General features: G+C 69.5%; 36 protein-coding genes and 4 pseudogenes. 19 read left to right on the top strand and 21 right to left on the bottom strand.

From position 1 onward, the window contains the following. Positions 1 to 1360: pseudogene (locus ABZV00_RS32305) on the top strand (glycoside hydrolase family 15 protein); the annotation flags it as partial. Between the two features lie 101 nt (positions 1361 to 1461). Here ABZV00_RS32305 and ABZV00_RS32300 read toward each other — a convergent pair. From ABZV00_RS32300 to ABZV00_RS32275, 6 genes are all read right to left on the bottom strand, one after another. Next, entirely contained in the window at positions 1462 to 2304 is an 843-nt protein-coding gene (locus ABZV00_RS32300) for an alpha/beta hydrolase (protein ID WP_355613248.1), read from the bottom strand. 229 nt (positions 2305 to 2533) lie between these two features. Then, positions 2534 to 3241: an alpha/beta hydrolase gene (locus ABZV00_RS32295; RefSeq protein WP_355613246.1), complete on the bottom strand. Its 708-nt coding sequence runs from the start codon at positions 3239 to 3241 to the stop codon at positions 2534 to 2536. 267 nt (positions 3242 to 3508) lie between these two features. Then, positions 3509 to 6316 (bottom strand): AAA family ATPase, encoded by a 2808-nt coding sequence (locus ABZV00_RS32290; RefSeq protein WP_355613244.1) that lies wholly within the window; start codon positions 6314 to 6316, stop codon positions 3509 to 3511. An 83-nt stretch (positions 6317 to 6399) separates the two neighbouring features. Further along, complete coding sequence (locus tag ABZV00_RS32285; protein WP_355613242.1) at positions 6400 to 9222, bottom strand: AAA family ATPase; 2823 nt, start codon at positions 9220 to 9222, stop codon at positions 6400 to 6402. A gap of 128 nt (positions 9223 to 9350) precedes the next feature. Further along, the gene (locus ABZV00_RS32280) at positions 9351 to 9899 is read right to left on the bottom strand and encodes a hypothetical protein (RefSeq protein WP_355613241.1); all 549 of its coding nucleotides are present in this window, start codon (positions 9897 to 9899) and stop codon (positions 9351 to 9353) included. 179 nt (positions 9900 to 10078) lie between these two features. Next, positions 10079 to 10849 (bottom strand): alpha/beta hydrolase, encoded by a 771-nt coding sequence (locus ABZV00_RS32275; protein ID WP_355613239.1) that lies wholly within the window; start codon positions 10847 to 10849, stop codon positions 10079 to 10081. A 101-nt stretch (positions 10850 to 10950) separates the two neighbouring features. Between ABZV00_RS32275 and ABZV00_RS32270 the strand changes: the two are divergent. Beyond that, positions 10951 to 11443: pseudogene (locus tag ABZV00_RS32270) on the top strand (tyrosine-type recombinase/integrase); the annotation flags it as partial. A gap of 352 nt (positions 11444 to 11795) precedes the next feature. On the opposite strand, the gene ABZV00_RS32265 reads toward ABZV00_RS32270, so the two are convergent. From ABZV00_RS32265 to ABZV00_RS32225, 9 genes are all read right to left on the bottom strand, one after another. Further along, on the bottom strand, positions 11796 to 13046 hold the full coding sequence (locus tag ABZV00_RS32265) for a TIGR02679 family protein (RefSeq protein ID WP_355613237.1): 1251 nt from the start codon (positions 13044 to 13046) through the stop codon (positions 11796 to 11798). Further along, positions 13043 to 17197: a TIGR02680 family protein gene (locus ABZV00_RS32260; RefSeq protein ID WP_355613235.1), complete on the bottom strand. Its 4155-nt coding sequence runs from the start codon at positions 17195 to 17197 to the stop codon at positions 13043 to 13045. The genes ABZV00_RS32265 and ABZV00_RS32260 overlap by 4 nt, the downstream gene beginning before the upstream one ends. Positions 17198 to 17213: 16 nt before the next feature. Further along, entirely contained in the window at positions 17214 to 18608 is a 1395-nt protein-coding gene (locus ABZV00_RS32255; RefSeq protein WP_355613233.1) for a TIGR02678 family protein, read from the bottom strand. Further along, the gene (locus ABZV00_RS32250) at positions 18605 to 20173 is read right to left on the bottom strand and encodes a TIGR02677 family protein (protein WP_354967741.1); all 1569 of its coding nucleotides are present in this window, start codon (positions 20171 to 20173) and stop codon (positions 18605 to 18607) included. The genes ABZV00_RS32255 and ABZV00_RS32250 overlap by 4 nt, the downstream gene beginning before the upstream one ends. An 850-nt stretch (positions 20174 to 21023) precedes the next feature. Continuing rightward, the gene (locus ABZV00_RS32245) at positions 21024 to 22829 is read right to left on the bottom strand and encodes a hypothetical protein (RefSeq protein WP_355613231.1); all 1806 of its coding nucleotides are present in this window, start codon (positions 22827 to 22829) and stop codon (positions 21024 to 21026) included. Next, positions 22826 to 26272, bottom strand: a complete 3447-nt coding sequence (locus ABZV00_RS32240) for a DUF5682 family protein (protein ID WP_355613229.1) — start codon at positions 26270 to 26272, stop codon at positions 22826 to 22828. The genes ABZV00_RS32245 and ABZV00_RS32240 overlap by 4 nt, the downstream gene beginning before the upstream one ends. Then, complete coding sequence (locus tag ABZV00_RS32235) at positions 26265 to 27380, bottom strand: AAA family ATPase (RefSeq protein WP_355613227.1); 1116 nt, start codon at positions 27378 to 27380, stop codon at positions 26265 to 26267. The genes ABZV00_RS32240 and ABZV00_RS32235 overlap by 8 nt, the downstream gene beginning before the upstream one ends. Beyond that, positions 27377 to 32107, bottom strand: coding sequence for a hypothetical protein (locus ABZV00_RS32230; protein ID WP_355613225.1), 4731 nt, complete (start codon positions 32105 to 32107; stop codon positions 27377 to 27379). Before ABZV00_RS32230 ends, ABZV00_RS32235 begins: the two co-directional genes overlap by 4 nt. After that, positions 32104 to 32979 (bottom strand): DUF4132 domain-containing protein, encoded by an 876-nt coding sequence (locus ABZV00_RS32225; RefSeq protein WP_355613223.1) that lies wholly within the window; start codon positions 32977 to 32979, stop codon positions 32104 to 32106. The genes ABZV00_RS32230 and ABZV00_RS32225 overlap by 4 nt, the downstream gene beginning before the upstream one ends. Before the next feature lie 1252 nt (positions 32980 to 34231). Here ABZV00_RS32225 and ABZV00_RS32220 point away from each other — a divergent pair. After that, complete coding sequence (locus ABZV00_RS32220; protein ID WP_355613221.1) at positions 34232 to 34927, top strand: DUF4396 domain-containing protein; 696 nt, start codon at positions 34232 to 34234, stop codon at positions 34925 to 34927. A 585-nt stretch (positions 34928 to 35512) separates the two neighbouring features. Here ABZV00_RS32220 and ABZV00_RS32215 read toward each other — a convergent pair. Continuing rightward, positions 35513 to 35710 carry a hypothetical protein gene (locus ABZV00_RS32215; RefSeq protein ID WP_355613219.1) on the bottom strand — a complete coding sequence of 66 codons (198 nt, stop codon included), beginning with the start codon at positions 35708 to 35710 and terminating at the stop codon, positions 35513 to 35515. 65 nt (positions 35711 to 35775) lie between these two features. Between ABZV00_RS32215 and ABZV00_RS32210 the strand changes: the two genes are divergently transcribed. From ABZV00_RS32210 to ABZV00_RS32150, 13 genes and pseudogenes are all read left to right on the top strand, one after another. Then, positions 35776 to 36372: a molybdopterin-dependent oxidoreductase gene (locus tag ABZV00_RS32210; RefSeq protein WP_355613217.1), complete on the top strand. Its 597-nt coding sequence runs from the start codon at positions 35776 to 35778 to the stop codon at positions 36370 to 36372. After that, a complete protein-coding gene (locus ABZV00_RS32205; RefSeq protein WP_355613215.1) occupies positions 36342 to 37082 on the top strand; it encodes an FAD-binding oxidoreductase in 741 nt (246 codons plus the stop codon). The genes ABZV00_RS32210 and ABZV00_RS32205 overlap by 31 nt, the downstream gene beginning before the upstream one ends. Positions 37083 to 37084: 2 nt before the next feature. Continuing rightward, positions 37085 to 37378 carry a DUF6510 family protein gene (locus tag ABZV00_RS32200; protein ID WP_355613213.1) on the top strand — a complete coding sequence of 98 codons (294 nt, stop codon included), beginning with the start codon at positions 37085 to 37087 and terminating at the stop codon, positions 37376 to 37378. 154 nt (positions 37379 to 37532) lie between these two features. Then, the gene (locus tag ABZV00_RS32195) at positions 37533 to 37943 is read left to right on the top strand and encodes a GNAT family N-acetyltransferase (RefSeq protein WP_355613212.1); all 411 of its coding nucleotides are present in this window, start codon (positions 37533 to 37535) and stop codon (positions 37941 to 37943) included. A gap of 124 nt (positions 37944 to 38067) precedes the next feature. Beyond that, positions 38068 to 38214 (top strand): annotated as a pseudogene (locus ABZV00_RS32190) (cysteine--tRNA ligase); the annotation flags it as partial. A 604-nt stretch (positions 38215 to 38818) separates the two neighbouring features. After that, positions 38819 to 39013, top strand: a complete 195-nt coding sequence (locus ABZV00_RS32185) for a hypothetical protein (RefSeq protein WP_355613210.1) — start codon at positions 38819 to 38821, stop codon at positions 39011 to 39013. Positions 39014 to 39122: 109 nt separating this feature from the next. Further along, positions 39123 to 39332 carry a hypothetical protein gene (locus ABZV00_RS32180; RefSeq protein ID WP_355613208.1) on the top strand — a complete coding sequence of 70 codons (210 nt, stop codon included), beginning with the start codon at positions 39123 to 39125 and terminating at the stop codon, positions 39330 to 39332. A gap of 52 nt (positions 39333 to 39384) precedes the next feature. Then, positions 39385 to 39762: an MFS transporter gene (locus ABZV00_RS32175; RefSeq protein WP_355613206.1), complete on the top strand. Its 378-nt coding sequence runs from the start codon at positions 39385 to 39387 to the stop codon at positions 39760 to 39762. Next, positions 39734 to 40327 (top strand): hypothetical protein, encoded by a 594-nt coding sequence (locus ABZV00_RS32170; protein WP_355613258.1) that lies wholly within the window; start codon positions 39734 to 39736, stop codon positions 40325 to 40327. Before ABZV00_RS32175 ends, ABZV00_RS32170 begins: the two co-directional genes overlap by 29 nt. Beyond that, positions 40249 to 40479, top strand: a pseudogene (locus ABZV00_RS32165) (Na+/H+ antiporter NhaA); the annotation flags it as partial. The gene ABZV00_RS32170 and the pseudogene ABZV00_RS32165, both read left to right, overlap by 79 nt. 121 nt (positions 40480 to 40600) lie before the next feature. Then, on the top strand, positions 40601 to 40726 hold the full coding sequence (locus ABZV00_RS32160; protein WP_355613204.1) for a hypothetical protein: 126 nt from the start codon (positions 40601 to 40603) through the stop codon (positions 40724 to 40726). Then, entirely contained in the window at positions 40674 to 41108 is a 435-nt protein-coding gene (locus tag ABZV00_RS32155; RefSeq protein ID WP_355613257.1) for a Na+/H+ antiporter NhaA, read from the top strand. Before ABZV00_RS32160 ends, ABZV00_RS32155 begins: the two co-directional genes overlap by 53 nt. Before the next feature lie 294 nt (positions 41109 to 41402). Then, complete coding sequence (locus tag ABZV00_RS32150) at positions 41403 to 41927, top strand: GNAT family N-acetyltransferase (RefSeq protein ID WP_355613255.1); 525 nt, start codon at positions 41403 to 41405, stop codon at positions 41925 to 41927. Here the strand turns inward: ABZV00_RS32150 and ABZV00_RS32145 are convergent. Continuing rightward, complete coding sequence (locus ABZV00_RS32145) at positions 41897 to 43138, bottom strand: IS701 family transposase (RefSeq protein ID WP_355613253.1); 1242 nt, start codon at positions 43136 to 43138, stop codon at positions 41897 to 41899. The genes ABZV00_RS32150 and ABZV00_RS32145 overlap by 31 nt on opposite strands. A gap of 425 nt (positions 43139 to 43563) precedes the next feature. Between ABZV00_RS32145 and ABZV00_RS32140 the strand changes: the two genes are divergently transcribed. Continuing rightward, the gene (locus tag ABZV00_RS32140; RefSeq protein ID WP_355613252.1) at positions 43564 to 44769 is read left to right on the top strand and encodes an IS256 family transposase; all 1206 of its coding nucleotides are present in this window, start codon (positions 43564 to 43566) and stop codon (positions 44767 to 44769) included. 251 nt (positions 44770 to 45020) lie between these two features. Here ABZV00_RS32140 and ABZV00_RS32135 read toward each other — a convergent pair whose 3' ends face one another. The 3 genes from ABZV00_RS32135 to ABZV00_RS32125 form a co-directional block, all read right to left on the bottom strand. After that, positions 45021 to 45416 carry an MmcQ/YjbR family DNA-binding protein gene (locus tag ABZV00_RS32135; RefSeq protein ID WP_355613202.1) on the bottom strand — a complete coding sequence of 132 codons (396 nt, stop codon included), beginning with the start codon at positions 45414 to 45416 and terminating at the stop codon, positions 45021 to 45023. A 122-nt stretch (positions 45417 to 45538) separates the two neighbouring features. Further along, positions 45539 to 46195 (bottom strand): nitroreductase family protein, encoded by a 657-nt coding sequence (locus ABZV00_RS32130; protein WP_238450151.1) that lies wholly within the window; start codon positions 46193 to 46195, stop codon positions 45539 to 45541. 38 nt (positions 46196 to 46233) lie between these two features. Then, entirely contained in the window at positions 46234 to 46776 is a 543-nt protein-coding gene (locus tag ABZV00_RS32125; protein WP_355613200.1) for a carboxymuconolactone decarboxylase family protein, read from the bottom strand. A gap of 282 nt (positions 46777 to 47058) precedes the next feature. Between ABZV00_RS32125 and ABZV00_RS32120 the strand changes: the two genes are divergently transcribed. Together ABZV00_RS32120 and ABZV00_RS32115 are read left to right on the top strand one after the other, a co-directional pair. Next, entirely contained in the window at positions 47059 to 47703 is a 645-nt protein-coding gene (locus tag ABZV00_RS32120) for a TetR family transcriptional regulator C-terminal domain-containing protein (RefSeq protein WP_355613198.1), read from the top strand. A 93-nt stretch (positions 47704 to 47796) separates the two neighbouring features. Then, on the top strand, positions 47797 to 48060 hold the full coding sequence (locus ABZV00_RS32115) for an ATP-binding protein (RefSeq protein WP_355613250.1): 264 nt from the start codon (positions 47797 to 47799) through the stop codon (positions 48058 to 48060). A gap of 531 nt (positions 48061 to 48591) precedes the next feature. On the opposite strand, the gene ABZV00_RS32110 is transcribed toward ABZV00_RS32115, so the two are convergent. Then, on the bottom strand, positions 48592 to 49193 hold a 602-nt coding region (locus tag ABZV00_RS32110), incomplete at its 5' end, for a transposase (protein WP_355613196.1).

Here is a 49193-nt window from a genome sequence, read left to right as displayed (position 1 = left end):
CCGCCCCGCGACACCCACACCGGGTCCGCAGGGCAACCCTCGGCCGCGGCTTCCACCGCCACGTACACGCCACCCCCATCACCAACCGGGACGGCGGTACCGGCACGATGTCCGCTTCGCTGAGGATCACATAGGAAACCAGAGACGCTGGCGCTCCTTCATGGGCCTGCACGACTACCGTGGCCTCTACCGGGACCAGGTGCGACGCAGCGCGCTGGTTGTGCAGGGCATGACCTACCGGCCCAGTGGTGCGCTGGTCGCCGCCCCGACGATGTCCCTGCCCGAGGAGTTGGGCGGCGAACGCAACTACGACTACCGCTACGGCTGGGTACGCGACTTCAGCTTCACCCTGGAGGCGCTCTGGCGCGTGGCCTGCACCGACGAGGCCAACCTGCACGTCGGGTGGTTGGCACGGTCAATGGGCATGTCCGAGGGCATCGTGCCGATCATGTACGGGGTGGAGGGGGAACGGGACCTCACCGAACACCACCTCGAGCACCTCGCCGGCTACGCCGGCAGCCGCCCGGTACTGGTGGGCAACGACGCCTGGCGACAACGGCAGCACGACGTGCACGGTGAGGCGCTCAGCGCCGCGTGGCTGATGCGGCAGCAGCTCGACCCGATGCCGCCGGACGTCCGCCAACTGCTGCTCGCGATGACCGAGCGGGCCGCGCGGGACTGGCACCTGCCGGACGCCGGGATGTGGGAGGCGCGCGACGCCGATCGCCACTACGTGTCATCGAAGGTGCAGTGCTGGACGGCGTTGGACCGAGCCGTCCGCTTCGGGCCCCACCTCGGCTCCGAGGCGGACGTCGCCACGTGGGCAGCGGCACGGGACGAGGTGCGACGAGCCGTGCTGACCCGGGGCTGGAGCGACCGGCTGGGGGCCTTCACCGCAGCGTTCGACACCGATGAGCTGGATGCGTCGGTGCTGCTGATGCCATTGGTCGGCTTCCTTCCCGCCGACGACCGGAGAATGCGTTCCACCATCCGGATGATCGAGGAACGGTTGTCCCACGACGGCCTGGTACGCCGCTGGGAGGGCGACCCCGCAGGCTTCGTGATCTGCTCCTTCTGGCTGGTCAGCTGCCTGGCGCTCGCCGGCGAGCGCGACCGGGCCGGGCAGCTTTTCGAGCGGCTCGCCGCCCAGGTCAACGACCTGGGCCTGCTCGCCGAGCAGATCGACCCGCACAGCGGAGAAGCCCTGGGCAACTTTCCCCAGGCCTTCTCGCATATCGGCCTCATCAACGCCGCCGGGGACCTGACCGACCTCGACGCCGGACGCCGCCATCTGCCGCCGGCAGCAGAGCGGCTCATCCCCGCCAGCCAGGAGAGCGGTGGGTCGGTGGACGACGACTGACGGTGAACGGACGGCGGGGCGGTCAGCCCAAGCGTGTCCTTGGGCTGACCGCCGGCACTTGTCGATGCGCGCCTGATCTGAGCCTGGCGGATGCCGCCGGGTCAGTCGGTGGAGTTGGCCGCTTCGACGATGAGCTTGGTCACCACATCGGGGTGGCTCACCATGGCGACGTGTGAGGCGGCCACCTCAACAACCCCGCGAGCACCGGCCCGCTCGTACTCGAATCGCTCAAGCTCCGCCGGAATTGCCTTGTCGGCCGTGGCGACCAGACCCCAGGACGGGATGGCGTGCCACGCCGCCTCCTGCGTCGAGTCGGCGAACGACTGGGCGCTGAACGGCCGCTGGGTCGCGGACATCACCTTGGTGGTCGACTCCGGCAGGTCGGCGGCGAAGACCTCGCGGAACTTGTCCGGCTTGATGTAGAGGTCCGTGCCGGTCGAGCCGTCCGGGTTGGGGTACGGCACGTGGTTGAGCGCAGCCTGGATCTCACTGCCCGGGTACTTCGAGATCAGCTCCCCGAGCTTCTCGCCCGTGTCGGGCACGAAGGCTGCGATGTAGACCAGCGCCTTGACGTCAGGGTCGTTGGCAGCCGCGTTGGTGATCACGGCCCCGCCGTAGGAGTGGCCGACCAGCACGATCGGCCCCTCAATGCTGTCCAGCACGCTGGCGAGATAGGCCGAGTCGCTGGCAAGACCGCGCAGGGGGTTAGCTGGCGCCATCACCGGGTAGCCCTGGCCCTGGAGCCGCTTCACCACCTTGTCCCAGCTGTTGGTGGCGTCGGCGAAGCCACCGTGCACCAGCACGACCGTGGGCTTGTCCTTTCCCCAGCCGAAGTGGTGCATGGGTGCGGCGGAAGCCGTCGAGGCGAGTACACCCGCCACGGCGACGGCTGCACCGGCGGTTGCGATCCAGGCGGAGGGCCGCAGGAGATGGCGAAGGTTCATTTCTATCTCTCTCTTAGGGGGACACGAGGGCGCAGCGCAGCGCCCCGGCCGGTGGGAACCGGCCGAGTTGGTCAGGTATAAGGAACGGGCCGAATCAGAGTCGGCAGGAACTCACCCGGGCTCGGCAGCCGCTGTTCAGCCGGCTGGACACGGACCAAGGTGGCGTGGGAAGACCTGATCGCGAGCCGTCCGCGAAGGCAGGCGACCAGGGTCTCCACGGGGCGTCGGACTAGGACGCGGTGTTCGCTCCGCTGGCCGCGTCCTTGATCAGGGAGGCCACCGCGGCGGGCTGGGACACGTAGATCGAGTGGCTTCCGGCAGCCTCCGCCACCGTCGCGCCCGCACGCTCGCTCATGGCCCGCTGCGCGGGCGGCGGGATCATCCTGTCGTCGGTGGCGACCAGGTACCAGCTCGGCTTGCTGCGCCAGGCCGCCTCGGTCACCTGACCGCTCAGGGCGTCCACGCCCCACGGCACCTGCGAGTCAGCCATGAAGACGGCCTGCTGCGCGGGCACGTCGGCGGCGAAGGAGTCGGCGAACTTCTCCCGGTCGAGCAGCAGGAAGCCGTCCCGGGGCGGCAGGATCGGCGGCACCGGCGCGCCGGGCGGCGGGTTGGCGATGAGGGTCTGGACCGACTCCCCCTTGTCGGGAGCGAACGCCGCGATGTAGACCAGCGCGGCCACGTTAGGGTGGTTCCCGGCCTCGCTGATGACGGCACCCCCGTAGGAATGGCCGACGAGGACGACCGGGCCGTCCTGTCCGTCCAGGACCCACCGGGTGGCGGCCACGTCCCCCTGCAGCGAGACGGTCGGGTTCTGAACGATGGCGACGTTGAAGCCGTCCTTGGTGAGCTGGTCGTACACACCCTGCCAGCCGGACCCATCGACGAAGCCACCGTGCACGAGGACGACGTTCTTCGTCGTCGAATCTGCACTCATCGTGTTCCTCCAGTCTCTGAGCGCCACCGCGTGGCGCGTCTACGACCCTAGGGCGGCGTGGTGATGGCCGATTCAGTCATTTGACTTGCATCTACGAAGGCCCGGGCCGGACACCTTCCTGCCCGCGGCAGGCCTCAGGCCTACGCATGCGCGGCCTTCACCTGACGACCACCGCGTGATTACCTGCTCATCCAGGCCCTACACATGAACGACGTTCGATACCGGTTCAGCCCTTTGTGCCCGCCTGAGCCGTCTGCGCCCGGCCGCCTATTCATCCTTCCGCGATGGTTCGCCGATCTCTTTCGCCGACAGCTCCGTGAGGGCGTCCCGCAGACCGGCGCGAGAAGTGACGCCCAGCTTGGGGAACAGCTGGTACAGATGGGTGGCTACGGTGCGAGGGGAGAGAGCCAGCCGAGCGCCGATCTGTTTGTTCGTCATGCCCTGCGCCGCGAGCCTGGCGATCTGCTGTTGCTGGGGCGTCAGCACTGCGAGATGTGTGGCGCGACCGCTGGGGATGGCGAGGCCCGTTGCTCGCAGCTCGGCGCTGGCCCGCTCGACCCACGGCTCTGCCCCCAGTTGTCGGAAGGTTTCGAGCGCCTGGGTGAGATGCCGGCGACTTTCTCTGGTGGCCTTGATGCGACGGAGACGTTCCCCGTAGATCAGGTGGACCCGGGCCAGGTCAAAGGGCCAGCGCGTACCCGGCACCGAGAGCGCCTCCTCGAAGAGCTCGACGTCCCGACCGGCGGGAGCGGCGACAGCCTCGGCGGCGGACACGAGCAGCGCCAGACGTGGGGAAATGGCAGCGATGCCCGCCTGCCGTGCCGCGGCGGCGTGCGCTGCGGCCTCCCGGTGCCGGTTCGTCCGGGCAGCAGCCTCGGTCAGGTCCAGCACGAGCCACATCGCGTGGGCGTTGTGGGGGGCCAGGACTCCTGCCGGGCTGACCGCAGCCGCGTACTGGTATGCGGCCTCAACGTCCCCTTCACCGAACGCCGCCAACGCCCGCACGTGAGCGGCATAGCACTGCACCAGCGCGACGCCCCTGGGGGTGGCCCATCCAGTCATCTCGTCAGCCAGCGACGACGCTACGTCCGTCCGCCCCCGAGCAGCATGGATCAGCCCTCGCAGGAACACCCCGGGCCAGGTCAGCACCCGATAGCCGTGGTCGTCACACAGTTTGAGACCTTCCTCGATCGCGGCAAGGGTCCGGTCCCACTCCCCCGCGAAGAAGCCATCGTTGCCGAGCAGGAATAGTGCCTCGATTGCCGAGGCAACCGCACCACCGGCACGTCCGCTGTCCACCACTCGCCGCAAAGCGGCGCGGCATGAGACCAGCCGGTCGATGTAGGCGCACGCAATGCCGATCCGGACGATCCGGCTCGGGTTCGCCTCGTTCTCCAGGCCGGGCAGCATGGCGTCGAGCCGGTCAAGGGCTTCCAGTGCGGTACGAGCCGGGTCGGCGAGGGTCTTGCTGGTGATCCAGAGGAGTTCGGGGGTCCGGGAGCCGAGTCGGCTGAGTGCGGCGTCGAAGGGCGCGTACAACTCCGGCCGGCCGCCGAACAGGCAGACCAGGAGAAGCGTGTGCAACGCCTCGACGAGATTCCTCTCCTCAGCCAGGTCTATGTCGCTCTCCATCTCCAAGGCGCTGACGAGCAACCGGTGCGCCGTGTCGATGTCGCCGTCACCGTTCAGCAGTAACGATGAGGCCGCGACGGCCGCGGCCAGGGACACCGCACGCCCCGGGTCGGATCGGCGAATCTCGTCGAGCAGTTGGGTCACGCGGTGCAGGTCCCCGGTGATGTTTGCCCCGAGATACGCGGCCTCGGCCGTCCGGCGGCTCCGCTCGCGACCCGGAGGACTGACTTCGACGGCGCGGAGCAGGGCGGTGACCGCCCCCACCGCATCGCCACGCTGGAGGGTGGCGTCTGCGACTCCTTCCACGATGGAAGCGACCTCCGGGTCCGGCTTCACCACAGCTTCCACCAGATGCCACGCCCGCCGGCCGGGTTGGTCCTGGTAGTGGTCTGCCAGCCACCGGTGCGTCTCTCGGCGCTCCTCGCTCGTGGAGAGTTGAACAACAGCGGACCGCGTCAGCGGATGGCGGAACAGCATTCGATCCTCATCGCGGTCCAGTTGCACCAGCTGAGCCCGTTCGGCAGGCGCGAGGTTCGTCGACAAGTGCCCGACAGCGACACTGCCCAGTACGCCGAGGTCTCCTGTCCCATCGAGCACGGCGGCCAGCAGCAGGCGGCGCGTCGGCGCTGGGAGGCCCGCGATCCTGGCGACGAACACGTTCTGGAGCCGTCGGCTCAAGGGCAGTAGCGACGGCAGCCGAGTCTGCGCGGTGCGCTGCGGGCCGGTGAGCGATGCCGGTAGCTCCAGTAGTGCCAGCGGATTTCCCTGAGCCTCACCTACCACGCGTTGCCGAACGGTGGCCGCCAGCGCGGGAAACCGATCCGTCAGCAGGGCGGCTGATGCGCCGTCGTCCAGTGGATCAACCTCGTACTCGTCGATGCCGGTCCGATCGAAGAACCCTTCCTCGCCGGAGCGGAGCGCAGCGAGGAATGCGATCCTGCTGCCGGCCAGCCGGTGAGCGACGGACGCGAGCGTGACCGAGCTCGCCCGGTCCATCCAGGGAAGATCGTCGACCACGATTAGCAGCCCGCGCTCGCCGGCCGCCCTGTGTAGCAGGTCCAGCACGGCTCTCGACAGCGTCAGGGGCTCCGGGGGTGATCCGCCGCTCAGACCCAGGGCGACGGTCAGGGCCTGACGGTGCGCGGCGGCGAGCCGGTCGATGTCGTCGAGCAGGGGGTACAGGAGCTGGTTGAGCCCTGCGTAGCTCAGATCGGCCTCGAACTCCGCCCCGGCCGCCTTCAAAACTCTCGCGCCGGTCTCCGCCGCATGGTGGGAAGCTGACTCCAGCAACGCTGTCTTGCCCACCCCGGCCTCCCCCGTCAGCACGAGGGCACCGCCGGTGGAGACGGCCCGGTCGACGAACGCACGAAGGGGTCGGACGTCGGCCTCGCGCCCGACAAGTCGGCTGCCGGCGCCACCCCAGGTGGTGTCACGACCCGTCATCGCAGCCATTCCTCACACCAGCCTTCTGGCTGTCTCGGGTCAAGTCCGACGAAGTCGGGGACAGCTTCGCGGATCTGGTCCCGTCAGTTGTCACGATCGTCTGAGGGTAGCTTCGCGAGTGCGTCGCGGAGCTCGGCGCGAGATGTGACGCCGAGCTTCGGAAAGATCTGATACAGGTGTGTTCCCACGGTCCGCGGAGAGAGAAAGAGCCGTTCGCCGATCTGCTTGTTGGTGAGGCCGGTCGCCGCGAGTTGCGCGATCTCCCGCTGTTGCTCGGTGAGCGCGGCACGCTCCGCCGGCTGGGTGCCGGTGGAGAGTCCGGCCGCCCGTATCTCACGAGCTGCTCGCTGCTCCCACGGTTCGGCACGTAGCCGCTGGAAGATGCGCCGGGCCGCGGCAAGGGGCTCTCGCGCCTCTTCGACGGCCTTGCTCCTGCGGAGGTATTCGCCGTGGTAGAGCTTGATCCGGGCGAACTCGAACGGATGGCGGTCCGCGCCGGGAACGGCGAGTGCCTCCTCGAACAGGTCTCGCTTGCGGTCATCCGGCGCGGCGATCGCTGACGATCCGATGGCGATGAGCGCCAGGCGGGGCGAGATCTGGCGGAGCCGGGCGCGTTCGGCGGCGGCCGCGTGCGCTGCCGCTTCGCGGTGCCGTCCGGCGAGGGTGGCGGCGTCGACGAGGTCGAGGATGGCCCACATCGCGTACGGCAGGTGCGAAGCGAGAGTTCCCGCGGGGCTGACGGCGTTCGCGTGCCGGAACGCCTCCTCGGCCTGGCCCCGCCCGAGGGCAGCCAGTGCCCTGATGCCCGATGCGTAGGCGGTGACAAGGCCCACCCGCCTCGGCGTCGCCCAGGTGTCCAGGTGGTCGGCAACGGCGAGTGCTTCGGCGTTCTCGCCCCGCGCGGCCGCGATCATCGCCCGTTGGTGCATGATCGGCCAGCCCAGCAGCCGGTAGCCGTGACTCTCGCACAGCTCGAGACCCTCGCCGCACAGCTGCGACGCCCTGTCCCACTCGCCGGCGCTGAAGGCGTCATTGCCGAGAAGCAGGAGCGCTTGGATCGCGGCAGTGATCGCCCCGCCGGTCCTGCCGTGTTCGACGACGCGGGACAGTGCTGCACGGCAGGCGGGCAACCGATCGACATACCCCGCCGCGATCGCCACCCGGACGATGTGGCCCGGGTCGGTGTCGCTGGTCAGGCGTGCGACCGCCGTGTCGAGCCGGCCGAGCATGGGCCGCGCGAGCCGAACCGGGTCAGCGTAGGTCGTGGCAAGAAGCCCCAGGAATTCCGGGACGCGCGGACCAATCCGGTCGATCGCCGCGTGGACCGGTCGCCAGAGTTCGTCACGAGCACCAAACGAAGAGATTGCCACCAGGTAGTAGAGAGCTTCGACGAGAGTTTGATCCGGCGCGTGGCGGCCGGGGAGCGCATCGATGGCGGATACCACGGTACGGTGCGCCGAATCTACGTCCCCGTCGATGTGGAGTCGGTGCGAGGACAGCGCGACGGCCGAGGCCAGGGACTGCGTGGAGGCGGCATCCGCACGCCGCGCGTCGTTCAGCAGGTCGGGCACTCCGAGCAGATCACCGGTCACGTCCGCGCGGAGATAGGCGGCCTGGGCAAGCCGCCGGCTCTCGTCCGCGCCGTGCGGGCTCAGTTGAGCAGCCCGACGTAGTGCGGTGACGGCACCCACCGGGTCCCCGCGTCGCTGCATTTCCACTGCGGCCCGTTCAAGGAGGCCCGCAACGGACTCGTCCTTGTCGTCGGTCGCCTCTGCCAGGTGCACTGCCCGGCGGTACGGCTGGTCGTGCAACTGCTCGGCCAGTGCCGCGTGTGCCGAGCGTTGCTGGTCCGGGCTCGCCATCTGAACCACGGCAGACCGGACCAGGGCATGCCGGAATTGAAGTCGCGAGCGGCTCATATCGACATGCACCAGTTCGGCGCGTTCGGCGTGGGAAAGACCGCTCACACCGCCTTCCAAAGCAGAGGCAGCCTCGAGCAGGCGGATGTCTCCGGTGCCCTCGAGGGCGGCGAGCAGAAGCACCTTGCGGGTGTTGTCGGGAAGCTGGCCGACCCGTGCGGCGAAGATCCCCTCGAGGCGCTGGCCCAGCGGCAGGACGGCACGACCTGGCGCCACCTCCGCACCCTGCGGTTGGCTGAGCACTCGGGGCAGCTCGAGCAACGCCAGCGGGTTGCCCTCAGCCTGATCAAGGACAAGCTGACGCGCCCGCAGGCTCAAGGCGGGGAACCGCATCGTCACCAGGCAGGCAGCAGCGTCGTCGTCGAGTGGCTTGACCTCCAACTCGTTGAGTCCGGCGCCTTCGAAGCAGCCCCCCTCCCCCATCCTGAAGGCGGCGAGGAAACCCACCCGACTACCGGCGATTCGACGGGCGATGAAGGCGAGCACCGTGGCGCTGACCGCGTCGATCCAGGGCAGGTCGTCCACGATCAGGAGCAGTGACTGGTCGGCCGCTGCGTCCCGCAACAGCGACAGCGCCGCGTTCGCCACCGCCAACTGGCTCGGGGGCTGCCCCTCCGTGAGCCCCAGGGCGACACCCAGCGCCTGTTCCTGAGGCGGGCTCAGCCGGTCGAGCCCGGCCAGCAGCGGGGTCAGCACCCGGAGCAGACCGGTGTAACTCATCTCCGACTCGAACTCGACACCCGCCGCGCGGAGGACGCGGAAACCGGCTACCGCTGCTCGCGCCGCGGCTAGGTCCAACAGCGCCGTCTTACCGACGCCCGCCTCCCCCAAGACCAGCAGGGCAGCACCACCGGTCGCGCTGCCGGCGAGGAAGTCATCGAGCAGAGCCGCTTCCCCGCGGCGTCCGACCAGCTCGACTTCTGGCTGTTCCTGCGCCGTGCCGTCCTGCGCCGGGAGAATGGACCTCATCTCGCCGCCCCTGCTCACGGCCTTGATCGTACTCACGGCCGCCCTGACCAACGGCCGGTTCGCTCCGCGTCCCCCGCAGCAGGGGCCGCAGCGACCAGGCGACAGTCCTCCAAACCACGTAGCGGCGTGGGTGCCCCGCACCTGCTCTAACGGGGAATGCGGCGGTGGCGAGCCTGGGGTCGTACCGCAGGGCACGGACGATGGCCTCGGCGCCGCTCGACACCTTCACTGCAGAAGATGCGGGTGAGGTGGAACTCCGCCGAGCTGCGCGAGATGTGCAGCTGCCAGGCGATCTGGTTGTTGCCCAAGCCGGCACAGAACCCTCCGCAGCAGCTCCACCTCCGGCCGGCCAGCCCGGCCGGGAGCCCGCGCTGCGCCGACGTCGCCACCCGGCGGATGGTGGAGTGGGTCCGGCCATCCGGCTGGTCGCCGGATGAATCGCCGAAACCCAGGCGGAACGGCAACGCGCCGAACAACGCGAGCAGACGATGCCGGCTGCCGAAGTTCCGGACAGCATCGGCCGCCTCAACGAAGAGGAGATCATCGCCATCGTCGAAGAACTCGGCGACATGGTCACCGCGCTGCGAGACGCCGAACCCGAACACAAGCTGGAGGTCTACCGCAACCTCGGGCTGCGCCTGACCTACGACCCAGAACGCAAACGGTGTCGGGCAGATGTCGATCTTGCCACGCACCGTTGGAATTCGGTTTGTGTCCGAGGGGCGACACGAACCGTTGCCCCACCGCCGATGACGATCGGCAAGACTTTGAAGCTCATGCAAGTGTAGCCGCCTTGGTGACCTCTTCGGGCCCGGCGAAGTAGTCACCGACTAGGAGGCCCTGGTCAATGCGTTGCCGGCGAGATTGGCGTCGGTTACCTGACTGGGTTGAGGCCGCGTCGGAGCGCATCGACTGTTTCGGCGGCCTGGCGCCGAGATACGGCCGCGCCCGTGATGGTGGCTGATCGGTGGAAGGTGCCGGGGAACAGGTGCAACTCAACCGACACGCCGGCATTCAGCAGGCTGGATGCGTAGGCCAAACCCTCGTCACGCAGCGGGTCATTCTCGTAAACCGATACGTACGCCGGGGGGAGGCCGGAGAGATCGTCGGCGCGGGCCGGTGCCGCGTAGGAAGGAACGACCCCGTCACGCCCCCCCAGGTAGTGCCGCCAGCTCAGCACCGCATCACCTCGGTTCCACAGCGGGGTGTCGCCGAACGTACGCATCGAGGTTGTGCCCAGCCGGTCATCAACCTCGGGGGCGTCGAGCAGCTGGAAGCACAGAGGTGGTCCGCCGCGGTCGCGGGTTAGCAGCGTCAGTGCTACGGCGAGGCCGCCGCCGGCGCTCATGCCGTACACGCCGATCCGTGCGGCATCGACGCCGATTCCATCGTTTTCGGAGGCGATCCAGCGCAACACGGCCTCGCAGTCATGCAGGGCAGCCGGGTACGGATGCTCGGGGGCCAGCCGGTAGCCGACCCCCACGACGACTGCGTGCACTTGGGTGCACAAGTCCATGGCCTGTGCGGTGGCCGTCTCCAGGTCGCCCATAACGAATCCGCCTCCGTGCAGCAGGAGCAGAGCGGGAAGTGGGCCAGCGATGTTGGGCGGCGTGCAGACCCTGACTGGCACGCAGTTGCCATCCATACCAGGCACCTCGTGGTCGACAACAATGACCTCGCCCCCTGGGGGCCGTTGCGCGCCCGCAGCGAGCTCCCGCATCCGGGCGCGGGCCCCGGCGAGGTCGAGGCGAGCAATTCTGCGAGCACTGCCGCGACAACCACGAGATCAGCCTCGTCATCGACAACAGCTCCAGCGGGTACGCGGTCGGCTGCTACACCGGGCCAGGAGTCCGACGCTCCCCTACCGCTGCCGGCCATCAGCGTCACCGCGCTGCGGCACCGCTACCGGCAACAGGAGGCCGTCAGGGAGAAGGCCGGCGACGCCTGGCATGACACCGGCATGATCTTCACGACCCGCTACGGACTGCCGGTCGAGCCGCGGAACTTCAACCGCTCCTACAACAGCCGCATCGCCCGCGCCGCCGTCCCGAAGATCACCGTCCACGACGCCCGGCGCACCTGCGGTTCCCTGCTGGTCGACCTGGACGTACATCCCCGGGTCGCGATGGCGATCCTGAGACACGCCGACTTCTCGATCACGATGGAGATCTACAGCCAGGTCTCATCGAAAGCGACCCGGGAGGCCCTGCGGAAGCTCGGCCAGAGCCTGGATCAATGAGCCGTTGCTGTACTTCGCTGCTGTACAAGATCAGAAATGGCCACCCGGAAGATTCCGAATGGCCTCTGACCTGCGTCGGGACGGCCGGATTCGAACCAACGACCCCTTGACCCCCAGTAGTTGAAGGCCACCGCGGCGTACTCAAGCACGTTCTCCCAGGTCGCCAATCAGCATACCCGGCCGAGTAAAGGGGTCGGGCTGCCCGCTTACACACTCGACGCCGACTGGACCGCCCATTACTCCTGGTCCCGTTCACTAGCCGTCGTCACGACCCGGCGCCGCCGCGAGGAGCTCACCACGTCGGTGCATGGACATCATCGCCACCGTCGGGTCTGCAGGCCATTGGGGATCCTCACCTGCTGGCGTCACCGCCGGCCTTGCATAGGTCGGCGAGGAGTGCATCGAGCAAACGTTCCTCCATGACCGCTCGACCCGCCTTTCGCATCTCCTCCTGCAGTGGCGGATCCCAGGACGTTACGGCCGGCGCTCCGATCAGGTCGGGACCGGTGCCGGCTCCTGGCACGTAGTCGGCTGCCGTCATCCGCCACGGAACCGCATTGGGATACCGGTCGAGGGCCGCTGCCGTCAGGCGTACGCCGGTCCAATCGAAGTCGTTGCGCCAGCGGATCACTACGCCCGTCGCGGCGCGCAGCAGCGTGTGCACTGCGGCCGAGGGCACGCCTTCGGTGCAGACCAGCGCCGGCGCTCGCGGCCCCAGGGCGGTGGCCGCCGCGCGCAGTACAGCCGGGTTCTCGCAGACGAAGACCTCTGCACAGGCCAGGGCGAGGGGTGCCAGGCGGAGTTGGTGCAGGGTGACCCGCATCGGCACGCCGGAACCGGCGGCATCGGTCAACCACCGCCCGAGCAGGCCACCGGTGGCGGGCACATTGAGCACCAGCACCTGGCTGGCCAGGTCGTCGGGGACCAGGCCGACGGACTCCCACAGCGCCCTTTCCTGTTCGCCGCTGGCCGGCATGGGCGCCCGCTGCCAGGCTGCGACCGCGCGCAGAACCAGCCCTCGTAGCGCCCCGTCCGCGAGGGCCTTCGTGTCGTTGAGCACCCGGTCGGCGAAGACCGGCATCGGCTCGTCCGCGGCAGGCAAGGCGTCCAGCACGCGGACCACGTCCTCGAACGGCAGCCCGGCTCGGACGGCCCGGGTGAGGGTACCGTCCCGACGAAGTCCTTCGAGCCAGCCTGCGTACCAGTCGGTGCCGGCGTGCCGGCCTTCGTGGGCCACGGTGAGGATGGCGTCCCGCGCCAGCGCCTCGCGCTTCGCGTCCGCCGGCCGGTTCCGCAGCGGAGCCGCCGCGGCGAGCACCTCCGGCAGGCCGACTCCGTACACGCCGCGCAGATGCGCATCCACGTCCGACAGCCGTACGGTGAACCGGCCGGCGCCGGCGGAGCGGTGGGTGCCGGTCAGCCCGATGACCAGGAGCCGTTCGTCGTCCGTGGGCGCGCTCAGGGAGACGGCGGTGTCGAGCCGGCCGCCCGTGCGTTCCAGGCTGCGCCGGGCGACGGACAGCAGCCGCCGCCAACCGGGTGCGTCGGGAAGCTGCGCCCACCCGACCCGGCCGGGCGGGCGCTGCTGCTCACCGCCACTCATTCGTCGCCGAGGCCGAACTCGACGAGCGCGGTGTCACGGCCCGACGCCCGGCGGGTTTCCGGCGAGCCGAGCGCCCGCGTCAGCGTCCCGTCGAAGTCGGCCACGTTGACCGAGCCGTCCCAGACCAGCAGCACGGTGGACACGGCGTGTTCCAGGGTGGAGTGCGACAGGTCGTAGTGCGCCGCGCCGCTGACCGCCGGGTGGGTGGCCCAGAGGTCGTACCCGGTCATGAACAGGTCCAGGTCGAACTGTTTCGCCAGGGCCATCAGCTCGCCGCGGCCAGTGTCGTCCACCCCGGCGAATGCCTCGTCCAGGCCGAGCAGACGGGGCGCGTCCGGCCGCGCCGAGCCGAACAGGGCGTTGGCGGCGGCGAAGAGCGGCAGGTGCAGCGAGATCGACTGCTCGCCGCCGGAGAGCTGGCTGTGCCGCGCCCGGGTCAGGGCTTCCGCGCCGCCGCCGGGACGGTGCAGGGTGAAGGCGAAGGTCCGCCACTGCCGGTAGTCGAGCACCTCCCCCAACAGCTCCCGGTACGGCCGCTCAGGCGCCGTCGCCCGGGCCGCCTTGATCCGGGCGGCGAAGTGCCGGCGCATCGTGGTGAGCTGACCCGGCCCGAGCCGGGCCGGGTCGCGCTCCAGCAGCTTGCAGACCTCGCGCTGCTCGGCGTCGAGGTCGTCGGCCAGCCGCCAGCCGACACCGACGGTGAGCCCGGAGGACATCCGCCGCGCCCGCATCTGGCCGTCCATCGCCTCCACCAGATCGCGGGCCTCGATGGTGCGGTGGTGGATCTGCCGGGCCAGCTGGCCCAGCAGCGCGTCCTCCAGCACCCGCTGTTCGGCGTCGGTGAGCAGCTGCTCCTGATCGCGGCGCTCGCGCGCGATCCGGTCCGCGAAGTGGGCCACCGGGGTCAGCCCCTGCTCGTCGGCGACCCGGACCACGATGACACCGTCGTCGGTGTCCCACTCGGGCCGGTGATCGAGCCCGGCTGCGGGCAGCTGCGCCTGCAACTCGGTCAGGGCGGTGGTCAGCCGGGTCGCGCTCTGCTTGAGCGACGTCTCGGTCGGGCTCAGTTCCCGGGTGGCGGCCAGGATCGCCTCGTGCAGCGCGGCCACCTGCGGGTCCAGCTGCGAGCCCTCCTCACCGGCGGACTCGGTCCGGACCGGCCAGCGCAGCTCGGTCGGGCAGCGCAGCAGACCGAGCAGGTCCGGCTGAGCGTACGGGCGCAGCCGCAGCGCGTCGTGGTGCGCCTCGGCGACCGCGGCGGCGAGGGCCTGCTCGCCCAGCTCGACCCGGGTCGCCGCGGCGGCCCGCCGTTCCCGGGCGGCGCCGACGTCGCCCCGGGCACTCTCGACGGCCCGCTCGACGGCGATGACCTCGTCGGCGGTCCGGGCCACGTCGGCCAGCACCCGTTCCGCCTCGGCGCCGACGCTGGACCGCAGCGTCCCGTACGCCTCCGCCTTCTCTTCGTGCCGGGCGGTGGCGGCCCGCGCGGCGTCCTGCGCGACCGTGAGCCGGTCCACCGCCTCGTCGTGCCGCAGCTGGGCCTGGTCTTCCTGTTCGGCGGCGCGCGCCGCGGCCGGCCGGGCGCTCTCCAGCCGGACGCCCCGCTTCTCGAAGCGATCCACCGCGTCGGCGGTCTGGTCGAGCTGCTCCACCGGCAGGGACCGCTCCGCCGTGGCCCGGCGCAGCGCGGCGGCTGCGGCGGCCCGCTCGGCCAAGGCCTGGTCGAGGCGGGCAGAGGCGGCGTTGGCGGCCTCCTGGCGGGCGCGCAGCGTCGCGGCCGCCCGATCGAGTTCGCGCAGCGCCGTCTGGATCGGCGCGATCGGCGGGAGCTGCGCTCCGGCGGCGTCCACGGCGGCCAGCAGCTGCTCGTCGGCGGCGAGGTCGCGGTCCAGCGCGCCGAGATCGGCGTCGACGACCGCCAGGATCCGGTCGCACTCGGCGACCCGGGCGGCGCGGCGGGCCGCCCGGGCAGTCGCGCCGATGTACTCGCACTCCATCTTGGCGAACCGGCCGACGCCGACGCCCTGGGCGTACCGGCCGTCCACGCCCACCACGACCGGCGCGGTGGCCTCCGGCGTGACCGCGTCGGCCAACGCTACCGAGGCGAGCACGTCGGTGATCCGGGCGACGGGTACATCGTTCTGGTCCTCGGCGGTCAGCACGTCGGCGAGGGTGGGGCCGGTCGGGCGACGACCCGTTGGCAGTGGCAGCAGGTAGCCGTCCAGGTCGGCACCGGCCAGCCCGGCCGTCAGGTTGTCCGGCTCCGGGTGCAGCCAGGCGTCCAGCAGGCCGGCGGCGTGCAGGGCCGCCTCGATGGCTGCGGCGTCCGCTCCGGTGACCGCGTCGGTGAAGCGGACCAGTCGCCACAGCGGTGCCCCGGACCTGCCGGCGCGCGACGCCGGACGGGTCGCCGGGGTGGGTGGCGCGTCGTCGTGCTCGTCCGCGATCCGGTCACGTTCGGCGACGACCTCACCTCGCCGGTCATCCAGCGCCGTGCGGCGGGCTGCCAACACCGCGAGCCGATCCCGGCGCTGCGTCACGCCGGCGGCGGTGGCTGCGGCGTACACCTCCCGCAGCGTGTGCGTGCCGGGCTCACCGGCGGCATCGACGGCCTCGCCCAGCCGGGCCGCCAGGCCACGCCCAGCGGCGGTACCGTCGGGCGGCCCGAGGTCGGAGAGCAGCCGCGAGTTGTCGTCCGCCCACTTCCCGACCTGGGCGTGCACCTGCGCGCGGGCGTCGGTGACCGCAGCCTCTGCGCGCTCTTCGGCCTGCTCGGCGTCGACGACAGCCTCCGCCGAGCCCGCCGCGTCGGCCGCCGCCCGGTCGTGGTCCCGCTCGGCCTGGCCGTGCCGGGCCGACTGCTCTCGGACGGCGCGTACGTCGTCGCGGCGGGCACCGGTGCGGGCGGTGAGCCGGGCCGCCAGGTCACTGGCGTCGGTGTCGGCGGCACTCCAGGTGATCCCGGCGGTCTCGGCGTCCAGTATCAGGTCAGCGGCGAGCCGGTCGGCGGCGGCCCGCGCGTCGCGCGTCGCCACCGCGGCGCGCTCCCATTCGCCGCGCCGCCGCGACACCGCGTCCTGCTCGACGGTGACGGCCAGGCCGGCCCGGTCCGCGGCCTCGGCCAGGTCGTGCACGTGCCGTTCAAGGTCGGCGAGCTGCTCGTGGGACTGGTATGCCGCCGAACTCTTCAAGCTGTCCAGGTGGGCCCGGAGGCGACCCGGCTCGCCCTCGACCGCGCGCAGCCGCGCGGTGGCCGCCGACTCGGCCTCAACGGCTTCCCCCGCGACGCGGCGGGCGTCGACCAGCCCGGTCGAATGCGCGGCGGCCGCCTCACGGCGGGCCGTCAGGATGTCGGCCGCCGCGCGGGCGTGGGTGCGCAGGTAGGTCGAGTAGACCGTCAGGAAGGCCGCGGTGGCACCGTCGGCCGCCACCAACCCCTCCAGGGTACGGGCGACCGCCTCCATGTCGTCGAATGAGCGGGCCGCCTCCACGAGAAGGTGGTCCTCGACCGGACGCAGGCCGCGCTGCAGCGTGCGGGACAACTCGACCGGGTTGAGGTCCTTGGCCAGCTGTGGCTTACGGAGGGTGAGCACCAGGTCGAGCAACTGTTCGTAACGGGCCGGACCGAGTCCGAACAGCCGGGCGTCGACGAGGTGCCGGTAATCCTCCGCCGAGTCCCGTACCGCGTCGGCGCCCAAGTGGGTGATCAGGTCGCGGCGGTTCAGCGGCCGGTCGTCGGCATCCAGCAGGGAGAAGTCCACCCCGACCCGGCCGTCGACAACGAAGTGCCAGCGGGTCACCCGGTCGACGTGCCGGTGCGCCCGCAGGCCGATGCCGACCGTCACGTATGACTCGCCGTCGCAGAACTCCATCCACACGTACGCGTGGGTGACCTCCTGCCCCCGGTACAGCAGGTTCGACTTCATGGTCCGGTCCTCGCTGGCGAACGGGTTGAGCCGGCGCGGCTCGATCCGCCCATCGAGGACGAAGGGAAAGAGGACCTCCAAGGCCTTGGTCTTGCCGGAGCCGTTCGGCCCACGCAGCACCAACCACCCGTCGACGAAGAGGAACTCCTCGTCGCGGTAGTCCCACAGGTTGATGATCCCAGCCCGGGTGGGGGCGAACCGGCGGACGGTGCGCTGCTCGATCACGATCTACCTCCCGAGGTCAGAAGAGGGTTTCGGCGGAGGCGCGTTGCCTGACCGCGGCGACGGTGTGGCGGTACCGGCCCGCCAACGGCAGGACCAGCACCCCGCCCGGCACGGTGGTGGTCGCGCCGAAGCGCTCCAGCAGCGCCACCGCCTCGGTGCGCAGCCGTTCCGGGTCGGCGTGCCACTGCGCCCCGAACGCGGAACCGTACCGGCGCAGAATCTCACCGACCGCCTCGCGGAGAAAACTGTCGGTGATGAACGGCAGCCGGCCGCCGCCATCGGTCTCGTCCGGGTTGCCGCCGCCGTCCACCGGGTACGGATGGTCCGCGGCGGCGTCGTCCAGCACCACCAGGGTGGCGGTGGGCAGACCGGCGTCGACCCGGTCAACCATCGCCTGCCGCCGGCTCAGCGGGTCGGGCGGGGCGAGCCGCTTGACCCGGCGGCCGTCCGGGTCGGCGATCCGGTCGGCCATCTCCACCAACAGCAGCACCGCCGCCTGCGCCACCGAACCGGTGCCCGGGAACCGCTCCCCGGTGAACCCGGCGGTGTCCACCAACAGCACCCCCTCGGCGCGTCGCTCCACCCGAAGCCCGGTCAGCCGGGCCAGGTCGGTGGCGAGCGCCGCCCCGCGCAGGTGATTGGCGACCGTCGGCTCGACGTCGGCGTGATAGACCACCGGCGACTCCACCACCGCCCGCCGGGCGGCCTGCGCGGCGGCCCGGCGTTCGGCGTTGCCGCTGCTGGCCATCGTCCGGTCGAGCAGCGCCGCCACCGACTCGACGTGTTGCAGCACGCGGGTCGGCCGGAACAGCGCGAACACCACGTCCCGCGCGACGTCGTACAGTGCCTCGCCGGAGCCGGGGTCGCTGGCCCAGGCGACGCTGGAACCGTCGGCAAGCCGGATCACACCGCGCTCCTCCAGCCAGCCCACCGCGTCGACGAACGCCCGCCGGTCCGGCCCGTGGTCCGGGTCCAACCCCAGGCCGGTGATCCGGTTCGCGTCGCCGCCGACCGAGTCGGCCAGCTCACTGAGGGTGATCTGGATGCCGGCGCGGCCCAGCACGGCCAGGCACAACGACAGGTACGCGTAGCGCTGCCGGTCGAACGGACGCCCGGTCCGGGACATCGCCGGCTGGGTCGCGTCGAGCCCGTCGGACACCCGGACCAGCCGGGCCGTCGCGCCGTGCAGTTCCAGCCGATAGCCGAAGGCCTCGGCGAGATCCCGACGCAGGGCGGCGGCGAAGCGGCGTACCCGGGGCAGCGCCCGCTCGTCCGGCCAGGTCGCCGTGATCAACGGGTGGCGCAGGACCAGCCGGACGGCGCGCTGGTAGTCCGCCAATTCCAGCTCGGAGATGTCGCCGGCGAACCGGTGACCGATTGTCGACCGCGTCCGCTCGCTGGCCGCGCTCATGCCGGCACCAACTCGCGGCGGACGGCGGTGTGCTGCGCGGCGGTGACCCTCAGCTCGTACCCATCGAGGTGCAGCTGCCCGGCGGCGGTGGACACCGTGCTGAACCGTCCCGGCGTCGGGGTGAGGGTGAGCCGGACGCCGTGGGCGGCCGCGGCCAACGGCACCGCGGCGGCGCCACCAACCCGGGCGGCGAGCGCGATGTCGAGCAGCCGCAGCAGGACCTGCGCCTGCGGCTCGTCCAGCCGGTGTCCGGTCGTCACCCCGTCGGCGGCCAGCACGGCGGCGGCGTCGGTCAGCCGCCGCTCCCGGGCCAGTTGGTCGCCGCGCAGCCGGTGCCGGCGGTCGTCGCCACGGTCCAGGCGGGCCGGCCGACCCCTGCCCTGCCCCGGCGCACGGCCGGTCGCCACCAGCGTGCGGGACAGCTCGACCGCCGGCGCCTCCCACCACGACAGCCGGCTGGCGATCGCCTCCGGATCCGGATGTGCCACGCCGACGTGTCGGGGTGCGCCGAGCCCGAAGACCACATCGAAGAGCGCGTGCGCCGCCTCCTGCGTGGCAACCTGGGTGAACCACGCTGCCACGTGGCGCAGCTGCGACTCCCGGCTCACCCCGCCGCGGCGGGCCTCGGTCACCCGACGCAGCAGCGCCAGCACGTCGCCGATCGCCGCGATGGTGGCGTCGCCCAGCCGGTCGGCCTCGCTACTCTGCTCCGGCGAGGATGGTGCCAGCCACGATCGCAACCCACGCCACCGGCGCCGCCAGTCCTCCAGCCGCTCAACCGGGGTGTGGAACAGCCGCTCGTCTGCCTCGGCCGCCGCCTCGACCAGCCGCTCCAAGCCAGTCGCCTCCACCTCGTGCACCGCCTCGCGAAGCCGGGGGGTGTAGCGCTGCAGCTCGTCGTGGAAGTCGCGCAGGTGGGCCAGCAGAGCGTCCTTGTGGGCGAGAAACGCCTCCGGCCGTACGTCGTTGGTGCGGCCTAGGTCACCGAGCATGTGGTAGAAGCGGGCGGCCCGCTCGGCGATGTCGGCCAACGCCCGGTCGAGCCGGTTGAACTTGCGGTAGACCTCCTCGGCGTCGCCGGCGTCGTTGGCCACCGCGAGCGCCTTCAGGTCAGCCAACAGGTCGGCGAAGACCAACCGGGACAGCGTCGCGTCGTCCATGGTCGCCGAGAGCACGGCCTCCACCGCCCGGTGGGCCCGGTAGCCGGCCTCCGTAAACTGGTAGACCGAGTGCCGGTTGCGGTACTCGGCCAGCGTTGTCGCGCGCGTCCCATCCTGGCTGCGGTCGAGCACGCCCCATTCCACCAGGGCGTCGAGCAGCCGCGGCAGCTCCAGCTGTGCCGGGTCGGGGCAGTCGGGGTTCGACCGGTGGAGCGCGTCGAGCGCGGCGGCCACCTCGGCGGTGTGAAGAACGACCTGGTAGCTGGATCGCGCCGCGTCGAAGGCGCGCAGCAGCCACAGGTAGGCGAACCGATTATCGGCCGTGACGTAGCCGAACAGCCGCATCCGGTCGTCAAGACCAAACTCGTCCAGCCCGAACGTGGGCCCTGATGCTGCTGCAGCCATCCGTCCCCTTCCCGGTGCGTCGACCAGCAACCCTATCCATCGGTGGCGGGAGGCGTTCTCGCGACTCGACCGCTCGGCGGCCTGCCCAACTCGCACAGTGAACTCGTTGCCCGCTTCCATGGTCCGCGCACACCGGCGCGCCGCTGGCCAGCGGGGGGTCCTCGTGCATTCCTGCACGTTTGCGGTCCGTGACGCGTCATCCGAAGGCATCGTCGGCTGCAAAGCCGGAGGCTGCTGCAAGACGGACCTGAACCTCGGCGCCTCGGAGTACGGCATCCGGTCCCAGAACGTGCACGACCAGCAGTTGACCAGCGCAACGGCCGAGGGCCGAACGAAAGATGCCAGGCCGGCCGTCCGCAGTGCGGGCTTTAGGACCCGCAGGGTCGAGGGATCCGCCGAGTCAAGGGCTCCACGAGCACCCGGCACACAGACGCCTTGACCAACTCAATCATGAAAACGAGGGTTTCCACAGGCTCTGACCTGCGGAAACCCTCTCGCTGCCGGGACGGCCGGATTCGAACCGACGACCCCTTGACCCCCAGTAGTCCGGTGGTCCAGCGGCATGCTCACGCACGTTTGTCCAGGTCGCTTGAAGCATAGACCGGACGAGTAAAGGAGTCCGCACACCACTCCGCCGCCACCTCGACTCCGTTACTGCCGGCCGGCGTCGTCGGGGTTCCAGTCCGAGGGCGACGGCGACCCAGTATCCATGACTCGGGGCGATACCGGCCGACGGTTCTGCGATATACCGAAGTGGAGTGCAGGAAGCTGGCCTCAGCCCAGCGTGAATGCTGTCAGCGTCGCGCGCGACCCAGAGGCTCGGCTGCTCGCGGGATAGCACTTGGCAGCATCAGGCTGACGGCTGCCAGGCGCGGCCTTCAGCGCGGTGAGCATTGTCGTCTACCTCGCGACCCCGGTTGGGTTGCCATGATTTTGCGGTTACGGCTGTCGCTGCGGCGTATTGATAGGCCGCACCGCTCAGCCAGGCCACCGCGAGGGCGGTGGAGTCCTGCTGGTTCAAGCGGCCGAACGCGTCGCGGCTACGTCGGTGACCCGCGCGCCGTAGTTCGCGCAGCACGGACGCGGCTGTCGGCAGTTGGGCGTCCAGGAGCGCCCGCGCGTCCCGGTCGACGTCCGGCATCAGGGCAGCGCGGCCGGCGGCGACCACTCGTTGCAGGTGGTGGGTGAGGAGATGCAGCGGCGGTTGAGGTTGATCGTTGCCGGAGGGCTCCGTGGTTTCGGCGTCGGGTAGGTCGGCGCGCTGTAGCTGGTCGACGCCAAGGTCGACATGTCCGCCGAAGCGGTCCGGCAGCCAGGGCGCGGCAACGGCGAGACCGTGGACCTGGCGGGGTCCATGGAAGCGCCCGATCATCCGTACCGGCATGCCGGTGGCGTGGGCGGCGAGCAGGCGCAGGTTCGCGACGTACGGGAGCACCGGATCATCGTGTGGAGCGAGGACGATGACCGGCCCCGGCAGTTGCGCCGTCTGCAGGAGTAGACCTCGCTGGTCGGCGGCGAGGACGCCGTCGAGGAAGGCGAGGTCGTGACCGGCGGGCCGCTCGTGTTGGGCGACTTCGAAGGCGTTCAGCCAGCGGGCGGCCTGTTCGGGGATCGGTTGCCGCCAGAGGGCGTCGGCTGGTTCCTCGTGCCAGGTGCGGCCTGTGGTTCGTACGGCCTGCACTGTCCTGCCGTGGCTGAGGCGCCGGTCGACGGACGCATGGGCGTTGATGACGATGATCCCGGCGCGGTCCAACTCCCGGTGGCTGATCGTCACGTCGCCGAGGTTCACGCTTGCCTGAGCGGCGTTGCGGGCTGTGTCGCCATCGCCGGGGCGTGCCTGCGCCAGGCTCCAGATGGTCGAATCGCCATCGGTCAGGTAGCTGATCGCGCCGACGTGGCCGGTGGTGGTGCGCAGCGGCTCGGTGCACAGCCCGTACAGGTGCAGATCGCCGACTGGGCCATAGCCGCGCCGGCTCGTACCCCGGGCGGCTCGCTGGTCGCCGATGCCTTCGCTCAGGAGGTGAGAGACGATGAGTGCCTCGCGCAGATCTTCGGTGAGGTCGGCCAGCCGGAACCCGGGGGTGCTCCGGCGGGCTGCGCGCAGTTGTTCAACCACTCTGGTCGCGGCTGTCGCCAGCCGGGGCAGTCCGATGGCGCGTGCCTGGTGGATGGCGCGGAGCAGGTCCGCCTGGCTGACCGCGCCGGCGCCTGCCACCCCGTGTTCGAGGATCTGCGCAACGACGTCGCGCACCTGGGTGGCGGCGGCCTTCTCGTCGGCGGTGGCGGACGGGGCGGCGGGATCTGGCGGGTCGGCTTCGGTGGTCAGGACGGCCTCGGTGGTGGCCACGTCCGATCCGGCTGCGGCCGCGTGGTGTGGGTGCGTGGTCAGGACGGGTGCGGCGCTGAGCACCGCGGCTCGGTGCAGGCAGCGTGGTGCGAGCAGGCAGTTGCAGGCGGCTCCGTCCGCGGTTTCGACCGGGGTGGTGAGGGTGACGGTGACGTGGTCGTCGATGGTGATCGTCGCGCCAGAGTCGGACGTGGTGATGGTCCAGGTCGGCTGCTTCTCGATAGCCTGGTCGAGCTTGGACCGCAGCCGGGTGGGAAGGGCGGCGACGGCGTCGGCGACGACGTGTGGTGCGACGGCGGGCAGGCTCATCGGACCTGGTCTCCGATCCAGCGGGCCAGTTCGGTGGGGCTCAGCGCGGCGACGGGCATCCCGGCGGCCACGAGTTGCCCGGCGACGGCGGTGCTGTAGCGGGGTTGACCTCGGTCGTCGAGGCTGGCGCAGCCGAGCAGGGTCACCCCGTCGTCGGCGAGTGCCCGGACGGCGGCCAGTAGTCCGCCGATGGGATGTCCCTCTTCGAAGTCGCTGACGAGCACGACGAGGCTGCGGCTGGGGGTGGTGACGAGCTGCCGGGCGTAGCGCAGGGCGGCGGCGATGTGGGTGCCGCCGCCGACGCTGATCTCCAACAGCAGGCTGAGCGGGTCGGTGACCCGGTCGGTGAGGTCGACAACCTCGGTGGAGAAGGTGACGAAGTGGGTTCGTAGGGTCGTCACGCCGGCCAGGACGGACGCGGTCAGCGCCGCCCAGATCGTGGACGGTTCCATCGACCCGGATACGTCGACGAGGAGGATGACCTGCCAGTCGACGCTGCGTCGACCACGGCTGCGGAAGACGAACCGTTCGGGGCGGATCTTCGCTGCGCCGTGGGAGTCGAGGTGCGCGGTGTGCAGGTTGGCGTGCACGGTGGCGCCGAGGTCGAGGCGCCCGGTGGGTCGGCGGGTACGTCGTGGTGTGGCGAGCCCGGTCAGTGCCGGTCGGATCTGTCGGGCCAACTGCGCGGTCAGCTCGGTGACGAGCCTGGCGACGAGTGGGCGCAGTCGGTTGAGCCGCGCCTCGGGAAGCCCGCCGGCCAGCGCCAGGACGGTGTGCAGCAGTTCGACCGAGGGTCGGACGTCCTCGGGTGCGATGGTGAGCAGGGCGTCGGCACGTCCGCGTTCGGCGGCGCGGGCGAGCACCTCGTCGCGTACTGCCGCGCCGAACAGCGCTTCGAGGTCGTCGGCCCACTCCCGCACCTGTGGGTATGCGGGTTGTCGCCCACCGCCAGGTCCGGCGGCGGTGTGGGAGCCTTCTCCCCTGCCGCTGCCGTACAGCTCGTCGAGTGCCGTGGCGAGTCGGCGGGCGTGCGGTGGCAGGTCGTCGGGGCGGCGGCCGAGCAGCAGTCGCCAGCGCTGCGCGGCGGGCAGCGTGTGCGGTCGGTCAGCCGGACGAGGTTCTGCCGGGGGCGGTGGTGGAGCCGACTTCTCGGCGGTGTGGTCGTCTCTGCCCGTCGGCAGTCCGAGGGTGGTCAGGGCCTGCCGTCCCGACTGGTCGACGGCGAGCCAGTCGGCGAGCACGCCCGGTGCGACGCTCACCGTCGCGTCGACGTCACCGATGCGTTGACGGACGGTGTCCAGAACACGGTCGCGGTCGGCGGGGCTCAACGCGTCGAAGCCGCCGCGCAGCGCTGGCAGCCGGCGGATGAAGTGGTCGTCGTCCCAGCCGTCGATGGTCTTCAGCAGCGGGTTCAGTGTGTCCCCACCGGCTTCGAGCAAGGCGCCGGCGAGGCTGAGCGCTCCGCGGAGTCGGTCGGTGCATTCTGCGGCCGGCATCTCGGTCCAGGACGCCAGGACCACGCCGAACGCGTGGGGGGCGGCGATGCCGAGCAGCACCAGGACGGCGTGGGCCGATCCTCGCATCAGCGGTGATCCGTCGCGGGCGAGGCGGCTGACGGCGTGGCTGAGGCGCAGCAGGTGGCCGCTGTCGTCGGCGTGCCGGACAAGGTCGAGCAGCGCGCGGGCGTCCCCGGGGTCGGTGGATCCGGCGAGCCCGTCAATGGCGCGGACTGCCGCGGCGTGCAGGTGTGTCAGGTGCTCGTCGAGGCCGGCTGGTGCTGACGGGGTGGCGGGGATGTGCCCCCGGTGCAGCCGCTGGAGCAGTTGGCTGGCGGTGGCGAGGTCGGCGAGGGTGGCGGTGCCGGTCACGGCGGTGTGCAGGTCGGCGAGGCGGACGTCGACGGCGTCGGGTAGGCCGCAGGCGGCGGCGCGGGCGAGCCCGGCGACAGCTTGTGCTGCGGTGGGGCCGCCGTCGGTCACCTCTCGGCGGCGCCGGGTGTTCAGCATGCCGGCGGCGGCTTGGGCGAGGGTGACACCGTGTGGGCTGGCGGCGGCGAGCCCGGCGTCGGTACCGGGCTGCCAGTGCAGCCGCCAGCGGCTGGTGAGGGTTTCGGCCGTGGTGGTCTCTGCGGGCTCGGCGTAGGGCACCTGGCAGGCGAGCAGCCGCTGCAGGGTGGCCTCTCGTCGCCGGTCGAGTGGGGTACGCAGTGGATCAAGCCGAACGGTGCGGGGCGGGTCACCGGGGCCAGGCAGGCGCAGTTCCTGTAGCAGAGTCGTGGTCGCGGGAGTCAACCCGCAGACGGGTGTGTCCGGGCAGGGGTGACCGCGGCGCTGTCCGATCAGGGTGTGCTGCATCGCGGCGGCGACCGCTCGGCCCCTGCCGGCCGGTTCGCCCTGGGCGAGGACGGTCTGCAGCGCTTCGACGAGTTCACCGCGTCCGGCGGCGGGCAGGTTCCGCAGTCGGGCCAGATCGTGGGCGAGCCGGGTGATCTCGGCGGCCTCCGCCGGGCCCGTGGGGTGTCCCTGGTCCCGCAGGTGCCGGGTGATCTCGACGGCGAAACCGCGCAGGTGAGCGGCCAGCGCGCTGGGATCGGCGTGAGCATCGTGGACAGCCTGCTGCCAGCGAGGGTCGCGGATCCCGGCGGGATAGCCGGATCGTGCGTCGAGCAGGTCGAACGAGTACGGCACCAGGGAGATGACCGGGGTACGTCGTGGCGCCTCGGCATCGGGTGTCGGTGGTGTGGTGGGTGCTGGGTGTCCGGGTGTGGTCAGGGCGGGGGCGTGGAAGGCACCGACGACGACGGCGAGCCGGCCGGACGTCTCCGCGATCTGCTGCCGCATCCACGCCTCGCGCCGCTGATCGAGGGCGCCGATGCCGTCGGCGGCATCGTTGCGGAGCGCCCAGCCGACTGCCAGCGCCGACCGGCGTACCGCCTCGGGCGGCGAGCCGGGGGCCGCCGCCTCGACCCAGCGGTCCCACAGGTCATCTCCGGTCCGACCGGTCAGGGTGGCTCCCACGCTGTCGGCGTACCCGCTCACCCGCGGTCCGACGGCCGCCGGGCGTTCCTGCCACGCCGGGTCGCTCAGGGGAAGATCGCAGCAGTGGGCCGGCACGCCTCGCCGTTGCGCCCACCGCAGCGCGGCGAGCTCCGGGGAGAAGTCGGCGAACGGGTAGAAGGCGAGCGGTCCGCCCTCGTCACCGCTGGCGGCGGCCAGGGCGACCGGCGCCTGGGTGTCGGGGTGCGCCAACCAGGTCAGCCACGGCTGCATGTCGGCGGGCAACTCGACCAGCACCGCGTCCGGGGCGGCCGCGTCCAGCAGGGCGGGGATCGCCGCGGCGAGCACCGGTGAGTGATGCCGCACTCCGATCAGGGTGACGCGGCCGGTGTCGCTGAGACGTGCGACGGCGGCGCGCGGGTCGTCGGCTGTGCTGTCGTCAGTCACGCAGGACATCGCGCTGTTCCCACAGCTGCCGCCACATCCGGCCGCCGGCCTCGGCGCGGCGGCGCAGGGCACCGTCCCAGTACGCCAACAGCCGCGCATGGTCGGCCGGGTCGTCCTTGCGTACGACACCCACCAGGTGCCCGGGCAGCAGCGACAACGGGTCCGGGCCGGGCAGGTACGCGGTGGACAGGCCGATCGACGCGGCGACAGCGACCGCCTCGGCGGTGCTCGTGACCGAGGACGGACGTTCCACCTCCCAGCCCTCGACCGTGCTGCCGGTGCGCAGGTCGCGGAAGGCGGTCACCAGGGTCTCCAGCACCGCCTCGTCCACCGTGTACGCGGCGCCGACCCGTTCCACGGCGGCGCGGGCCTGCCGGGTGACGAGGGCGACCTCGGCGTCGAAGTCGGCGATCGGAGGCACCACCTCGAAGTTGAACCGCCGTTTCAACGCCGCGGACATCTCGGACACGCCCCGGTCCCGCAGGTTGGCCGTGGCGATGACGCAGAAGCCAGAAGCCGCGTAGGCGACGGAGTCGTCGGGGAGTTCGGGCAGGACCAACCGACGGTCGGACAGGATCGACACCAGCGCGTCCTGTACCTCGGGCAGGCAGCGGGTGATTTCCTCGACCCGGGCGACGGCACCGGTGGTCATCGCGGTGAGCACCGGCGAGGGCACCAGTGCCTCCCGGGACGGCCCCTTGGCCAGCAGGAGCGCGTAGTTCCAGCCGTAGCGCAGTTGGTCCTCGGTCGTGCCGGCCGTACCCTGCACGGCCAGGGCACTTGTGCCGCACACAGCGGCGGCGAGCAGCTCGGACAGCATCGACTTGGCGGTGCCCGGTTCGCCGACGAGCAGCAGGCCCCGTTCACCGGCCAGGGTCACGACACACCGCTCGACCAGGGCCCGCTCCCCCACGAACTTCGCCGCGATGGTGACCTGACGGCCGTCGGGGCCCTGCACGGGGCGGCCGGCGGAGCCGGCGATGAACGTGACCACCGCCTGGGGGGTCAGCTTCCAACCGGGCGGGCGGGGACCACGGTCGGCGGCAGCCAGGAACGTCAGCTCGTCGGCGTACAGGTGCTCCGGCGGGTCGATCTGTCGGGCGTTCACGCCTTCTCCTGCAGGTCGAGGTAGCGAGGTTTGTCACCGGCGGTCACGCGGTCCCACGCCGCGCCGAACAGCTCCGGCGTCGCGCGGGTGACCAGAGTCAACCCGTTGAGGAACAGGTACAGCGGCTGCTTCCAGCTCTCGATGGGTGCGGTGGGGTTCTTCGCCGCAAGCCAGCCGCCGGGCAGGAAGACGCCGCGGCCGGCCCGTTCCCGCTTGCCTGCCACCACCAGTCCGGAGTCGAGCAGAGCCGCCTGGGCGTGCTTGAGGGTCGCCGGCTTCCACGCGTTCCAGGTCCGCACGTTGACATCGGTGGGGTTCGGCAGGGCGAGCAGCTGCAGGTAGTAGCCGGCCGAATCCCGGTCGAGGCCAGTGTGAGCTGCGACGGTGTCGACCAGATCGGGTGCGCCGACTCGGGGGTCGCGGTGTTCGCCGGTGGCACCGTCCGGGGTGGACAGTGCGGCGGCGATGTCCGGTGAGAGCACCAGCCGCAGCGTGTCCGCGACCGGGCCGGGAATGAAGCTGATCGCCGGGTCCTGCGGTCCGCTGAGGCGGGCCGGGGCGAGGTGGTGCGCGACGATGTCCCTGAAGACGTGCCCGGCCACCAGCGCCGGTCCCACCTGGGGTGGCTCGTCCACCTCGTGTCGTCCCGCGCCGATCAGCAGCCGCGGGTTGCGCAACCGCTGCCGCAACAGCTCCAACGCCCGAGGCAGAGCGTCGCGCATCGGTTCGCCCCACGGCAGCTGGTAGGCCAGCCATAGCAGCGCCACCGTGCACCCGTACAGGTGATTGCCCTCGAACGGGGTTCCGCCAGTGGCGGTGGTCTCCAGTCGGCCCCAGTCACCGGGCTGACTTTCCCCGTCGGTGGTCAACCAGCTTCCGGGTGCCGGGTTGGCGATCGTCTGCAGAATGTCGGCCGCCTGGGTCGAGGGCAGAACGCGGGTGGCGTCGGCGAGCAGTTGCTCGCCGATGACGACGCGGGCGCCACGCAGTGCCAGCCAGCCCGTTGCGAGACGGTCCACGTCCGGGCCGTTACGCCACAGATCGGCCGGGTCCTGCGGCATCGCCGCGTCCACCAGCGCGATCCGGTGCCCGTACGACAGGGACTTCAACGCGTCGCGGGCGGTGCGCGCCTGGGTGCTGTTCACCCCGAGGATGCGCCGCTGGTCGGCGGTGAGGAAGTTCGCCTGCCAGTCGTCGATGCCGGGAAGACCAGCCAGCAGCAGGGCGGCCTCGGCTCGCGTCATGCCGGTGCGCTGCACCAGGTCGTCGACGCATTCCGCGCGCCATGGGGCCGGGCCCTGCTCGGTGAGCAGCCGGCAGAACGCGCTGATGCGATCAGCGCCCCGCCAGCCGGCCGCGACGGTCTCCGCCTCGACGGTGGCACCGGGCGGCGGGGTGAACCGCCCGTTCGGGGACCACTGCACGGCCGTGCGCCGCCACTGCTTGCCTCGCCCGGCGTACCAGGTGGGGCCACGTTCTGGCAGCAGCACCGTGACCTGGGCCCCGTCGCGCTGAATGACCCGGTGGCTTTCCGGGGGCGCCTCGTCCCACGTCGCGGTGAGCACCCGCACCGCCTGTGCCGGGTCGACCAGGACGGTACCAGCCAGGGTGGACAGCAACTGGGCCAGCGCTGGGCGCTCCTGCTCATTGGTGACCGGCGCGGCGGCGCGGACGGCCAGGGCGCCGAGTCCGCCGAGCGCGTCCACCCACGTCGGGCTGACCTGCGGTACGTCCTCGACCGTCCCGGCCGCGAGGAGGTCGGCGACCGCGGTGACCTGCCGAAGGATCTCCCGCCGCGTCTGGGCGCTGCCGCTGTAGTAGGTGAACCGTTCCGCCGGCAACAGCCCGGACCAGGCGGTGCGTAGCAGATCGTCGGCGACGGCGTCGACAGTGGTCTCGTCGACCGGTTCGGTCGCCAACAGCTGCGGCACCCCTTCCAGCCGCCGGCGCAGCCGTACCGCGCGCACCACCTCTTCCGCCACGACGGTACGGAGCACCGGGTCGGTCACCTCCGTCAGCACCTCGGTGACGATGGCCAGCGCCACCCCGTTGATCTCGGTGGACTTCGTGACGGCGTCGTCGATTGCCATCAGCCGGGCCGCGTCGGCGGCGTCGAGCCGCCGCAGCCGGGCCGAGCCCGGCACATCGCGCGGGGCCAGTGCGTGCCACCAGGCCAGCGGCGGAAGGTGCCGGGATGGTCGGCACCGGTCCACCGGTTCTCGGCCATCGGCGCTCCAGACGGTCAGCTCCAACTCGGCCCGGTGATGGGGCCGCCCGGTCACCGGTAGCACGACGTCGCTGCCCGGTAGCCGGAGGCCAGCAACCAGCGCGTCGCTGTGGAACGGGTTGTGGCTGGTCCGGACCGCGCTCGAATGCCAGGACACCCGCCGTCCGTCAACCCCCTCACCCACCTGCGTGCCGTCCGGCAGGCGGATCACCCGCCACCCGACCAGCCCGTCGCGCCAGCCCAGCGGCGACGAGGCGAACTGTGCCGGCGCCGGCCGCAACTCGCACAGGTCAGCGAGGAGGGTCGCGCCGGGGGGCAGGTCGGCGGCGAAGAACTCGGGCAGGCTGTATCGGCCGCCCTCGCCCGTCGCCGGGTCGTACTCTCGCCAGCGCCGCTCACCGGCCGTCGGGTCGGTGGGCCGTTCGCACCGCCAGAACGAGACGCCGTCACAAGCGACCGGATACGTCGCGGCCGGACTGCGGGTGTCCCCGGCGTGCCAGGGTCGACTGCCCGTGGTCATCGCGCCATCGGGCAACGGCATCGGCAGCGACCGGCGGCCCCACAGGGCGTGGTCCGTCGGTTGGCCGGGCTCGATCAGCTCGTCCGGGTCGGCGGACCAGTAGCCGACGAGCCGGCCGCCAGTGCTGTACCAGGTGACCAGGAGTTGCCCGTTGACCAGCCGGCAGGTGGTGTCAGCGTAGGAGTTGCGCGCGTGCGGGCTGTCCGAGGGCGGATACCGGAAGATGTGTTCACTGGTCGGAACGTCGACGACGACGACGTGTGCCGTCCGGTTGTCGTGCACCACCAGTTGGGGCCAACCGTCGCCGAAGCGTCGGCCGAGCTTGTCCTCGGCCACCTGCTCGTACGCCGGCCAGGACAGCTCCGCGACCAAGCCGGCCCGCAATGACCGGGCGAGTACCGCAGGCACGTCGACCCTCGCCAATGCGCTGAACGCGTCCGGTGCCAACGCCACACCGGCGGGCGACCACACGGCCGCGAGCTGGGACAGCGCCTCGTCCAAGCCGATCAGGGTGCCCTCCGGCACGCGGGCAGCCCGTTCGACGAGTAGCTCGGACAGCACCTCCCGCAGACCGGCCGTTCCCAGCGTCTCAGTGACCAACCGCGCCGGCAGTGGCCCCGACCCCTGCCTGTTGTGCAGCTCCGACAAGGCGTCGGCGGCCCCCCGCGCCAGCAGGACCCGACATCTGGGGTCGGCGGCCACGGCACGCAGGTCCCGCCGGCCGGAACCGACGTCGTGCACCCAGGCAGACACGTTGAACGCACCGCTGTCGGTGTCGATCACCACCGGCACCCCACCAGCCAGGCACACGTCGAGAACGTCCAGGTCGGCCCGGTGAGCGAAGTCGCTCCACAACGTCACCGGCCGGCCCTCCGCCCGCAGCCGCGGCGCCAGGTCCGCCACGACGCGGATGAGCCGCTCACAACGACGCCGGCTGCGCCGTTCCCGCAGCGCCATCAGCCGCTCCAGCCACCGCGCCGCGGACACCGTCGCCGCCTCGTCACGCAGCAGATCGAGCGTGCCCGCTGCGTCCAGCAGCTCCAGCCAGAAGTCGGTGACGTCCGTGGACCAGCCGGGCGGCTCGGGGAAAATCTCCACCAACCGCATGCGCACCGCCGGGTCATGCTCGGCCAGCCGCATCAGGGGTTTGCGGTACGCCTTCCACACCGCCTCGCTCGAGCGGGTCATCGCGGGGAACGCCAGCAACTGCCGGATCACCGCCTCGGCCTGCTCCTCGACATCCACGCCGGCCGCCTTCGCCAGCCGTCGGAGATCCTCGGCCATCCCGGCGTACGGCGGCAGCCCCCCAGCGACGCGACGAATGGCCAGGGTCCGCACCAGGTCGTACGCCTCAGGCGCCGGCCGCCGCGTCGCCACCGCGCGGGAGTACTCGGTCAGCATTTTCGCCGTCAGCGCACCCGCGAAGGCGAACTCCAGATGCACCTCCCGCAACCGCTCCTCGTCCACTGGCAGCCCATGCACCTGCTCGGCGCGCCGGGCCTCGGCGAAGCAGCCGCCCGCCATCCGGGAATTGTCGGCGGCGCGGAACGCCCGCCCGGCTTCCTCCCAGAACGTCGGCAGGAAATGCGGCGCCGCCGCACCCAGCCGAGCAGCAAGCTGCTGATAACCCTCGCGGGCGTTACCCGGTTTGGAAGCGGCGCTTCGCGCAAGCCGGGCCATGTCCTTGACCATTGCCAGCGCGTGCCGACCATTCGCCGGATCATTGATCAACGCCCAGGCCGGAAACCCGAGCGACTGCCGCCGGGCCGTGCCCACCGGCGTCGGTTCCGCGGTACGGCTGAAGCCGAGGAACTCCATCGACAGGTCCTCAGCCTCGCCCAGGGTCGCCCCGGCCAGACGGACGACGGTCCGACCGGTGAGCGCCGGATGGGTGTAGCGACGCGCGGTCACCACATCACGTCCGGTCTGCGCCTCACCGCCAGGCAGGATCGCCCCCGCCTCCAACAGCGCCTCACTCACGCCCGCTCACCGTCCTCGTCGACAACCCGTCCGGCGTGAAGATTCGCCGCCATCCGCATTCCTTCCGACCACGCCACCGGCCCCACCGCCGCCAACGCCACCGCCTCGCCCTCCGGATCGGTGAAATAGAGCGGGCCGGTCTCGGTTTCGTACAGCGGATCGCCCTCGCCGATCCACACCGACGCGACCATAGGGACGCCGTCCTCCCACACCCGCACCGACGCGGCGCCACCCTGCACCCGGTAGCCTGCCGACGTCGTCCGCGCCTGCACATGGCGCAACTCCTTGTAGCGGGCCCCGGCATAACGAGACAGTTCGCGCCGTCGTTCGTCGTGTGACTCCGGCAGCGCCCACACCTCCCGGAACAGCTGCAGCGTCTCCTGCCGCACCCCAAGGTCCGCAGCGAACTCCCGCAGATCTGCCAGATCAGGCAGGCGAACCGGGTGCGGCAGGACGACCTGCACGGCGGTGAGCCGGCCGCTCTCGCCGTCCAGGTCCACCACACCGAGCCCCTTCTCGGGGTCCGCGTCACGCAGCAGCCCCGCGCGGTCGGTATCCCATCGCCCCGCGCCGTCGATCGGCACCACGACCAGATCACGCAGCGACGTCCGCCACGCCTCGTCCGCCCACACCTCACAGATCACAGTGGTCGGCACGGGCAGCGACCGCACCATCCACTGCTCGACCTCCCGCCGGCACGAGACCTCGTGCCGCTTCAACCACTCCGAGAGCTGCCGCAAGCCGACGACCATGTCGGTGTCACGCAACGCCTTCGGTAGGCCTTTGAGCAGCCTGCCCTGGCGGTTACGCGCGATCACCTTCCCGCGTTCCAGGCTCACCTCATAGTCGGCATCGGCCGCCAGCCAGCCCATGTTGATCTCCTCCCGCCGAGCAGTGAGCGGGATTCTGCCATCCGCGACCGACACTCGAGATCACCGTCCGCCGGGGGTGCAGCAGGAGTTCGCGTGCGCAGGCCATCGTCTCGGATGGCGGTGACGCCACCTTGCACGGATACATGCCGGCAGAGCATCTCCACAGTCTGATGGCCAACTGCTTCTCCCTGGACGGATGCTTGACTGGATGCTCGAATACGCCGGACGCACCGACGCGGTCGCGATCTATCGGACTGCCCCAACATGATGACCAACCAGAACAATGCAGGGCAGGGCGACGGGTCACGGAACAGGCGGGCGGAGCCCGGAAAGCTATTGAAGCTCGACGAGCTGCGGCGGGACCTCGCAACCGAGTTCATCCGGTCAGTGAGCGGCTCGCCGTCGGCGGTCGGCACTACGAAGTGCGGCCAGAAGAGCCGATAGCGGCACAGGGGGGACATGTCCTGTCTGTCCGAAATCGCCTGCCGTTAAGAGGTCCAGCAGCGACCACAACGACGCCGATGCAGTACGCCTACCAGGCGATTCACCGCGGAGGCAACCAAGATCGGCTCGCAAAACCACCCGAGTTAAGGGTTCCAGCAGCGCCTCACACGCCACTTCATCGAGCCAGAACGATAAAGTGAGGGTTTCCGCAAGTCACTGACCTGCGGAAACCCTCTCGCTGTCGGGACGGCCGGATTCGAACCGACGACCCCTTGACCCCCAGTAGTTGAGGGCCCCAGCGGCGTGCTCACGCACGTTCTCCCAGGTCACCGACCAGCATACTCAGCCAAGTAAAGGAGTCCATCCTCGCCGCCGTGGCGCCAAGACCAGCCCGCCGCCGTGGGGACTGCATCGGCAGGTCGTTGCGTAATGGGATAGCTGCTGTCCGGCTCGGCCTCGGACCGGCGCTCGGCAACGGTGGGCTTCCAGCCGCTGCTGGAGATCTCGGTGTACCCGGGGGGGTGCGGGCATCGAACGGATCGCCTGCCAGCGACGCGCCGCGACACCAGGCGGGGTCGTAGCCGAGCTACGAGGCGCAGGTTGACAGCGGATGCCAGCAGACGATGCACCAGAGCCGCGTTCACACTGATGAGATTCGAGCGCCGGCCAGTTGGCGAGGCAGGCACGCGTTTTGCGCAACCCATCTGGTAGAAGCTGAAACACTTGGAGTCACGTCGAGACTTCCCCACTGGGGTTGGGTTTCGGCAATGCTGCCACTGTCGTTACGTCCCGTGGCAGGAGACGGAAGGTGCACACGTTGCTGTTGCTACTCTCGTGGACTGCGCTTGCTGTCGGGATTGCCGGCTCCGCCGCTGTCGTTGCCGACAACCTCATTCTCGGGTATCGCCAGCCGGTCAAGCTCATGGAGTTGGTCTGGCCGGTCACCGCGCTTTACATCGGCCCGGCAGCTGTCGTGGCTTATTGGAAGTGGGGCCGACCGCGGTCTCACCAATGGCGGCAGCGACACGGCCCCCCGCCCAAGAGACCGCGACAGGCCGATTTTCTAATCCAACTCTGTCACGATGGCAGCCACTGCGCCCTCGGCACCATCCTCGCTGGGGCGGCCGTCTTCGCCATTGGCATCGATACATCCGGCGGCAAGCGGTGGGTCGAGTACACCTCCGGCTACTTCATGGCGGTGGCCATAGGCGTCGTGTTCCGATACTCCGCCGAGGCTCAGCGACGTCGACGTAGGATATGGGCCGCAATAAAGGCCTTTGCCAGGGCCGACTTGCCGGGCGTGTCCGCCTTCGAATTAACTCTATTCATTTGGCTGGCGCTGGCGGAACACGCCATTTTCCCGGCGGCCCCCCTGCACAGCATTCCGGTTTACTGGTTCTTTACCCAGATCGGACTGATCGCCGGTTTCATTGCAGCCTGGCCGACAAACCTGTGGCTGGCCCACCACAGAATCAAGGCGGAACCGCCCGACGCGTTCGAGTAGGTGGCCCCGCCGCCTGCTCTCACCGGCGAGGAGCAGGCCGAACGCCAGAATCGTGCTGCCACGCTGGCGGCCGAATCTCGTCCAGTCATCGGTACCGGCCGTCGTAGCGGACTCCGCTCCAGGTATCCGTGAAGCTGACGCCCACCCGCACTCCGTCCTCGACGATCCACCGAACCGTGTACGCCACCCGGTACGTCGGCGGCCAGAATGAAGAGAAGGTCCCGTCACCCGTAACGGACCACTCGCCAGCCGACGGTGTGCCCCTGTCGACGTAAGTCGTACGACCACCCGCCGTGAACGATTGAGTTGCACCCGTCGTGGAACACAAGCTGTGCAGCGGTCCGGGCGGCGATCATTTCCACCGCATCGACCGGCTGGCCATCGACAACGTTCCCACCGGAGGGAACAGGGTCCATCGAACCCTCCTGACATCGGGCAAGACACTGACCGCCGTCATCTGGCAGCGGCTACGACATGTCGAACGACCAACTCGGAACAATTTCTAGTCGCACCCTATGGACGCTATCGTCCATCATACTCTCACGGTTGAGGCATCTGCCAGATAGGGACGCACCGCCACGACCCTCAGGCGCGCTGCCGCTGCTCCGAACCACCGACGGCCAGCGAGGCTTGCGGACCGGTGCCACGCCAGCCTATTTTGGACGCGATAGTCCAGTTGACATATCCGGGATTGCGGGCGACCACGTCCCTACCGCGGAGAATCTCATCACCGGGGCACTCGCTGACGATGAGGTCATGGGCGGGTACCACATCGACATCCACCGGGCCGAGTGGAAGCACGGGTGGCAGCGGGATCGCGGCCGCTCGGCCGCTTTGGGGAGGGACGCATGGCAGTGATCACCCGCGGCTTCGGTGGCCGCAGACGCGACGACACCGACCTCCCGCCCGGCCAGTACCGCACGGACGACTTCCCGGTGCTGTCGGCGGGACCGACACCGCGCATCGGCCTCGACGAGTGGGAGCTCGCCGTCGTCACCGAGACCGGCGAGCGGAGCACGTGGTCATGGGCGGAGTTCACCGCCCTCCCTGCCGACGAGCCGACCGTTGACATCCATTGCGTCACGCACTGGTCGAAGTTCGGCACGAGCTGGCGAGGCGTCTCGGTGGACACGTTGCTGGCCGACGTCGAGACTGCGGCCGAGTACGCCGTCGCCCACTCCTACGGCGGCTACACCACGAACGTCCCGCTCGAGGACCTTCTCGACGGCCAGGCCTGGGTGGCGTACGAGTTCGACGGCGAGCCGCTGGTGCCGGTGCACGGCGGGCCGGCTCGCCTCCTCATTCCTCACCTCTACTTCTGGAAGAGCGCGAAATGGCTGCGCGCACTGGAACTACGTCTCGACGACGAGCCCGGGTTCTGGGAGACGGCCGGCTACCACAACTACGGTGACCCATGGCGCGAGCAGCGGTACCGGGCAGACTGACCTGGCAGCCGGCGACCGTCGCCGCCACGCGGGCGGAGACTGCGACGGCGCGGACCCTGGTCCTCGACGTCGACGGCTGGACAGGTCACGTGCCGGGCCAGCACGTTGACGTCCGGTTGACGGCTCCCGACGGCTACACGGCGTACCGCAGCTACTCGATCTCGTCCGCCCCGGGGCCCTACCGCCTCGAGGTGACCGTCCAGGCGGTGACCGACGGTGAGGTCTCGCCGTACCTCGTCGACGTTGCAGAGCCGGGTGACCAACTCGAGATCCGTGGACCGCTCGGCGGCTGGTTCGTACGCCGACCCGCCGATCCGCGCCCGGCGTTGCTGATCGGCGGCGGGTCCGGCGTGGCACCCCTGATGTCGATGGTGCGTGCGGCGACGAATCCCACCAGGCTGCTCTACTCGACCCGATCCCCGTCCGATGCGCTGTTCACCGCGGATCTTGCTACTGCACGAGCCGCAGGCGATGGGCACGTCGCCGTCACACACGTCTATACCAGGGTCGCGCCCCCCGGCTGGCCGGCCCCACCCCGACGACTGGACGCGGACGCCCTCGCCCGCGCCGCCTGGCCCCGCGATGCCGACGCTGTGGCGTTCGTCTGCGGGCCCACCGGATTCGTCGAGATCGTTGCCGACCTCCTCGTCGACATGGGCCACGATCCCGCGAACATCCGCACTGAACGTTTCGGACCCACCGGAGGATGACCATGTCGACCACCAACGTCGGAGCCGACGACGCACCTTGGGTGGACGGTAACGCCCTCGCCGGACCGCTCGGCGAGATCATGGGGACCGACCTCACCGTTGCCGAGCTCACCTGCGCCGGGTGCCGGACGACCCGTCCGCTGGCCGCGATGCGCGTGTTCGACCGAGCGCCCGGCCTCGTCGCCCGATGTCCCGGCTGCGAGGATGTCGTCATGCGCGTGGTGCGCACGGCCGGCCGCATCCTGGTCGACCTGCGTGGGTCGCTCGTCCTCAGCCTCTCGGTGCCGACTGCCTGAGCGCTAGGAATCCGGGCAATCGTGGCGAACCGGCTGATGCCAACGTCTCCGACGTCGGTTACGCAATATTCCGAGGCGGGATACTCCTGCCACTTCATCCGACCTGGCTGGGCACTCCCAGGTCGTTGACCAGACGCGTGATTCAGGAGACAACATGGCGGGCAACGCCGAGGACATGATCACGCTGACCAGTGCCGAGCAAGATTCTGGTGGCTCGAACCTGTCGGGAGCCACCGCGCCCGACGCGGATGACCTCGTCATCACCAACAACAGCGCGCTCGGCATCTACGAGGCCGCGATAGGGGGCGGACAGCCGCTGGGCTCGTCTACAGCAAGGTCAGGAGCCGCGTCATACTGTTGGCGACAACCGTGCTCCCCGAGTTTTGGGGAGAAGGGAGTAGCCGCCAGGCTCATCGGCGGCGTCCTCGACGAGCTGCGCACGCAAGGAAAGACCGCCACCGTCACGTGTCCGTTCGCGGCAGCATTCGTCGATGCTCATCCGAAATATGCCGACGTTCTAGACCCGGCCTTCCCTCGGTCGCACACAGCCGGGCATGGGCATTGAGCACGCGTCGTCGCGTCTGAACGCGCGCCGACCGCTGAGAAGGTTCAGGCGTCCCCAACGGCGGGGTACATCGCGTGAAGGCTAGGTGGGCGCCGGCGACGAGTACCGCGACGCGCTCGGCAAGCTCGTCAACGTCGCGCTGGAGCAGCGCCAGTTGGCCAGGGCGCGCAAGGACCACGCGACGGCCGACGCTCTGCGGGACGGGCTGGCGGCGGCCGGGGTCGCCGGCGAGGACACGCCGAGCGGGCCGCGCTGGTCGCCCGGACGGTGAATTGGTCGATGGATCGGGCCGCCGAGGCGGCGGGCGCGGCGCGTGCTCCTCGAGGTGGCCGACCTGCGGATGCTGCCGGGCGTACGTGTCCGCCGGGCTCGGGGTCGCGGTGGTGCCCGACGTCGTGCCGCTCGCCGTACACCGACCGGGTAGGCATCCCGTGTAGGCGAACTGGTCGGCACGGGTGTAATCGCTAATCTCACCATCGAGCGCGACCACGTGCGGGGCGGCCGAGCCACGGTCTCGCCGAATTACTGGTGGTTTCCCCGCGGGCGCGGGCTGCGGACGCGTACGGGCACGGTCCGCAGCCCCGCCGGCGTGATCCCGGCGTAACGTTTCGAGGGTCAGTTGCGGCCGACCATGACGTCGACGTTGGCGATGGCACCGATCATCCGGCTCGATTTGTCCTACAGCAGGAACGACACCGCGTTCGTGATGTCCTTCGGGCTGCCGGGAGCTGGTTACGCGGGCGCCCGCGCAGGTAGCGGACCAGTCCGATGACGTCTTCCGGGTACGAGTCGCCCGAACTGGCCACGCGGTTAACGTTGATCCACAAGGAGGGCAGGACCGCTCGCTGTCCCCGAGCCCTTACGGACGAACGCGGATGATCGTCTTCCCGGTGATCCGATCGGTCGGATTCAAAGCGGCGACGGAAGTCGCGGCTGATGGTAACGATCGGAATCGTGTCGTCGCATCCGCCCGAGCTGTCCTTCCGGCCACTGAGCGCCGGCGCACGGACATGACCACCCGCGGCTTCACGTTCGTCGCCGATGAACGGCACAACGGAGCGAGATCGTGACATTGAAGTAAGACGGCGCCGCGAACCGACACTAAACAGTCGGACCATAACGCCGTTCGTTGTGCCCACCTACAGCGAGCGTCGAACCACACACAGAAGGAGCAAGAAAATGAATGACACCAAGCAGTCCACCGAAGATCTGGCGATCCTCGAGCAGCTCAACCTTGACTACAACCATGCGGACCAGGCCAGCGATGCCAAGCGCTTCAGTGAGTTTCTTGCTGATGATTTCATCGTGCAGACACCGGGTGTCACCCGCAACCGCGACGAGCCGGTCGAACGAGGCTCCTGGTCGCGAGACATCTTTACACTCGGGTAGGGACCACACGAGAGCCAAGGGATAGTTCAGGACGACAGAAAGGCGTAGCTCGATGCTCAACACGGCACCAGAGACCAACGTGGCCGGCCGGGGCAGAACGCTCCGGCTGACCTTCATATCTGCGGTGGTCTCCCTGGTGGCCGCGTTTGCCGCTGTGGGCTCGACGATCCCGCTGTTCAACATCTATCGGGCCGAGGACGGGTTCACCAACGCCGGCATCTCGGTGACCGTCGTCGCGTACTCCGCCGCCACTCTGACCACGCTGCTGGTGCTGGGGCGACTGTCCAATCATCTCGGCCGACGGCCCACCTCGATCGCCAGCCTCGTCCTGCTCCTCTTGGGGTGTGTGCTGCTGTTGAACCGTGCCCGACATCGGCATCCTGACCACCGGCCGGCTCCTGATGGGCCTTGGTGCCGGGCTGGCCAGTAGCAGCCTCACTGCGTACATCGTCGACGCCGCACCCGCCAGGCCTGCGTGGTTGGCCTCTGTCGCCTCCAGCCAGACAGTCATGCTTGGCCTCGCCGTCGGCGCCATCGCCTCCGGCGCCCTGGTTCAGTTCGGGCCGTGGCCACGCGACCTCGTCTTCCTGGTTGTCATCGGCCTCCTCCTCCTGTCTGTCGGTCTCATTGCCGTCAGCCCGGAGACCGTGACTCGGATGCCGGGTGCTTGGCGATCGCTGCGACCCCGGGTCTACGTGCCGGCCCGGGTCAGGCATCTGCTCCCCGTCGCGTCGGCGGTGTTCCTGGCCACCTGGGCGGCCGGGGCCTTCTACCAAGCGTTCGTGCCTGCGCTGGTCGAGGATCAGCTCCACACCAGCAGCCCGCTCCTCGTCGGATTGGTGTTCGCCGCCTCGGCCGTGAGCGGGACGCTGACCGTTTTCGTCGAGGCCCATCGATCGCCGGGCGGATCGGCGCGGTGGGACAGAACCGGATCGGCGCCCTGCTCCTTCTCGTGCGGACGCTTACGGCGATCGTCTGGGCCAACGAGTCCCTGACGTCGTATGACGCGTTCTGGAAGACCCATCTGATGGTCGGCGTCGGCGACCTGCAGCTGGAATTCAACCTGCACGCGCTCGTGAACGACGCGCTGATGGCGCTTCTCTTCTTCACTGTCGGACTCGAAGTGCGACGGGAGATCGCCATTGGGGAGCCGACGAACTGGTCCCGCGCCCTGGTCCCCGTCGCCGCCGCGATCGCGGGGCTGGTGGGTGCCTGCACTCCTTTTCGGCCTCATCGCAAGGGGCTCCGGAAACGAGCATGCGTCGGGAATGGTGATCTCGACCGACACTGCCTTCCTCGTGGGAGCGCTGGCCCTGATCGGCCCGCGCGCCCCCTGGGTGCCTGCGTGTCTTTCTCCTCGCTCTCGCGGTCGTCGACGGCATCGGGGCGCTTAGCATCATCGCGCTGGTCTACACCGAGAACTTCACACCGTTGCCGCTCCTCATCGCCGCAGCCGGACTCGTCGGCGTGTACTTCAAGCGCTATCTCCGCAGCGGCCGCGGGCGCGTGTACGCATCGCTCGCGATCGTGTGGTTGGCCTTCCTCGCTTCGGGCGTGCACCCGACCCTCGCGGGTGTCGCGATGGCACTGCTCGTCCCCGTGTACCGGCCCACCGCACCGATATGCGCGTACTTTCCGCCAGTCGCCCAACACCGAGTACGCCGCGCCGCTGCGAACAGCCTGCGCGAATCTATCTCGATCAACGAGTGCCTCCAGTCGGCCTACGCCCCGTATGTCGCGTACGTCATCCTTCCGCTGTTCGCCCTCGTCAACTGAGTGAGGTCGTCCAGCGGGTGCGGGACGGGCGGCTGCGGACAAACATCGCCACCGCGGCGGCTCTCGATGATGCCGTTGCCGCTTTCAACCCGACCGAGCGCGTCAAGGGAAAGACGATCATCCGCGTGCGCCCATAAGAACGCGGCACACCGAGACGCAAGCATGACCGGAGCGGGAGCGAGAAGTACGTCGACAGCTGCGCCTACGCCTCTGTCGACGGCATGCGGCTGGACGAGTACGACTGCCGCCGCGACCCGGGACCGATCTGATGACCATTAACGAAGGGACACCCACATAACCGGCCCAGCCGAGCCGACCCGCCACGCCTTCGAGTACCCCGACAAGGCCGGACACCCCGACGAGAAAGGCACAGTCAGTCAGGACCAGGCCGTCCTCATCGACGAGGTCCTCGATGATCCCCATGCCCCCGCATTCGACTTCGCCGTCGTCAACGACGAGAAAGCCGGCATCTACGACGCCATCGTCGGCGACCGCGAGATCGCCGGGCTGACCTACAATGTCGCCGGCGACGACCGACTCGTGCTGCTGGCCGCCTTGGTGTACCCCGAGTTCCGCAAACAGGGCATCGCCACCGAACTGATCCGACGCGTCCTGGACGACGTGCGCGCGCAAGGCAAGACCGTTACCATCCTGTGCCCAATCGTGCGCACCTTCATGGAGCACAACCCCGAGTACGCCGACCTCATCGACCCTGAGCACCCGGGAGTGACCAAAGGGTTCACACCGGTCCTAAACCCACCTATTAGTACTCCGGCCGGGGATCGTGATTACGGTTCGATGAGGGCTTGTCGGGCGTAGTGGCTGTTTCTGGCTCGGGCTTGGTGGCGGCGTCGGCGGATCGACCAGAGCAGTGGGTCGGTTCGGCGGCGGGCAGGTTCGATGATCAGGACGTGGAACAGGTGACGTAGCTCGTTGACGGTCAGCGGGATCAGCTCGATGGGGTCGGGCCGGTCGCGGTGAGCTGTAGCGGCGGCGAGGAAGGCGTGGGCGAGGATCGCCAGAGTGGTCCACCGGTGCCAGGACGTCCAGCGGCGGTGTTGATGCTGGTCCAGACCGAGGCCGGTCTTAGCGGCTTGGAACGACTCTTCGATCTTCCATCGACGCCCGGCAACCGTGACCAGGGTGCGCAGCGCGGTGAGTTCGGGTGACCAGCAACGATAAAAGGCCAGCTCGCCGGTGGTGCGGTTGCGGCGAATCAGCAGCCAGTGGTGCCCGCCGTGGCTGTCCGCGGCGTGAGGCAGGGCGGTGAAAGACCAGTCGTAGTAGCGGTGGCCTTTAGCGCCGGGGCCGGCCGACATCCGCTGCCAAGCCGAAGCGGGGAGTCCGGCGGCCAGCACATCAGCGTGATAGACGCCCAGACCGGTGGTCACCTGATGTGAACGGGCCACCGCCAGGACGTAGCCCAATCGCAGCGTGCGCAGCTTGGCGGCCAAGCGCGGGTCGCCCCCGTAGGCTTCGTCGCCGGCCACCCAGCGGCAGGGCAACCCGGCAAGGACCGCGGCGTCGATCATTCGGGTTGCCAGTTGCGGCTTGGTCGCGAACCGCACCTGTTCGGGGACACCCGCCTCGGACCGCCGCTGCGGGTCATCGCACCAGGATTTGGGCAGGTAGAGGGCTGCGTCCAGCATCGCGTGGACAGTTTCGGTGGCGTAGACCAGATGCACGGCAAGCTGGCAGTTCTCGATCTTCCCGGCCGTGCCGGAGTACTGCCGCTGGACTCCGACGGTGTGCCGGCCCTTCTTCAGGTCACCGGTCTCGTCGATGACCAGCACCGCGTCGGCATCACCAAGCTGCTCGGCGATGAACCCGCGGACATCGGCACGGACCGCGGCATCGTCCCACTTCACCCGGGTCAACAAGTCCTGCATCCCGTCCGGGGCCGCATCACCAGCGTGCTCGGCGATGGTCCAGCAGTTCTTACGCGGTAGCGGCGCCAGCAGTCCCCGCACCAAGTCACCAACTCGACGTCGGGGCTCCGGCCTGCGGAAACGCTGCCCGATGGTCAACATGAGGTCGTCGAACAACACCCGCCATCGCTGGGCGTCTACCCTGTATCCGGCAGCCACCGCTGCGTCATGGTCAGTCCACACAACCGTCCATGATCGACGGTGGCTGCCTTCGTGCCCGGACCGCATCAGACCCCAGCTCAGCGAAGGTCAACATCCCCGGCTGGAGTATTAGCTCCCCAACAGAAAGGGTGACGGTGACGATCAATCTCGACGCCGAGGCGGTCGCCCGTGACGTAAACAACGCGGCGATCATCGCCACTTTGGACAAGTCAGGTCCTAGCCTCGGCCCTTCATTAAGGGCGGGACTGTACAAATAACGGCTGATCGACCGATCAAGGGAGAGACGCCAGATGACGACCGAGACCACCGTGGGACAGCCGGCCGTTGAGCCGGTGGGTGCGGTCACGGATGAGCAGTTGATCGCGATGCTGGTCGATCGGGCTCGTGGTGACGGGCTGAAGCTGACCGGTGACGGCGGTCTGCTGCAGCAGTTGACCAAGCGGGTCCTCGAATCCGCGCTGGACGGTGAGATCACCGATCACGTCGGTTACGACAAGCACGACTGCGCAGGTCGGGGTAGCGGTAACACCCGTAACGGCAGCCGGACCAAGACGGTCTTGACCGACGTCGGGCCGGTCGAGGTCCGTGTTCCACGGGACGCGGCGGGGACGTTCGAGCCGCAGATCGTGCGTAAGCGCCAGCGGCGCCTGTCCGGGGTCGATGACATGGTGCTGTCGTTGTCGGCCAAGGGCCTGACGCACGGGGAGATCGCCGCTCACCTGGCCGAGGTGTATGGCACCGAGGTGTCGAAGCAGACCATCTCCACGATCACCGACAAGGTCATGGAGGGGATGGCGGAGTGGCAGAACCGGCCCCTGGACCGGGTCTACCCGGTCGTGTTCATCGATGCCATCAACGTGAAGATCCGCGATGGTCAGGTCGCGAACCGGCCGATCTACGTCGTCATGGCGGTCACCGTCGACGGGCACCGCGACATCCTCGGGATCTGGGCCGGTGACGGCGGCGAAGGCGCGAAGCACTGGCTGCACGTGCTCACGGAGCTGAAGAACCGCGGTGTCCAGGACGTGTTGATGCTCGTCTGTGACGGGCTCAAGGGCCTGCCGGACGCCGTCGCGACGGTGTGGCCGCGCACGATCGTGCAGACCTGCGTGGTTCACCTGCTGCGCAACTCGTTCCGGTACGCGGCTCGCCAGGACTGGGACAAGATCGCCAAAGCGCTCAAGCCGGTCTACACCGCGGCGACCGAGGACGCCGCGACCGAACGGTTCCTCGAGTTCGCCGAGACCTGGGGCCGAAAGTATCCGGCGATCGTCAGGCTATGGGAGAACGCCTGGGCCGAGTTCGTACCCTTCCTCGCCTTCGACGTGGAGATCCGCAAGGTCATCTGCTCCACCAACGCCATCGAGTCAGTCAACGCCCGCATCCGCAAGGCCGTCCGAGCCCGCGGGCACTTCCCCAACGAGCAAGCCGCCCTCAAGTGCGTGTACATGGCCTTGATGAGCCTCGACCCCACCGGCGCCGGCCGCCGGCGATGGACGATGCGCTGGAAGGCACCGCTGAACGCCTTCCAGATCGCCTTCGAAGGCCGACTCACCCCGGCCAACGACTAACCACCTCAACAACCAAGATCAGCCGTTAACTTGACAGACCCGACGTGTACCGGCCTCGCCACGAGGTGGCAGGGTATTTCATCGGCAGGTGGGGTTCGATCGGGCGGTCGCCGAGGACGTGTGCCTCGATGAGGACGCCGACGGTGAGGTCCTCGTCGTTGCGGCCGGCCACGTAAGGGCGCCATGCGCCGGTGCGGGCGCTGCTCGGATGAGGGGCAACAGCGCTCTGGGCGCGGTCGGCGTCAGCGTGATCAGTCGGCGGAGGGCGGGACGCGGAACGAAGCGGGATCGACGGGACGGCTCTGCTTCGGCAGGCCGGCGACGACGAGGAGGTACGACTCGGTCACGAGATTGTCGACAAGCGCGGGCTCGACGTCCGCACCCGCCCGCACCGTGATCCAGTGCTTCTTGTTCATGTGGTAGCCGGGCGAGATGCTCGCGTGAGCTGCGCGGAGCGACTCCGCGTCGGATGGATCCGCTTTCAGGATCACGACGGGCTCGCCGGGCATGGACGTCTGCAGCATGAACACCTTGCCGCCGACTTTCCATACCTCCCAGTCGCCGGTGAACTGGTGTGTGTGCTCGGAGCCGGAAAGCTCGGCGGCGCAGGCCGCGGCTCGATCCTGCACTGCCTTATCAATCTGCATCTTGACCTCCTCGAAGTCCTTTGGGGGTCGATTGCCTGGCGTCCGTCGAGGAGGTGCGGACGCCGGGCAACCGAGTCGAAGTGAACGGGGCCGGCACCGCGGTCCGATGTCCGCCCCGTCCGTCACATGTGGGTGAAAATCTTCTCCGCGTCGAACCGCGAGACCGGCTGGCGGGAGACCCGAGCCTCGTCGGGGTAGCCGAGCACCAGAAGCAGCGTGGTCGTGTAGTCGGTGTCGGTCAGGTCGAAGGCCGCGTCCACGGTCGTGCGGTCGAAGCCCTCCATCGGCGTCGCGTCCACCCCGAGGGATGCGGCGGCCATCATCGTGGCGCCGACGACGAGGTAGGTGTTCTTCTCAAGCCAGTGGAGCACGTCCCCGCCATAGTTCTTCGTCTGGATCTCCACGAAGTTGGAGGCGCCCGCCTCCCATCCCTTCTGGATCTCCGGGTCGGCGAAGCGCCCGTCGGCGCGCTCCTTCTCGAAGATCTCCTGCAGGTGCGTGTCGGGGATGTCCTTGCGCGTCGTGAAGACGATGGCGTGCGACGCGTTGCGCACCTTCTCCGCGTTGTCCGCGAAGCGGCCGACCAGTGCGTCCGCGAGCTTGTCCTTGCCATCCTGCGTCTCCAGCACGTGGAAACGGTTCGGCTGGATGTTGATCGTCGTCGGCGAGGTGCGCAGGTAACGCAGCAGCTGCTGGAACGTCTCCTCCGGGATCCTCTTGCTCGGGTCGAAGTAGCGGGTGAGGTGCTTCGTCATCAGCTTGTCGAGATTCAACATCATGCTTTCTTTTTTGTTTAAACGGCGGGTGGAGAGGAAAGTCAGGCCGACTGGTGGTCGGCGCCGGGGACGTCGACGACGGCGTCGCTGACGTTGTTGAGGTAGTTCGTGAGCAGGGTGACGACCACGATCGTGACGATCGCCTGGATCTCCGGGTCGATATACCCGACCTCGCGGATCGCTGCGAGGCCCTCGTCGCTGACCTGGCCACGCGTCTCGATCACGTGCTGCGCGAACTTCGCGACGGCGGCGCGCTTCGGGTCGCTGGACGTGCCCGTGCGGGCGAGCTCAATCTCCTCCGCCGACATACCGCCGAGGTTCGACGAGATGAAACCGTGGAGTGCCTGGCAGTAGTGGCAGCCGTTCGACTGAGAGACCGCGAGGGCGATCGTGTGGCGCGTCTTCGCGTCCAGGAGCTTCGCGATGCTTCCCTGCAGGCCCATCACGATCTCGAGCACGGTCGGGTTCGCGGCGAGCGTGGTGAACATGCTGGGCGCGAAGCCGAACTGCTTCGCGATGGCGTCGAGGGTGCCCTGCGTCTTCGCGTCCATGTCGGCGCGCGCGGGAGCGGTCAGGCGAGACATGGTGACGAACCTCCGGGTGACTTTGCTGGACGATTTCGTCCACTCGCTTGAGTGAACACGATCGAAAATGGGTTTTCAAGCCCAGTCTGCGTAACGTTGATTACATGCAGGTGAACAACGGGGCGGACGTAGCCCAGAAGCTCATTTCAAGGGCCAGGCCACGCGCGAGCGAATACTGGAGCACGCGGCCGCCGCGTGACTTTACTGGACGATTTCGTCCACTCCCTCGAGTGAACACCATCGGGAATGGGTTGTCGAGCCCAGTTTGTGTATGTTGATCACATGCAGGTGAACAACAGGGCGGATGCAGCCCAGAAGCTCACTCCCAAGGGCCAGGCCACCCGCGAGCGAATACTGGAGCACGCGGCGGCGTTGATCTACGGCAAAGGGGTCCACGCAACCAACAACGAGCTCGTCCGCCGCGCTGCAGGCGTGAGTGGATCGCAGTTGAGTCACTACTTCCCCACCAAGGAGAGCCTCGTCCTGGCGGTCATCGACTGGCACGCCGACAGCGTCCTCGGCTTCCATCGCAGCGAACGGTTTGCCAGCTTCGACACCGTCGAGGCGTTCCAGGACTGGACGGACTTCTACGTCCTTTCGGGGCGTCCGTTCGAGGACGGCTGCAGCCTCGGCTCGCTCGCGAGCGAGGTCGTCAAAACCGATCTCGACGTGCACGACCGGCTCGCGGAGGTGTTCGCGCAGTGGCGCGAGATCTTCCGCGTCGGGCTCGATCGCATGCGGCAACTCGGCCGCATCGACGCGTCCGCCGACCCCGCGCGGCTCGCCGACATGTTCCTCGCGGCGTATCAAGGCGGCATGCTCCTCGCTCAGGTCGCCCGGGACATCGGCCCCCTGCAGGAAGCGCTCTCTGCGGCGGTTGACCATCTGCGGACGTTCGTGACGTCTGACGACCAGCACATGGGCTGACGCGGCGCATCCGAGCCTCGGTGTCGGAGCGCGGAAGGAGGTCTGGCGAGCTGTTAGCAGAATCGGACGGCTCGCCAACATCCAGCCTCACGAATTCATGATCCTCTACGGCGCCGTCGGCGTCGGGAAACCCACGTCGCCCAGGCCATGGGACACCTGGCCATCCGGGCCGGTGCCGAAGTCCGATTCCACAAAACCAGCCGCATCCTCGCCGACCTCGCCGGCGGCCACGCCGACCGCACCTTCGACAAACGCCTGGCCGCACACGTCAAAGCCGACCTGCTGATCCTGGACGACTTCGCGATGCGCGAGTTCACCCCCGGCCAGGCCGACGAACTCTACGAACTGATTTCCTAACGCATCGCTGAAGGCCGCTCCAACGCGATCACCGCCAACCGGGCACCCCAGGACTGGTATCCGCTGTTCCCCAACCCCGTCGTCGCCGAATCGCTGCTCGACCGGCTGATCAACAACAGCCACCAGGTCTTCATGAACGGGCCTCCTACCGGCCGAGCAAACGCCCCAAGGCCCCGGCGACCAAGCAGGGAGCGGAACAACCGCAGCATCACCGTCCCAGCACCTCATCCCGACATCCCTGGCCGAGCCGAACGCGAGGCACTCAACGCCGCCCTGCTCGCCGCCGGCACCGAAACCGGCTTCTGGGACGACAACGGCCGCCCCGCACCCTGGCCCAACGACATCGATGACTAGACACCAACCACCAGCAGCATCCAGGGACCCCTCGACCAGATTGTCTAGCCTCGGTCTTTCATGAGTGATTGATCTTGGTGTTGTGGGTGCGGCTGGCGGTGTTTCTGCCGGTAGGCATGGTGTGGGCCCGACGCGTGGCCGGGTTCCTCGAAGCTGTTGCAGGGGCGGGATTCTGGTTCAGGAAAGCGGTCGGGGCAGGCTGGCGAGCCGCGTGAACGCGGTGATCATCTGGTCTGCCCAGGGCCAGCCGTCGGCGATGCGGAGCCAGGTCCGGCGTGCGGTGCGGGCGATCCGGGCTGGGACGTGCAGGAGTCGGTAGCGCAGTTTCTTCGGCTCCGCGCGGGCGAGGTCACCGTCGAGCAGCAGGTTTTGGGTCCAGGCGAGCAGGTCGATGCCGGTCAACGCCAACTGCAGCCAGGCCTGGTTGATCGCGAAGATTCGTGACGGAAACCGGCCGAAGCCGGTGGTTTTACCCGTGCGGATGCGGTCCTCGACGCGGGCATGGGCGCGGTGACGGGCCTCCAGGAACTGCAGGGATCCTTGACCGGGTGGGGTGTCGGTGGCGATGACCTGGTGCCGCATGCCGTTGACGGTGTCGAACAGCGACAACTGAGCGCCGGGGTGTGGTCGTTCCCGACGGGCGATCAGGCGGGTTCCGGCCGGGAAGCCGCTGGTGTCGGCCAGGCCGGTGAGCTCGCAGATTTCGGCGCCGTCACGCATGCCGCCGTCGGTGTTGATCGCGGGGGTCCAGTCGGTGGCCTGCTCGATCGCCGCCCGGA

Origin of the sequence: Micromonospora sp. NPDC005173, assembly GCF_040608515.1 — a bacterium.
GTDB lineage: Bacteria > Actinomycetota > Actinomycetes > Mycobacteriales > Micromonosporaceae > Micromonospora.
This window is presented reverse-complemented; position numbering and strand designations above follow the sequence as displayed.

Bases quoted from the DNA above. Each gene is read 5' to 3' on its own strand.
- ABZV00_RS32135 (WP_355613202.1), bottom strand. From the start codon at position 45,416: ATGCAGATTGATAAGGCAGTGCAGGATCGAGCCGCGGCCTGCGCCGCC.
- ABZV00_RS32125 (WP_355613200.1), bottom strand. From the start codon at position 46,776: ATGTCTCGCCTGACCGCTCCCGCGCGCGCCGACATGGACGCGAAGACG.
- ABZV00_RS32160 (WP_355613204.1), top strand. From the start codon at position 40,601: ATGGTGATCTCGACCGACACTGCCTTCCTCGTGGGAGCGCTGGCCCTG.
- ABZV00_RS32205 (WP_355613215.1), top strand. From the start codon at position 36,342: ATGGCGCGAGCAGCGGTACCGGGCAGACTGACCTGGCAGCCGGCGACC.
- ABZV00_RS32180 (WP_355613208.1), top strand. From the start codon at position 39,123: ATGAATGACACCAAGCAGTCCACCGAAGATCTGGCGATCCTCGAGCAG.
- ABZV00_RS32140 (WP_355613252.1), top strand. From the start codon at position 43,564: ATGCTGGTCGATCGGGCTCGTGGTGACGGGCTGAAGCTGACCGGTGAC.
- ABZV00_RS32130 (WP_238450151.1), bottom strand. From the start codon at position 46,195: ATGATGTTGAATCTCGACAAGCTGATGACGAAGCACCTCACCCGCTAC.
- ABZV00_RS32120 (WP_355613198.1), top strand. From the start codon at position 47,059: ATGCAGGTGAACAACAGGGCGGATGCAGCCCAGAAGCTCACTCCCAAG.
- ABZV00_RS32250 (WP_354967741.1), bottom strand. From the start codon at position 20,173: ATGGCTGCAGCAGCATCAGGGCCCACGTTCGGGCTGGACGAGTTTGGT.
- ABZV00_RS32225 (WP_355613223.1), bottom strand. From the start codon at position 32,979: ATGGGCTGGCTGGCGGCCGATGCCGACTATGAGGTGAGCCTGGAACGC.
- ABZV00_RS32175 (WP_355613206.1), top strand. From the start codon at position 39,385: ATGCTCAACACGGCACCAGAGACCAACGTGGCCGGCCGGGGCAGAACG.
- ABZV00_RS32170 (WP_355613258.1), top strand. From the start codon at position 39,734: ATGGGCCTTGGTGCCGGGCTGGCCAGTAGCAGCCTCACTGCGTACATC.
- ABZV00_RS32255 (WP_355613233.1), bottom strand. From the start codon at position 18,608: ATGAGCGCGGCCAGCGAGCGGACGCGGTCGACAATCGGTCACCGGTTC.
- ABZV00_RS32195 (WP_355613212.1), top strand. From the start codon at position 37,533: ATGGCGGGCAACGCCGAGGACATGATCACGCTGACCAGTGCCGAGCAA.
- ABZV00_RS32210 (WP_355613217.1), top strand. From the start codon at position 35,776: ATGGCAGTGATCACCCGCGGCTTCGGTGGCCGCAGACGCGACGACACC.
- ABZV00_RS32290 (WP_355613244.1), bottom strand. From the start codon at position 6,316: ATGACGGGTCGTGACACCACCTGGGGTGGCGCCGGCAGCCGACTTGTC.
- ABZV00_RS32185 (WP_355613210.1), top strand. From the start codon at position 38,819: ATGATCGTCTTCCCGGTGATCCGATCGGTCGGATTCAAAGCGGCGACG.
- ABZV00_RS32245 (WP_355613231.1), bottom strand. From the start codon at position 22,829: ATGAGCCTGCCCGCCGTCGCACCACACGTCGTCGCCGACGCCGTCGCC.
- ABZV00_RS32145 (WP_355613253.1), bottom strand. From the start codon at position 43,138: ATGTTGACCATCGGGCAGCGTTTCCGCAGGCCGGAGCCCCGACGTCGA.
- ABZV00_RS32300 (WP_355613248.1), bottom strand. From the start codon at position 2,304: ATGAACCTTCGCCATCTCCTGCGGCCCTCCGCCTGGATCGCAACCGCC.
- ABZV00_RS32275 (WP_355613239.1), bottom strand. From the start codon at position 10,849: ATGGATGGCAACTGCGTGCCAGTCAGGGTCTGCACGCCGCCCAACATC.
- ABZV00_RS32265 (WP_355613237.1), bottom strand. From the start codon at position 13,046: ATGAGTGGCGGTGAGCAGCAGCGCCCGCCCGGCCGGGTCGGGTGGGCG.
- ABZV00_RS32200 (WP_355613213.1), top strand. From the start codon at position 37,085: ATGTCGACCACCAACGTCGGAGCCGACGACGCACCTTGGGTGGACGGT.
- ABZV00_RS32295 (WP_355613246.1), bottom strand. From the start codon at position 3,241: ATGAGTGCAGATTCGACGACGAAGAACGTCGTCCTCGTGCACGGTGGC.